Source organism: Acetivibrio ethanolgignens (assembly GCF_001461035.1).
Lineage (GTDB): Bacteria > Bacillota > Clostridia > Lachnospirales > Lachnospiraceae > Velocimicrobium > Velocimicrobium ethanolgignens.
On the sequence record NZ_LNAM01000208.1, the window covers coordinates 1 to 57,671 of the forward strand.

General features: G+C 40.8%; 50 protein-coding genes, 5 tRNA genes and 3 pseudogenes. 46 read left to right on the plus strand and 12 right to left on the minus strand.

The features are described from left to right. Nucleotides 1-17: 17 nt before the first annotated feature. Genes ASU35_RS16595 through ASU35_RS16625 form a run of 8 tightly spaced genes read left to right on the plus strand, consistent with a single transcriptional unit; the run spans nt 18 to nt 8,654 of the window. On the plus strand, nt 18-1,286 hold the full coding sequence (locus tag ASU35_RS16595) for a hypothetical protein (protein ID WP_058354091.1): 1,269 nt from the start codon (nt 18-20) through the stop codon (nt 1,284-1,286). Continuing rightward, entirely contained in the window at nt 1,231-2,868 is a 1,638-nt protein-coding gene (locus tag ASU35_RS16600) for a hypothetical protein (RefSeq protein WP_058354092.1), read from the plus strand. Before ASU35_RS16595 ends, ASU35_RS16600 begins: the two co-directional genes overlap by 56 nt. A 15-nt stretch (nt 2,869-2,883) precedes the next feature. Beyond that, nucleotides 2,884-3,336 (plus strand): hypothetical protein, encoded by a 453-nt coding sequence (locus ASU35_RS16605; RefSeq protein ID WP_058354093.1) that lies wholly within the window; start codon nt 2,884-2,886, stop codon nt 3,334-3,336. 3 nt (nt 3,337-3,339) lie between these two features. Next, complete coding sequence (locus ASU35_RS19510; protein ID WP_156059468.1) at nt 3,340-3,504, plus strand: hypothetical protein; 165 nt, start codon at nt 3,340-3,342, stop codon at nt 3,502-3,504. Nucleotides 3,505-3,530: 26 nt separating this feature from the next. Further along, nucleotides 3,531-4,028 (plus strand): hypothetical protein, encoded by a 498-nt coding sequence (locus ASU35_RS16610; protein ID WP_058354094.1) that lies wholly within the window; start codon nt 3,531-3,533, stop codon nt 4,026-4,028. Next, on the plus strand, nt 4,015-4,812 hold the full coding sequence (locus ASU35_RS16615; protein WP_058354095.1) for a hypothetical protein: 798 nt from the start codon (nt 4,015-4,017) through the stop codon (nt 4,810-4,812). Before ASU35_RS16610 ends, ASU35_RS16615 begins: the two co-directional genes overlap by 14 nt. After that, a complete protein-coding gene (locus ASU35_RS16620; protein ID WP_058354096.1) occupies nt 4,809-5,903 on the plus strand; it encodes a hypothetical protein in 1,095 nt (364 codons plus the stop codon). The genes ASU35_RS16615 and ASU35_RS16620 overlap by 4 nt, the downstream gene beginning before the upstream one ends. Nucleotides 5,904-5,915: 12 nt before the next feature. Beyond that, nucleotides 5,916-8,654 (plus strand): DUF5704 domain-containing protein, encoded by a 2,739-nt coding sequence (locus ASU35_RS16625; RefSeq protein ID WP_058354097.1) that lies wholly within the window; start codon nt 5,916-5,918, stop codon nt 8,652-8,654. Here the strand turns inward: ASU35_RS16625 and ASU35_RS16630 are convergent. After that, nucleotides 8,651-9,238, minus strand: coding sequence for a zinc dependent phospholipase C family protein (locus ASU35_RS16630; protein WP_058354098.1), 588 nt, complete (start codon nt 9,236-9,238; stop codon nt 8,651-8,653). The two genes, ASU35_RS16625 and ASU35_RS16630, sit on opposite strands and share 4 nt — an antisense overlap. 152 nt (nt 9,239-9,390) lie before the next feature. Here ASU35_RS16630 and ASU35_RS16635 point away from each other — a divergent pair, with 152 nt between their 5' ends. After that, the gene (locus tag ASU35_RS16635; RefSeq protein ID WP_058354099.1) at nt 9,391-10,692 is read left to right on the plus strand and encodes an HlyC/CorC family transporter; all 1,302 of its coding nucleotides are present in this window, start codon (nt 9,391-9,393) and stop codon (nt 10,690-10,692) included. Here the strand turns inward: ASU35_RS16635 and ASU35_RS16640 are convergent. Next, on the minus strand, nt 10,689-12,323 hold the full coding sequence (locus tag ASU35_RS16640; protein ID WP_058354100.1) for an ABC-F family ATP-binding cassette domain-containing protein: 1,635 nt from the start codon (nt 12,321-12,323) through the stop codon (nt 10,689-10,691). The two genes, ASU35_RS16635 and ASU35_RS16640, sit on opposite strands and share 4 nt — an antisense overlap. A gap of 208 nt (nt 12,324-12,531) precedes the next feature. On the opposite strand from ASU35_RS16640, the gene ASU35_RS16645 reads away from it, so the two are divergent. From ASU35_RS16645 to ASU35_RS16655, 3 genes are all read left to right on the plus strand, one after another. Next, on the plus strand, nt 12,532-13,365 hold the full coding sequence (locus tag ASU35_RS16645; protein WP_058354101.1) for a DegV family protein: 834 nt from the start codon (nt 12,532-12,534) through the stop codon (nt 13,363-13,365). 100 nt (nt 13,366-13,465) lie between these two features. Continuing rightward, a tRNA-Thr gene (locus ASU35_RS16650) sits at nt 13,466-13,538 on the plus strand. Nucleotides 13,539-13,602: 64 nt separating this feature from the next. Further along, the gene (locus ASU35_RS16655) at nt 13,603-13,833 is read left to right on the plus strand and encodes a hypothetical protein (RefSeq protein ID WP_058354102.1); all 231 of its coding nucleotides are present in this window, start codon (nt 13,603-13,605) and stop codon (nt 13,831-13,833) included. On the opposite strand, the gene ASU35_RS16660 is transcribed toward ASU35_RS16655, so the two are convergent. Then, complete coding sequence (locus ASU35_RS16660) at nt 13,830-14,453, minus strand: response regulator transcription factor (protein WP_058354103.1); 624 nt, start codon at nt 14,451-14,453, stop codon at nt 13,830-13,832. The genes ASU35_RS16655 and ASU35_RS16660 overlap by 4 nt on opposite strands. Beyond that, nucleotides 14,434-15,558 carry a sensor histidine kinase gene (locus tag ASU35_RS16665; protein WP_058354104.1) on the minus strand — a complete coding sequence of 375 codons (1,125 nt, stop codon included), beginning with the start codon at nt 15,556-15,558 and terminating at the stop codon, nt 14,434-14,436. Before ASU35_RS16665 ends, ASU35_RS16660 begins: the two co-directional genes overlap by 20 nt. Nucleotides 15,559-15,698: 140 nt before the next feature. Here ASU35_RS16665 and ASU35_RS16670 point away from each other — a divergent pair, with 140 nt between their 5' ends. The 3 genes from ASU35_RS16670 to ASU35_RS16680 all read left to right on the plus strand — a co-directional run bounded on the left by ASU35_RS16670 (nt 15,699) and on the right by ASU35_RS16680 (nt 18,369). Next, a complete protein-coding gene (locus ASU35_RS16670; protein ID WP_058354158.1) occupies nt 15,699-17,063 on the plus strand; it encodes a putative DNA modification/repair radical SAM protein in 1,365 nt (454 codons plus the stop codon). A 1-nt stretch (nt 17,064) separates the two neighbouring features. Next, nucleotides 17,065-17,856 carry a TIGR03915 family putative DNA repair protein gene (locus ASU35_RS16675; RefSeq protein WP_058354105.1) on the plus strand — a complete coding sequence of 264 codons (792 nt, stop codon included), beginning with the start codon at nt 17,065-17,067 and terminating at the stop codon, nt 17,854-17,856. A gap of 96 nt (nt 17,857-17,952) precedes the next feature. Further along, nucleotides 17,953-18,369 (plus strand): hypothetical protein, encoded by a 417-nt coding sequence (locus ASU35_RS16680; RefSeq protein ID WP_058354106.1) that lies wholly within the window; start codon nt 17,953-17,955, stop codon nt 18,367-18,369. Nucleotides 18,370-18,433: 64 nt separating this feature from the next. Here ASU35_RS16680 and ASU35_RS16685 read toward each other — a convergent pair whose 3' ends face one another. Then, entirely contained in the window at nt 18,434-19,702 is a 1,269-nt protein-coding gene (locus ASU35_RS16685; protein WP_058354107.1) for a GNAT family N-acetyltransferase, read from the minus strand. A 176-nt stretch (nt 19,703-19,878) separates the two neighbouring features. Between ASU35_RS16685 and ASU35_RS16690 the strand changes: the two genes are divergently transcribed. Both ASU35_RS16690 and ASU35_RS16695 read left to right on the plus strand, forming a co-directional pair. Further along, the gene (locus ASU35_RS16690) at nt 19,879-21,717 is read left to right on the plus strand and encodes an ABC-F family ATP-binding cassette domain-containing protein (protein ID WP_058354159.1); all 1,839 of its coding nucleotides are present in this window, start codon (nt 19,879-19,881) and stop codon (nt 21,715-21,717) included. A gap of 129 nt (nt 21,718-21,846) precedes the next feature. Then, nucleotides 21,847-23,757 carry an alpha-amylase family glycosyl hydrolase gene (locus ASU35_RS16695; protein ID WP_058354108.1) on the plus strand — a complete coding sequence of 637 codons (1,911 nt, stop codon included), beginning with the start codon at nt 21,847-21,849 and terminating at the stop codon, nt 23,755-23,757. Between the two features lie 37 nt (nt 23,758-23,794). On the opposite strand, the gene ASU35_RS16700 is transcribed toward ASU35_RS16695, so the two are convergent. Further along, nucleotides 23,795-23,998 carry a hypothetical protein gene (locus ASU35_RS16700; protein WP_058354109.1) on the minus strand — a complete coding sequence of 68 codons (204 nt, stop codon included), beginning with the start codon at nt 23,996-23,998 and terminating at the stop codon, nt 23,795-23,797. Between the two features lie 76 nt (nt 23,999-24,074). After that, a complete protein-coding gene (locus ASU35_RS16705) occupies nt 24,075-25,355 on the minus strand; it encodes a M18 family aminopeptidase (protein WP_242861312.1) in 1,281 nt (426 codons plus the stop codon). A 125-nt stretch (nt 25,356-25,480) separates the two neighbouring features. Between ASU35_RS16705 and gpr the strand changes: the two genes are divergently transcribed. The 14 genes from gpr (at nt 25,481) to ASU35_RS16775 (ending at nt 38,621) form a co-directional block, all read left to right on the plus strand. After that, nucleotides 25,481-26,401 (plus strand): GPR endopeptidase, encoded by a 921-nt coding sequence (gpr, locus tag ASU35_RS16710; protein ID WP_058354110.1) that lies wholly within the window; start codon nt 25,481-25,483, stop codon nt 26,399-26,401. A gap of 9 nt (nt 26,402-26,410) precedes the next feature. Then, nucleotides 26,411-27,619, plus strand: coding sequence for a stage II sporulation protein P (locus ASU35_RS16715; RefSeq protein ID WP_058354111.1), 1,209 nt, complete (start codon nt 26,411-26,413; stop codon nt 27,617-27,619). Between the two features lie 705 nt (nt 27,620-28,324). Continuing rightward, nucleotides 28,325-30,139 (plus strand): translation elongation factor 4, encoded by a 1,815-nt coding sequence (gene lepA / locus ASU35_RS16720; protein ID WP_058354112.1) that lies wholly within the window; start codon nt 28,325-28,327, stop codon nt 30,137-30,139. After that, nucleotides 30,139-31,275 carry a radical SAM family heme chaperone HemW gene (gene hemW / locus ASU35_RS16725; RefSeq protein WP_058354113.1) on the plus strand — a complete coding sequence of 379 codons (1,137 nt, stop codon included), beginning with the start codon at nt 30,139-30,141 and terminating at the stop codon, nt 31,273-31,275. Before lepA ends, hemW begins: the two co-directional genes overlap by 1 nt. Nucleotides 31,276-31,295: 20 nt before the next feature. Then, on the plus strand, nt 31,296-32,078 hold the full coding sequence (locus ASU35_RS16730) for a Cof-type HAD-IIB family hydrolase (protein WP_058354114.1): 783 nt from the start codon (nt 31,296-31,298) through the stop codon (nt 32,076-32,078). A gap of 147 nt (nt 32,079-32,225) precedes the next feature. Beyond that, complete coding sequence (locus ASU35_RS16735; RefSeq protein WP_058354115.1) at nt 32,226-32,429, plus strand: PspC domain-containing protein; 204 nt, start codon at nt 32,226-32,228, stop codon at nt 32,427-32,429. A 96-nt stretch (nt 32,430-32,525) separates the two neighbouring features. Next, nucleotides 32,526-32,597 (plus strand) — tRNA-Gly (locus ASU35_RS16740). 57 nt (nt 32,598-32,654) lie between these two features. Beyond that, nucleotides 32,655-32,726, plus strand: a tRNA-Gly gene (locus ASU35_RS16745). A 172-nt stretch (nt 32,727-32,898) separates the two neighbouring features. Then, nucleotides 32,899-33,351, plus strand: a complete 453-nt coding sequence (locus tag ASU35_RS16750; RefSeq protein WP_058354116.1) for an RNA polymerase sigma factor — start codon at nt 32,899-32,901, stop codon at nt 33,349-33,351. Nucleotides 33,352-33,380: 29 nt separating this feature from the next. Continuing rightward, a complete protein-coding gene (locus ASU35_RS16755; RefSeq protein ID WP_058354117.1) occupies nt 33,381-35,249 on the plus strand; it encodes a beta-propeller domain-containing protein in 1,869 nt (622 codons plus the stop codon). Further along, nucleotides 35,242-35,979, plus strand: coding sequence for a DUF4358 domain-containing protein (locus tag ASU35_RS16760; RefSeq protein ID WP_058354118.1), 738 nt, complete (start codon nt 35,242-35,244; stop codon nt 35,977-35,979). The genes ASU35_RS16755 and ASU35_RS16760 overlap by 8 nt, the downstream gene beginning before the upstream one ends. Beyond that, nucleotides 35,969-37,354 carry an MBOAT family O-acyltransferase gene (locus tag ASU35_RS16765; protein WP_058354119.1) on the plus strand — a complete coding sequence of 462 codons (1,386 nt, stop codon included), beginning with the start codon at nt 35,969-35,971 and terminating at the stop codon, nt 37,352-37,354. The genes ASU35_RS16760 and ASU35_RS16765 overlap by 11 nt, the downstream gene beginning before the upstream one ends. 16 nt (nt 37,355-37,370) lie before the next feature. Further along, nucleotides 37,371-38,477 (plus strand): DHHW family protein, encoded by a 1,107-nt coding sequence (locus ASU35_RS16770; protein WP_058354120.1) that lies wholly within the window; start codon nt 37,371-37,373, stop codon nt 38,475-38,477. 69 nt (nt 38,478-38,546) lie between these two features. Further along, nucleotides 38,547-38,621, plus strand: a tRNA-Pro gene (locus ASU35_RS16775). A gap of 345 nt (nt 38,622-38,966) precedes the next feature. Here ASU35_RS16775 and ASU35_RS19795 read toward each other — a convergent pair. Both ASU35_RS19795 and ASU35_RS18955 read right to left on the minus strand, forming a co-directional pair. Then, nucleotides 38,967-39,140 (minus strand): hypothetical protein, encoded by a 174-nt coding sequence (locus ASU35_RS19795; protein ID WP_172794666.1) that lies wholly within the window; start codon nt 39,138-39,140, stop codon nt 38,967-38,969. A gap of 64 nt (nt 39,141-39,204) precedes the next feature. Further along, the gene (locus ASU35_RS18955) at nt 39,205-39,528 is read right to left on the minus strand and encodes a YmaF family protein (RefSeq protein WP_083504360.1); all 324 of its coding nucleotides are present in this window, start codon (nt 39,526-39,528) and stop codon (nt 39,205-39,207) included. A 35-nt stretch (nt 39,529-39,563) separates the two neighbouring features. Here ASU35_RS18955 and ASU35_RS16785 point away from each other — a divergent pair, with 35 nt between their 5' ends. Next, nucleotides 39,564-41,666 (plus strand): FeoB small GTPase domain-containing protein, encoded by a 2,103-nt coding sequence (locus ASU35_RS16785; RefSeq protein ID WP_083504361.1) that lies wholly within the window; start codon nt 39,564-39,566, stop codon nt 41,664-41,666. Here the strand turns inward: ASU35_RS16785 and ASU35_RS16790 are convergent. Further along, nucleotides 41,661-42,545, minus strand: a complete 885-nt coding sequence (locus ASU35_RS16790; protein ID WP_058354122.1) for an exonuclease domain-containing protein — start codon at nt 42,543-42,545, stop codon at nt 41,661-41,663. The genes ASU35_RS16785 and ASU35_RS16790 overlap by 6 nt on opposite strands. A 218-nt stretch (nt 42,546-42,763) precedes the next feature. Between ASU35_RS16790 and ASU35_RS20525 the strand changes: the two genes are divergently transcribed. Continuing rightward, complete coding sequence (locus tag ASU35_RS20525) at nt 42,764-42,898, plus strand: hypothetical protein (RefSeq protein WP_278278087.1); 135 nt, start codon at nt 42,764-42,766, stop codon at nt 42,896-42,898. Nucleotides 42,899-43,179: 281 nt separating this feature from the next. On the opposite strand, the gene adhE is transcribed toward ASU35_RS20525, so the two are convergent. After that, nucleotides 43,180-45,801, minus strand: a complete 2,622-nt coding sequence (gene adhE, locus ASU35_RS16795; protein ID WP_058354123.1) for a bifunctional acetaldehyde-CoA/alcohol dehydrogenase — start codon at nt 45,799-45,801, stop codon at nt 43,180-43,182. A 226-nt stretch (nt 45,802-46,027) separates the two neighbouring features. Between adhE and ASU35_RS16800 the strand changes: the two genes are divergently transcribed. The 12 genes and pseudogenes from ASU35_RS16800 to ASU35_RS16845 all read left to right on the plus strand — a co-directional run bounded on the left by ASU35_RS16800 (nt 46,028) and on the right by ASU35_RS16845 (nt 55,684). Then, nucleotides 46,028-46,267, plus strand: coding sequence for a (2Fe-2S) ferredoxin domain-containing protein (locus tag ASU35_RS16800; RefSeq protein WP_058354124.1), 240 nt, complete (start codon nt 46,028-46,030; stop codon nt 46,265-46,267). A gap of 22 nt (nt 46,268-46,289) precedes the next feature. Further along, on the plus strand, nt 46,290-48,017 hold the full coding sequence (locus ASU35_RS16805; RefSeq protein WP_058354125.1) for a [Fe-Fe] hydrogenase large subunit C-terminal domain-containing protein: 1,728 nt from the start codon (nt 46,290-46,292) through the stop codon (nt 48,015-48,017). A 17-nt stretch (nt 48,018-48,034) separates the two neighbouring features. After that, nucleotides 48,035-49,207 carry a SpoIIE family protein phosphatase gene (locus tag ASU35_RS16810; protein ID WP_058354126.1) on the plus strand — a complete coding sequence of 391 codons (1,173 nt, stop codon included), beginning with the start codon at nt 48,035-48,037 and terminating at the stop codon, nt 49,205-49,207. A gap of 18 nt (nt 49,208-49,225) precedes the next feature. Then, nucleotides 49,226-50,689, plus strand: coding sequence for a 4Fe-4S dicluster domain-containing protein (locus ASU35_RS16815; RefSeq protein ID WP_058354127.1), 1,464 nt, complete (start codon nt 49,226-49,228; stop codon nt 50,687-50,689). Nucleotides 50,690-50,702: 13 nt separating this feature from the next. After that, nucleotides 50,703-51,884 (plus strand): BMP family ABC transporter substrate-binding protein, encoded by a 1,182-nt coding sequence (locus ASU35_RS16820; RefSeq protein WP_058354128.1) that lies wholly within the window; start codon nt 50,703-50,705, stop codon nt 51,882-51,884. Between the two features lie 17 nt (nt 51,885-51,901). Next, nucleotides 51,902-52,837, plus strand: a complete 936-nt coding sequence (locus tag ASU35_RS16825; RefSeq protein WP_058354129.1) for a calcium/sodium antiporter — start codon at nt 51,902-51,904, stop codon at nt 52,835-52,837. A 97-nt stretch (nt 52,838-52,934) separates the two neighbouring features. Next, nucleotides 52,935-53,114, plus strand: a pseudogene (locus tag ASU35_RS20370) (ABC transporter permease); the annotation flags it as partial. An 8-nt stretch (nt 53,115-53,122) separates the two neighbouring features. Continuing rightward, nucleotides 53,123-53,275 (plus strand): annotated as a pseudogene (locus ASU35_RS18960) (ATP-binding cassette domain-containing protein); the annotation flags it as partial. A gap of 67 nt (nt 53,276-53,342) precedes the next feature. Further along, nucleotides 53,343-53,495: pseudogene (locus tag ASU35_RS19515) on the plus strand (oligopeptide/dipeptide ABC transporter ATP-binding protein); the annotation flags it as partial. 52 nt (nt 53,496-53,547) lie between these two features. Next, nucleotides 53,548-55,182, plus strand: coding sequence for a peptide ABC transporter substrate-binding protein (locus tag ASU35_RS16835; protein ID WP_058354130.1), 1,635 nt, complete (start codon nt 53,548-53,550; stop codon nt 55,180-55,182). A 19-nt stretch (nt 55,183-55,201) separates the two neighbouring features. Beyond that, nucleotides 55,202-55,459: a methyl-accepting chemotaxis protein gene (locus tag ASU35_RS20530; RefSeq protein ID WP_058354131.1), complete on the plus strand. Its 258-nt coding sequence runs from the start codon at nt 55,202-55,204 to the stop codon at nt 55,457-55,459. A 153-nt stretch (nt 55,460-55,612) separates the two neighbouring features. Next, a tRNA-Glu gene (locus ASU35_RS16845) sits at nt 55,613-55,684 on the plus strand. A gap of 631 nt (nt 55,685-56,315) precedes the next feature. On the opposite strand, the gene ASU35_RS16850 is transcribed toward ASU35_RS16845, so the two are convergent. Continuing rightward, on the minus strand, nt 56,316-56,747 hold the full coding sequence (locus tag ASU35_RS16850; RefSeq protein WP_242861313.1) for a tyrosine-type recombinase/integrase: 432 nt from the start codon (nt 56,745-56,747) through the stop codon (nt 56,316-56,318). Between the two features lie 245 nt (nt 56,748-56,992). Here ASU35_RS16850 and ASU35_RS16855 point away from each other — a divergent pair, with 245 nt between their 5' ends. Continuing rightward, the gene (locus tag ASU35_RS16855) at nt 56,993-57,202 is read left to right on the plus strand and encodes a helix-turn-helix domain-containing protein (RefSeq protein WP_058354132.1); all 210 of its coding nucleotides are present in this window, start codon (nt 56,993-56,995) and stop codon (nt 57,200-57,202) included. The last annotated feature ends 469 nt before the right edge of the window (nt 57,203-57,671 follow it).

The window sequence follows — 57,671 nt, forward strand, 5'->3', positions numbered from 1 at the left end:
TGGAGCAGATGTAAGAGTTGGAAGTTGCAAATGTCTGCTTAATCAGCAGACACTATTTAAATCTGGATTTTAATGACAGGTTAAACATCTTGGCACAGCGGCTCTATGAACGGTATAAGGGAAACGGAGTTATTGATGGAATCAGAGATATGCGGATTGATGGAGTGAGTGCAGGAGTGTCAGGAATACCAGAGGACTATGATATGAATGGTATGATAAGCGGAGCAGCAGAGCCGAGAGCACTGCCGGCTTCTTATGACAGTATATGGCTTTTTTATCATGGAAAGTCAATTCATCTGTCCTTTTTGGGTTTTCACAGCTATCGGGAGCTGATACGGGTCTGCCGGAATATTTACCGCTATAATAACCCAGAGCAGTTGTCTGCTGCTAAAGGCTACACGGTAAATGAAATGATGGATGGAAGCCGTGTGGCGGTGGCACGGCCACCTTTTTGTGAATCCTGGGTACTCTTTGTGCGTAAATTTGATACCGTGCTTCAGGAGGACATCCATAAGCTGATTACTGATCAGAATAAGGAGCTTCCGATTACAGTGATGAAGTGGCTGATTAAAGGCTGTCAGGTTACAGGTATCACCGGAGAGCAGGGCTCCGGTAAGACGACTCTTTTAATGTCCTTAATAGGCTTTATTCCACCATCCTATAATCTGCGGGTACATGAGTTGTCCTTTGAACTGCACTTAAGACGTATTTATCCTGACAGAAACATCGTGACTTTTCGGGAGACAGCAGATGTTTCGGGACAGGAGGGATTGGATTTTTCTAAAAAAAGCGATGGTACAGTAAGCATTTTAGGTGAGGTAGCAAGCAATCCCATTTGTTGCTGGCTGATTTCCATGGCACAAGTAGCCTCTTTATTTACATTGTTTACACATCATGCCAAGACAACAGAAAATCTGGTAATTTCCATGCGAAATGCTCTTTTACTGGAGGGAGGCTTCCATGATGAAAAAGCAGCCTGCCGCCAGGTGACAGAAGCGATTCGTTTTGATGTACATATGAAAAAAGGGATGGACGGGCACCGCTACATTGAACATATCAATGAAATCGTACCGGAAGGAGATACTTTTTCTGTACGGGAGCTGGTTTGCTTTAGAGAAGGAAGATATGTAAAAGGAGAGGGCTTTAGCACAGACAGTGTGGAAGATATTAGTTTTCATCTGGAACCGGCAGAGAGAAAGGATTTTCAGAGATTTATAGGAGAGTGGGAGAATGAAGGATTGGTATCAGCTTCTACAGAGGCTTCCCTGGGTGCGGGGGTATCTTAGTGAACTTCAGCATATATATCAGATTATAAAGCCTGCAGACGAGATTACCGTTGAAAAGTCTGTAAAGAGGGTTTTAAAGGGTAATCTACTTTTGAGCCTTATTCTGGCAGGTATTTTTCTGAGCTTTCGGGGTGCTACGGTATATTTATATGGAATTTTATTTATGACGGCGGTTATTGTAAACCGGCAGTGGGTAAATCAGCGCCTTCTGAAAGAAGAAAAACGGCTTTTGGAGCAGCTGGAAAAATACCTGGGAGATGTGAGACACCATTATCATACAGGAGGCCTTATTGAAGAAGCAGTATATGATTCTCTGGAACAGGCACCGTATGAAATAGCTCTTCATATGCATCAGATTTATGATGTCCTTACGGAAGAGGACAAGGAAGCAGATATAAGATATCGGGAATTGGCACCCAACAAGTTTCTGACGACATTTCTGGCTTTGTGTCAGATTACGATAGAATATGGTGACAGTATTTGGGATGGGAGTTCTTTGTTTTTAACAAATTTAAATTATCTGCGGGAGGAGATACGAATAGAGCTGTTAAAAAGGGAAAAGGCTGCCTATGTGTTCAGTGGACTATTCTGGATTAGCCTTTTGCCGGTATTCTTTTTAAAGGTTATTGAAAACTGGGGAATTCAAAATCTTCCTGAGCTTGAAACGTATTACCATGGTACCTATGGGATTATTGTATCTTTTGTGATTTTTTTGGGCACCTTCGGTTCCTGTCAGCTGATTGGCAGGTTAAAAGCCTTTGAAAGCTGTTATAAAAATCATTATTTACTGGAAAAAATAGGAGGAATTCCATGGCTGCAGCAGAGAATAAAAGCATGGATTTTTACACATCCGAAAAAATCAGCAGAAGCAAGCCAGATTTTGCAGAAATGTGAAACAGGCTTAAGATTGCCGGAGTTTATTGTGAAAAAGCTACTTTATACAGCTGGTGGAGCAGGTATTGTATTTATTATGGCACTTCACATCGGTCTTTTAAAAAATTTGTTCTGGCTGCCTGCTTTTATTCTCGCCGGTGTATGCAGTTTTTTTGCAGGCTTTTTAGCAGGAAAGCTTCCGGAGGTTTTTTTAGCACTTCAGCTTTTTCTTGGAAAACGGGAAAAAGAAGATGAGGTTTTGCAGTTTCATTCCATCATTATTATGCTGATGCATTTGAAACGAATGAACGCAGAGACAATTCTTTGCTGGATGGAAAATTTTAGCAGATTTTTTAGAGGTTCTCTGGCAGAGTGTGTAGATAATTTTTCCTGTGATAATGAAGGAGCCTTACTGCTATTAAAAGAAAGGGAACCATATCTTCCATTTGTACGGCTGGTAGAGAATCTTGAGGCCTGTGACAGAGTAGGAGTAGAAAAGGCTTTTGATGAGGTAGCCGGACAAAGAAACTATTTTTTGGAGAAGAGAAAACAGGATAATGAAATTGCAATTACAGAAAAAGGAGCACTTGCCCGTGTTGTAGCATACCTTCCTATGGTACTGACGCTTTTATTATATTTAATTGTACCTTTTGTACTGGAGAGTATACTTCAGCTGTCAGGCTATATGTCACAGGTAAGTGGACAATAAAAGAGGAGGAGAACAATGGAAAACAGTTTAAAGGGGCTGCTTTTGGCAGCAGGAACAATTATTACCTGCGTGATTGTTGGGTTGGGGTTTTATATTGCGAGAGAAGCAAGAGATACGGCAGCCAATGGGGCAGGGCAGATTGCCAGGCTTAATGCAGAGTTCAACGAAAGTGATAAAGTCATTTATGATGGGCTGCAGGTATCCGGAAGTGAAGTGATTAATGTAATAAATAAATATAAAAATGATTTGCTTTGCATCGAGGTAAAGACGAAAAAAGGAACCAGTTACTATAATCATACCTTGAACCGGGAACGTACAGCACTTTCTGATGGCACAGGGGCATCTGTAAAGGCTGCTCAGGATCGCCTTAGTGAGACCTATATTAATCCGAACGGGCAGTTTAGAGGAAGTGTTGTGAGAGACAACAATAATACAATTATTGGAATTTCCTTTGAGCAGGAGGTGTAATAGATGGAAAATGGCCTTGAGCTTTTTTATGAGGGATTTGGAGCAACCTTATTTTGTATGGCCGTTGCTGTCATGCTGTATATCTTTAGCAGTCTCCATGGTACAGAGGAGATGTTAAAACAGAATCTAGAGGAAAATCATATTATATCTGTTACGGTGATAGAATGACAGAAAAAGGAGAGGACAGACAGTAGATGCACGGATTTGAAAAGATGGTAGAGATGATAGTAACAATCGTGCTTTTATTTTTAGTGCCGATTCAGTATGCCGGTGCAAAGGCAGATATTTTAAACCGAAGCTATGTGATGACAGAAACGGCTTATCTTGTGGATTCTGTAAGGACAACAGGAAAATTAACCAGACAGATGTATGAGGAATATGAAAAAAAGCTTGGGATTACCAGACAGGTCTATGAAATTGAACTGGTGCACTACAAAAAGCTTTTAAATGAAACGAAGGAAGGCTATCAGACGTATTTTCAAGGAGTTTATACAGCGGATATCAAAGAGCAGCTTTTTTTAGAGACGGGCAGTTATGAACTTTTGGCAGGAGATTTTTTTCGGGTTCAGGTTAATAGAGTCAGTTCTTCCCTGGCAGAACGCTTTTCCTTGTTTTTCGGGCTGCAGGATGGGAGAACTGATTTAAGTGTAGAGGCTGTTTATGGAGGGAGAGTGCATAATGAGGCCCGCTAGCTTTGGAATCGTCTTTGCAATGCTTTTTTTATGCTTTGCAACAATAAGTGATCATGGTACAGCTGCTTTGCAGGAAATCAGTTTTTTAAGAATCAATTACAATAACTGTCTGGATAGTGCAATAGAGGATGCGATGACGGAAAGTGTAGAGATAGATAACGGACGCCAGGTAAGGCTGAATAAAGAGGAGGTGGTGGATAGCTTTTTTACAGCCATGGCAGTAAATTTTGATGCAATGGAGAATTCAGGCAGAAGAGAGCTTTTAAAGGCCTGTGTGCCGGTAATTGCTTTTGTAGAGAGAAGTAAGGTTACCTTCTTTTATGATTTTTTAAATGAAGGTAACACTCGTGAGGTATGGTTTGAAAAGAAATGGAAAGATTTTAGGATTTATTTTACTCTTACTGATTATATTCGTGTGGAAAATATGGAAACAGGGGATGCTCTGGAGGGAGATTTTCACGATATTGGAAAGGTGTATGACATTCCATTCTTTCAGGAAGAAAGCTGGTTTTCTGAGGAACAAAAAAGGCTTACACGGGAGGTATTATTAGAAAATCTGGAGGAGATAGTCAAGGAGCACAATGTGGCAGTAAAACGGTTGGGGATACAGTATCGTTTTTTTCTTCCGGTAATAAAGGATGAGGAATGGTATCGGGAAATTGACCAGATTAGTATGCTGGTGCTGTTTCAGGGATATCCGTATGGAAACCATACGATTGGATATTATAACAGAATGGCAATTGGTGGTGCTGAGATTAAAAAGAAGGGATATGAGTATAGATGAAGAAAACCATAGCAATGCTAATAGCTTTAGTGTTTTTAGGCGGAATTTATGGAAATCGAACTGTGGAGGCTGTAGAACTGGAGGGAAAAACGAGAGAGGAAGCAGCGGTCTGGGTATGTCAGGAGATGGAAAAACAAGGAGAAAAAAAGAATGAAAAGCTCCTTGATGTAATTGAAAAGGAAAAGCGGATATCAGACTTGAACCGTATAAAAAAGGAAAACCGGGAAGCAGTGCTTTTAGCCTATCATTGGGGGATTATGGGAGGCAGCAGTAATGGCAGTTATAGTAAAAGCAGAAGCTTTCAGGGAAGCCAAAAGCTTACCCTAAAGGAATGGAAGGAAATAAAAGTTAGAATTCAGAAGCCGGAAAAGCGTCTGAAGCTGAGCCCGGATGGGCAGCTTTGCAGAATGACAAGGCTGCCTTCCAATTATAAAAAATTTCCGTATATTTTGGATAGCTATCCAAACAGCTATTATGAGAGTACCTTTGATTATGAATGGTATGCAGATAAGCTAAAGGAGGGAAAGGATTATGTAAACCCTTCGAAGATGGATAAAGCGAAATTCATAAGCTGGAATAAAGAATATCCACTCTCTGAAATTAGGGAGAAATACGGGGAAGACTGGAAAAAATGTATTGAGCAGAATCTAAAAACCCGTCTGAATGTGGACTATCGAAAGGTTTCAAAGGATTTTACTTGGTTTAACAATTTGCGAAATACATACTATCTTTATGGGGATTGGGAACAGGATTTGCAGAAAACAGAAGAAATTGAAGAATACATAGAAAAAATAAAGAGAAATAAGGTAATTATTAAGGGTACGGTAGATATAGACAGCTCTACCCTTTATAAGAGCCTTACCGGTTATTTTATGAGAGCGCATATCAAATTTAAGATTATTTCTGCAAAGGAGATTCCTAAGGATCAGAGAGAGCTTTTCTTTGGAAGCCATGTGTACTTTAAAAATCTGAAAAAAGGAGTATGGAGAGAGGCCGTTGTAGATATTGGTCTTGCTACGGCAAATTTTTGCTCTGATGGAAGAGATTTTGCGGTATTTACAGATAATCTGGTAGATCCTATGAAGAAATAAGAGGAGGTTGGGATGAAGCGGTTTATTGAACTCTTTATAATAGTAACAGCTGTTATTTTTATAAACAAGACGGCCTTTGCAGGAACAAATATTGCTTATATAAAAGATGGAGATATTGTTTTTGAAACAACAGATACCATTGCAACCTCTGGTATAAGATGGAGTGAGGTAGGTTTTACTCTGCGAAGGGACAGGACAGGCGGGAATCCAGTAAAGGATAGTAAATATGGGACGCTTTGGTTAAAGGAGAAATACCGTAGTAAAAAGGATAATGGTGATGGTACCTATCGTGTCAGCTTTACCATACCGAAAAAGGATACGGAGACCGTTCTTTCAGAAGCAGGTATTCTGAAGGGGAAGGGGGATATTCTGTATTTAAATGGTATTTTTAAGGTGATTCGATATGGGAAAACAGATAAGAAATATTATAGAACTTTGTCTGGAATAAAGGGGGCAGCTGGTTGGAGAAATAAAAAAGACTTTGATGAGCTTTTTGATATAAAGGTAGTGTTTAAGGCTCCAGAGCCGCCAGAAGAAAAGCAGGAGAAGGAAAAGATAAAAAAGGAGGGAACAGGAGAGGCAGCACCCTTTGCAGTAATCGGAGCAGGAGAACTGGGAAATGAGCCCTTTGATGTCACAGAAGGAGTACCTGTAGAGGAGTCTCTTTATTGTACTGGCTGGACAAAGGAATATATACGTTCTTATGAATATAAAAGAGTGCAGGGAGAAAAGATATATCCAGTAACGGTAAATAGAACTTATCAGCTTTCCTGGACAGAAAAGAGAATGGTTCCTGATGGCAATAAAGGAGAATTGAAGGAAATTTCTGTCCCAAGGAGTCGAAGTCACACAGTTTCCAGTGAAGTATATGTAAAACGAAGATATTCTTATTGGAAAATTGAAGATTTATATGTGGGAATACCGGAGCAGATGCTTGTATATAATGGGGCTCTGCCTGGAGAACAGGTGGTGATGGAGCCGGTAAATTATGAACCACCGACAGTTGATTATGAGTTGTATTCTAAGAAGGAGCATATTCAGGAACCATCCTATAATAGAATCTTACAGCTACCAACAAGGTATATTTCCGGTAGTGATTTTGCACCAGAAGTTCCTAGTGAGAATTTTCAGGCCTATGCAGAGTCTGAGATTCCTGAAATACGGGTGAGAAATGATTTTCTCTCAGTAAAAGGTGAGGTGCTTATGGAGCCTGTTTGGCAGGAGATGAGCACAGAAAATCCAAAAGAATTTCTAGAGGCAGGAGAACAGACTAAGGATTTTGTATTTTTAAAGCAGGGACTTTATTTGCCGGTAAAACGGCCAAATGGTACTTATACATCTTCTGGAAAAGTGATATATAAGCCACTAATTGCTTTAAAAAAAGAAAATGAAAGGAGAAGAACCTTTCCTATTGAAGAAATCAATCCTGTATTTGTTCATACCCCTGTGGTATGTGATGGGAGTGTAGAGGATAAATATAGGGAATGCCAGATGCTTTTTCCGGATCAGGAAAGAGGAGCCCTGATTCTTGGAAAAAGCTTTCAGGTCACTTTATCGGCAGAAGGACATCACCGGAGTATTCTTGGATATTTTTATCAGGATTACAGTCGGTACATAAAGAGGCGGCAGGTAAAGTTCCCATTTGAGGTAATTTATCAGGGAGAAACAAAAAGTAGCAATAGCTGGGTGGAGATAGGAGAAAATGCTACGTTTTACCTTCCTATGCAGGTGGCAGAAGGAAAGTACCGGATAGAATTTCGCTGCGTGGCAAAAAATGGGGAAATAGGTGATGGAGAAGAACGCTGGGCTAATCTGTCAGAAGAAAACTATGTTGCAAGGGACTGGGTTGATGTAGAGGTTTCCGGGCAGTTAAGAGACTTTAAAGTGTATGATATTTCTGATTATCCACTGTGGCAGAAAGTATTCCGAAAAGAAAAATCATTGGCTTTGACGGGCTTTTCTTTTCCGGTAAAAAGCCTGCCAATCAAGACAGGAAGTCATCCTTATTTTTCAAATATCAAGGGAATTAAGCCTGGATATATTCTTCGTATGAGTTGTCTTACTGTCGGAGAAATGGAAGATGCAGATGCTTATGTAAGAATTATTCCGCGATTTTATTATATTTCTGAGGATTTGAAGCAGCGACAGGAGGTAGATGTCTATTATACAGAAACAGTAGAGGGAAAGCTCAAGCAGTTGATAAAAATAGGAAGTGAAGATGACAGAAATAATGTAAAGAACATAAGGCTGGGAGATACCTATCTTAGTATTCCAACAATAGAATTACAAAAAACAGCAGAAAAGAAGCAGCTGCAGTTGAAAGAATTTTTACAGAAAGAGTATAAAAGCTTTACCTTTTCTAATATTATGTTGTCCAGTCAAATGCAGATACTTTGTGATACTAAGGGAGTACAAAAATGGTACTTTGAATACTATCTGCCATCAAAGCTGTATATTACGAGGAAAGACTTCTCACTCAATCAGGTGGAAAAAAGAAATAAGTTAAATTTACAGGAAGAATTTTGGCTGAAAGAGGGATTTCTAATACTTAACTTTGATATTGAAACGATTCGCAATGGAAAAAGATATTTAAGTTATCGAAATGAAAGTATGGCTCTACAGGGATATCGAAATCAGTGGTTATATGAAAAAAATGGAGAAATTACAGACCCCTATGCTCTGGGAGACGTAGCACAGCTTAAATTAAATCAGTCTGCAGCTATCGACTACCAGAGCAGAGGAACTCATTAATTTACTCCATAAGAAGGAAACGGTAAATTTAGTTCAAATAATTGTAAAAGAGCATCTACCACTCTGTGGCAAAGTTCAACAATATAGATACAGTCATATTGTGTTTCCTTAATCGTGTTTAGATATTTTTCGTGGGAAACTTTGATAAAAGCGATGATTTCGTCTGTGGTACGGAAGATATCATTTTTTTCGCGGACACGCTTAGCTTCTTCGCTTTTCACATAGTTTCGAATGGCATGTTTTAAATCTTCCTCATAAATACAATGCTCTTTTAAAGTTCCAGAAAAAATTTTGTTATGTGGAAAGGTAAAGTAATCAGCTACATAATGGGTAATCACGCCCAGGTGGCGGCAATAGTAACTGCTTAATCCCTTTTCAAAGTTATAGTTAATAGTTATTTTATCAATTTCTTTTCTTAAAATGTCAAGAGTTTCGTCAATCGAGTGCCTTCTTGTGATGAAAGAAGGGGTACAGTCAGGAAGAATGCTTCCAAGGTAAAAGGATTTCTTATGCTTTTGTAAGTATTCCATTCCGTTGCTGTTCATCAGATAACGGGCAACAGAAATATGAGATTTCTTTCTCATTGGATTCACCTCCACGGGGACTATTGTACTATTTTTTTTTCAAGACTGCAAGAAAAATAAAAAAGAATTAAAAAAAAGTTAAAAAATTGTTCATATTCTTGACATGGCTAATGTGATATTGTAAAATATCACAAAGATTGGAGATGATGTAATTGGACCCTAGTGACGTGACGCAGATAATATTTTTAATAATTTTGATTGCGTTATCTGCATTTTTTTCCTCTTCGGAAACAGCACTGACTGCAGTAAATAAAATTCGGCTGCGGAGTCTGGCAGAGGAAGGTGTAAAAGGTGCAAAAATCACCTATAAGCTGATTGAGGATCCGACAAAAATGCTGGGAGCTATCTTAATTGGAAATAATGTTGTTAATATTTTAGCGGCTTCCCAAGCAACTACCCTTGCCATCAATATGTGCCAGAGGATGGGCATGAGTAATAATGCCAGTGTTGGAATTGGTATTGCCAACGGTGTTATTACAATTTTAATTTTGATTTTTGGTGAAATTACACCAAAATCTCTGGCAACCCTATATGCAGAGCAGATTTCTTTAAAGATAGGGGGCATTATTTATTATCTTGGAAAAATTCTTACGCCGGTTATCTTTATTGTAAATAAGCTTTCTATAGGACTTCTGATGTTGTTTCGAATTGATACGACAAATAAGGTATCATCCATTACCGAGAATGAGCTTCGCACTCTTGTAGATGTCAGTCATGAGGAAGGCGTTATTGAAAGTGAAGAACGAAGAATGATTACAAATGTGGTAGATTTTGGTGATTCACTAGCAAAGGATGTTATGGTTCCACACATTGATATGGAGTTTGTCAATGTGGATGACACCTATGATGAACTTGTTGCAGCCTTTGAAAAGGAAAAGTTTTCAAGACTTCCTGTATATGATGAAACAAAAGACAATGTCATTGGAATCATAAATCTTAAGGATGTGTTTTTCTACAAGGACAAGCCGGAAAATTTCCATATCCGGGAGCATATGAGAGAGCCATACTTTACCTATGAATTCCAAAAAACTTCAGAACTTTTAATTGAGCTTAGAAAGGCTTCAGCAGCAGTAGCCATCGTTTTGGACGAATATGGTGCAACGGCTGGTTTGATCACTCTGGAGGATCTTCTGGAGGAAATTGTCGGAGAAATCCGTGACGAGTATGATGATGATGAAGTCGATCCGATTCAGAGCATTGGAGAGGACGAGTACATGGCTGAGGGAACGGCCAGGCTGGATGAAATCAATGAGGCGATTGGGCTTTCCTTGGAATCCGATGATTATGATTCGATTGCAGGCCATATTATAAACCTTTTAGAGCATTTGCCAAAGAAGGGCGAATCTGTTCAGGAGGGCAATATTTTGTATACAGTTGAGGAAATGGATAAGAATCGTATTGATAAGGTTCGTATTAAAAGATTTCCACTAGAAGAAAAAGAAGACGAGGATTAATCCTCGTCTTCTTCTTTCTGTACACTTAAAATCTGTCTCTTTCTAGCCATTTCGTCACTATCAAGATATTCATCATAGGTAGAAATCTTATCAATTAAACCGTTTGGTGTGATTTCCATAATACGGTTAGCAATGGTCTGAATGAACTGATGATCCTGAGAGGTAAATAAAACAACGCCAGGGAATTTGATAATTCCGTTATTCAACGCAGTAATGGATTCCATATCCAGGTGGTTGGTAGGTTCATCCATAATCAGTACGTTGGCTCCCATAATCATCATTTTGGAGAGCATAACACGAACCTTTTCACCTCCGGATAAGACATTGACCTTTTTCATACCGTCATCTCCAGCAAAGAGCATACGTCCCATAAATCCGCGGACATAAGTAACATCCTTTTCAGGAGAATAAGGCATCAGCCAGTCTACAATAGTTTCACTTCCGGAAAACTCTTTTGTGTTATCCTTTGGAAAATAGGACTGGGTTGTGGTAACCCCCCATTTGTAGGAGCCTTCATCCGGTTCCATTTCGCCAGCCAGGATTTTGAAAAGAGTAGTGGTAGCTAGTGTATTGTTTCCAACAAAAGCGATTTTATCATCATGGCCTACAATAAAGGAAATATTATCCAAGACCTTTACTCCATCGATTGTTTTAGAGAGGTTTGTTACGGTAAGAACCTCGTTTCCAATTTCGCGGTTTGGCCGGAAGTCAATATAAGGATATTTACGACTGGATGGTTTGATGTCATCCAGTTCGATTTTTTCCAAAGCACGTTTTCTGGAAGTTGCCTGCTTGGATTTAGAAGCGTTGGCACTGAACCGTTGAATAAATTCCTGTAATTCCTTAATTTTTTCTTCCTTTTTCTTGTTTGCTTCTTTCATCTGTTTAATCATAAGCTGACTGGATTCATACCAGAAATCATAGTTGCCGGCATAGAGCTGAATCTTGGCATAGTCAATATCTGCAATGTGTGTACAAACCTTATTTAAGAAATAACGGTCATGAGACACAACGATAACTGTATTATCAAAATTAATCAGGAATTCCTCCAGCCAGCGGATAGCATCTAAATCCAGGTGGTTGGTAGGCTCATCAAGAAGAAGAATATCAGGGTTGCCAAAAAGAGCCTGAGCCAGAAGTACCTTCACCTTCTGAGAACCGTTAAGATCCTTCATTATAGCGTAATGCAAATCTGTTTCAATACCAAGACCATTTAAAAGAGTAGCAGCGTCAGATTCTGCTTCCCAGCCATTCATAGTCGCGAATTCACCTTCGAGCTCACTTGCCTTAATGCCGTCTTCTTCTGTAAAATCTTCTTTCGCATAGATTGCTTCTTTTTCTTTCATAATGTCATAAAGACGTTGATTTCCCATAATAACAGTATCTAAAACAGGATACTCATCATATTTAAAGTGGTCCTGCTTTAAGAAGGAAAGACGCTGGCCAGGAGTGATGATAACATCTCCCTTTGTCGGCTCAAGTTCTCCAGTAAGAATACGGAGAAAAGTGGATTTTCCGGCACCGTTGGCACCAATAAGGCCATAGCAGTTTCCCTCGGTAAACTTAATGTTTACATCTTCAAATAATGCTTTCTTTCCTAAACGAAGTGTAATATTACTTGCTTGTATCATAATAAAATCCTTTCAATTTATATTGTCTATATGCATATCAAGTCTTATTTTACCGTAAAATCCATATTTTGCAAGTGCTTTTTTCAAAAGAATAAGATTTCTTAATAAAAGTGGTATCTTTTATTGACTGGAGAAAGGTAATATGCTATTATATATAGTAATCAATACTACGTTAGCTAGTAAAAGCTTTTACAGGAGGATGTTTTTTATGTCATATCAGATTATAGGAGATAGCTGCACAGATTTGACGAAAGAGCAAAAAGAATCGGGAGAATATAAGCTGGTGCCGCTTACTCTTGAGATTGGAGCAGACACCTTTGTAGATGATGAAAACTTTAATCAGAGCTTATTTATAGAAAAGATGAAGGCTTATCCAGACTCACCAAAGTCAGCTTGCCCGGCACCGGAGGCGTATATGGATCTTTTTGATAAGGCAGATGATATTTATGTAGTTACGTTATCTTCCCAATTGAGTGGTTCTTATAATAGTGCTGAGGTTGCAAGACAGATGTATCTTGAGCAGGAAACGAAAAATATTGCTATTATTGATTCAAAATCAGCGTCTGTAGGTCAGACCCTGCTGGCCATGAAGATAAAGGAGCTTGCCGAAGTGGGTCTTCCATTTGAAAAAGTAGTGGAGGAAGTATGTAAGTTCCGGGATGAGCAGGATACCATGTTTGTACTGGAGGATTTAGAGAATCTTCGCAAGAATGGGCGTTTATCGAATATTAAGGCTTTGTTAGCTAATGTGCTGAATATTAAGCCGGTAATGGGAGCAACACCAGAGGGAACGATTATACAATTAGATCAGACCCGTGGTATGAAAAAAGCATTGGTTAAAATGGCAGAATTAGCAGCAGAAAAGGCAATTCGTCCAGAGAAAAAGATTCTTGGTGTGGCACACTGTAACAATTATGAACTTGCTACATTTGTAAGGGATGAGATTATGAAGCGAGCAGGCTTTAAGGATAGTATTATCGTGGATACTGCTGGTGTTAGTACTCTGTATGCAAATGATGGTGGTATTATAATTAGTTTTTAAATGAGAAGCTTGAAAGCAGGCTATTTGGAGTAAAAAATGCTCGAAAAATATAAATATTACTTGCAAAAAGAAAAGAAATTGAGTATAATAGTAGAGCAGTGCTTTCGTGGCTCAGTTGGTAGAGCAACGCATTCGTAATGCGTGGGTCGTGGGTTCGAGTCCCATCGAAAGCTTATAAATTCTTCACAGAAGTGTTGCATTTTGCAGCACTTCTGTTTTTTCTATAGGAGATAAGGTATGCGTGTGGAAAGATTTAAAATGGAACGGCCAGGACTTGTAAAGCCGGGAGAAGAGGTAAGGATTACCGAACGTTTCTCTCCGGGAAGTTGGTATTATATTATTGAGCCTACAATAGCTATGTCTGGATGTTATAAGACAAAAGACAGAATCCTCTCTACCAAAGGAACTGTAAAAGAAGTCGAAGAAAACGACAGGGGCTTTTACATCATGGTAGAGGTGGAAAATTAATGGTGCTTATAATAAAAAATTGCAATCTGGGTACGATCTCTAAGACAAAGCTTTTCTAAAATTAAACTGATATAGTTTCGTATCGTGCCCTCACTCAGGCAGAGCTTTTCTGCAATTTCTTTATTGGAAAGTCCTTCTGCAATTTCGCAGATAATTTCATATTCTTTTTCAGAAATATCATAATCCTCATAACAGAACTGTTTTTCTGTCTGAGAAAGCAGTTCTGGGAGCTTATTTACAATTTCTGTACCGTAAATATTGTGTCCAAGATAAACTGCTTTCAGAGCCGAAAGAATACTGTCAAAGTCCTGCTTAAGCATATATCCTTTGGCTCCGATATTTAATGCTCTGATAATATATTCGTCATCAAGAAAGGTTGTCAGATATAAAATGCGAGCGTCAGGATAGACAGATAGGATTTTTTCGCCAGCTTCGAGTCCGCTCATAACCTCCATGCGAATATCCATAAGAAGAATATCGGGAAGCAGACTCTGATAGAGAGAAACTGCATCTTCGCCATTATATCCCATGCCGACCACTTCAATCTCAGGATCAGCAGAAAGAATTGTCTTTAGAGAGCTGCAGACCAGCTTATCATCGTCAATCAGTAATATTCTCATGTTCTATAACCTCCTTTGGAATGATAGCTATTAGCTTAAAACCGTCGTTCAGATTCAACTGGAAGGTGCCATGAAAGCTCCGTACACGGTCATACATACTCTGAAGTCCAAGTCCATCACTGTACTCATTACGGGCTTGGGCTTTTATAAGCTTTAATTTGTTTTCCGATGTAAGAGTACCGTTATCAAAAATCTCTAAATGATACTGTCCAGGCTCCTCCTTTAAAAGAACAGAAACCTCTGTTGCATTAGAATGCTTGATGGCATTGGTGAGGCCTTCTTTTACAAGGGCAATAAAGCAGTATCGAAGCTTTATCTGTGGCTGGAAGGAAAGCTCATAGGCAAGCTTTGCAGGACAGAAGGAAAAATCACAGATTAGTTCCTCAAGACTGGTTTTTAAATCAATGGATTCATCATGTATATCATGAATCGTAGCACGGATACTGTCCATACCTTCAGAAATAGAGGCCTTCAAATCAGAAAGACCTTCCAGGATAACAGGGTCTTTTTCCAGGGTCATCAGGGCTCCTATCTGAAGCAGAGAGCGGGAAAGTACATGACCGACATGGTCATGGATTTCTCTGGAAATACGGTTACGTTCTTTTAAAGTGGCAGTGCGGATTTCATAGTCCTGGTTTTCTAAAAGGCTACGGCTTTTTTCTTCCTGCGCCTGTGTAAGCTCCTGAGAGGTCTTTCGGAAGGTTTCATAATCCTGAGCAACCATTTCAATAGTTTCCTGTTTTTTTGCCAAAAGAAAGGACAGAAGCAGAAAAAAGGAATTCAGGAGAAAAATGGAAAATGGAAGCTGTTCCCAGATGAAAAAAATAACCACTGGAAATAATAAAACCATCCATCGAAAAACAGTCTGCAGCATATCATAAAAAAATACAGGAAGAAAAATCGAAAATAGCGGCAGTGGTATACAAAGAGTCAGAAAACCAATAAAAGTAAAGCATTGAAAAACAGGATTCTTTATGAGTGAGTTCAGTACACAAAGAACTGTAGTAACAGCTGCTGGTATGAGAATATGAATACTGCTGTCTGCCAAATAATATAAAGCAGCAGAAAGAGCAATTAAAAAAAATCGGTCGATTTGTCTGGACATGGAAACTTTCCCCCTGCGTAATATCTAAGCTTTATTATAAACAAAATTTTTAGAAAAACAAGTCTTTACAAACAAACATATGTATGGTATTATAAAAACAAACAAATGTTTGGTGAATTCGTTCGATGGGTGGGAAAGATATGATTTTTGCAAAAACAGAGTTGGATATGTCAGAAAAGCTACAGATTCTTTCAGATGCGGCAAAGTATGATGTTGCCTGTACTTCCAGCGGTGTGAACCGGAAAGGAAAAGGTGGGATGATAGGAAACGCATCTGCCGCCGGTATCTGTCATGCTTTTGCGGTGGATGGACGTTGTATTTCTCTGTTGAAGATTCTTTTTACCAATGAGTGTATTTTTGACTGCAAGTATTGTATCAATCGCAGAAGTAATGACGTAGCACGTGCTTCTTTTACTCCGAGAGAGGTAGCAGAACTTACGATTGATTTTTACCGAAGGAATTATATAGAGGGACTTTTCTTAAGCTCAGGTATTATAAAAAACCCGGATTACACGATGGAACAGTTGTGTGACACGCTTTCCCTTCTGAGGAATGAGTATCATTTTAATGGTTATATTCATGTAAAGGCAATTCCCGGAGCTGACCCGCTTTTGATTCAGCGGGCAGGATTTTTGGCAGATCGTATGAGTGTCAATCTTGAGCTGCCGACGGCAGAGAGTCTGGAACACCTGGCTCCTAACAAAAAACGAAGACATATTTTGAAGCCGATGAGGCAGATACAGCTGGGAGTGCAGGAAAACCGCTACTGCCTGGAGGATTTTAGGAAACAGTCGCCAGCCTTGAGAGAGGAAAAACTGCCTGCACTACGCCAGGGAAAAAAGCTTTTTGTACCAGCTGGACAGAGCAGTCAGATGATTATAGGAGCGACACCGGAGAGTGATTACCAGATTTTAAAGGTAGCGGAGACTCTTTATCAGAAATTTAGCTTAAAAAGAGTATTTTATTCTGCCTTTGTAAATACAACGATGGACAGTAGTCTGCCGGTATTGGAGGATGGACCGCCGTTGCTGCGTGAGCATCGCTTATATCAGGCAGACTGGCTTTTAAGGTTCTATGGCTTTGAGGCTTCCGAGCTTTTAAATGAAAAACAGCCTAATTTTAACGTTTTGTTGGACCCAAAGTGTAACTGGGCTCTGGGACATCTGGAGAGGTTTCCCGTGGAAATCAACAAAGCAGATTATTATACCCTTCTCAGAGTGCCAGGGATTGGAGTGAATTCTGCACAGCGGATTGTAATGGCGAGAAAAACGGCATCTCTTGATTTTAATGATATTAAAAAAATGGGAGTAGTATTGAAAAGAGCTCTGTATTTTATTACCTGCAGTGGAAAGATGCTTTTCCCGGTAAAGATAGAGGAAGACTATATTTTAAACCATATGCTGGATATAAAGGAAAAACTGCCGGAGGGAGTCGGTGGTAGGGGAGCTTACCGACAGTTGAATTTATTTGATGATTTTAAAGTAAGTACAGGAAGGATGCTTTGATGTGACAATTTTTGTGTGTGAGGATACCATGGATGGTATATTTACCGGAATCTATGATGCTTGGAGCAGCAGACTGGGGCATAGAAATGTCCGTGTGGAGATTGAAAAAGAAATTACAGGACCAGAGCTTTTTTGCGAATATAGAAAGATAGAGACGGATAGACAGAAGGCATTTAAGGTAGTAGATTCTATAGAGAAAAAGCTTGGGCATGAGTTCTTTGAGATTGTATATTATAGTGTACTTTCGGGAAAAGAAGGAAGAGCAGATGATATTTACCGCTTCTTACTACTGGCTTTTTCTGTAGGAAGCGGTTGCCTGGAACAGCTTTCTCATCCGTATGTACATCCGATATTTGAGCGAAGTCGCAATGCTAAGAGAGAGTATCAGCATTATCAGGGCTTTTTGCGTTTTTCAGAGCTCTCCAATGGCATCTTATTTTCAGAAATTCGTCCGGTAAATGATTTGCTCGTTTTGTTGGGAGAACACTTTAATGACCGTTTTCCTGAAGAAAATTGGATTATTTATGAAGCCGGGCGGAGAAAGGCAGCCTTACATAAAAAGGGTACACCCTTTGTTATGCTGGAGCTTTTGGGAAAAGAAGAATTATTGGAAAAGCTGGGATCGCAGGAGTTCTCTGAGAGAGAAAAGAATCTGCAGTGCCTGTGGAAGGATTTTATTGATGCCATAGGGATACAAGAAAGAAAAAATGAAAAATTACAGCAGCAAATGCTGCCTTTGAGATTCCGAGAATTTATGCAGGAGTATAGCAACCCGGTAAAGCAGAAGGATTAAAGTAGAGGGGACATTGGCAATTTTATAGATTTTGAATATTTGAATATAAAAAGGAAATACTACCTTTGTAAATATATAATTTAGGAGGAGTATTCCATGAAAAAAAAGCTTTATTTGTTACTTGCAACAGCATGTCTTACTGCTTTTGTATTAACTGGCTGTGGTAATATGGGTACCAATAATAATGGAACAACCAACGGTACAACCAATGGTACTACAAACAACGGAAATACTAATACAACTGCACCAGGCACAAATAATACCGGAAATAATAACGGTACTACAAATAACAATGGTACAACAGATGGAAATGGCGGTTTAGTTAATGATGTCGAGCAGACAGGCAATGATTTAATCGATGATGTTCAACGAGCTGGAGATGATGTAATGAATGGTCTGACCGGCAATAACACCAATGGCAATAGCACCAACGGCAATAACACTAATGCAAATGGTACAACAAATGGAAAGGGAACAACCACTAACGGCACAAATAGAACTACAAATCCATAGGCAGTATAACAGAACAGGTCAGAAAGCTTTGAGATGCTTTCTGACCTGTGGTAGTCTTAGATAGTTATTGATATTTTTTTGAATATACGGAGGTATCCGGATTTTTCATATAATTTTTTACAGCAGCATTTTTTGCTCTTTCATGCAGAGATTCTACAGGATTGATTACATATAAAAGGCAGTGGCGGCCGTGATAGCGAACCTCCTTTTCAAAGGTCATACCAAGGCGTTCGGCTACCCGGATGGAGCGAGTGTTCAGTCGATCGATGACGGCAATGACCCGGGTTATGCGAAGCTCTGTGGCAGCATAGTTGAGAACGGCCTGGCAGCATTCCAGAGCATATCCATAGCCCCAGTGATTTCGGTCAAGAAGATAAGCAAGCTCGATTTCAGGCTGCTCATCAATAACCTGATTCTGAATGCCGCACCGTCCAATGAGCTCACCGCCATTTTTACTGAATACACCCCAGAGGCCGTAGTTATAGAAGGCATAGACATTTTTAATATATGCCTTATGTTTTTCAACTTCAATGTCAATGTATTCATCCATACCGTCAATATAGAGACATACCTCAGGGTTCTGATATATTTTGTAGAGAGATTTAATATCTTCAACAGAAAGTTCCCGGATGATAAGCCGTCGGGTTTCCTTAATTGTAATTGGTTTTCCGAGATATCTGCTCAAAGTGTTATTCATAAAAGCATAGTTTAGAACATGGAAATCATCTGTTACCAAAAAGGCAGCAAATAAATCCTGATTTCCGGAATTAGGGTTCATATAGCCAATACATGGAATAGAGGCAGCTTTTGCAGCCTGGGTTCCCAGAGTGGAATCTTCAATAACTAAGGTTTCATTCTGATTTACGCCAAGCAGGGAAAGTGCTTTTTGAAAGATATCAGGGGATGGCTTGGGATGTGCTATATCCTGGCCGGAAACTAGCTTGTCAAAATATTTCTGTATACCGAAGGCCTTGGTTACCTCCTCAATCCGTTTTAAAGAGGAGGAGGAGGCAACTGCCATTTTAACTCCGTGGTGGGATAATTCCTTTATCAGCTCAATCACACCAGGAAGTGGAGTCATACCCTCTTTTTCAAAAAGCTTTTTTACTGTTATGCGGTCATTGTTAATTAGCTCTTCTGTACTTACAGAAAGCTGATAATCTTCGCGGATTTTGTCGAACATATAGGTTGCTGTAGTGCCTATAAACTGATTCAGATAGTCCATGGTAAGAGTAACACCAAGCTCCTGAAGTGTAAGTATGGTAGCCTGATTATGAATTGGCTCGCTGTCAATGATTACACCATCCATATCAAAAATAACAGCTTTTAGCATAGCGATAGCCTCCTTTTTGTTAAAACTTTTTATTTCTGTCTCTATTATAACAGATATATAAAGTTTTTAAAGTAAGATTTTTACAGTTCTTCTACAAAAACCTGGTCATGTAGTCTATTATTGACGAAGTATCAAAAATCCCTTATCATAGATAAGGCGAAAGGGGGATTTTGATGATGAATATTTTAAATATAGAACATATTAGTAAAATTTATGGCGAAAAGGTGATTTTTGATGATATATCCTGTGGAATCCATGCAGGAGACAAGCTGGGGATTATTGGCATCAATGGAACCGGTAAGACGACGCTGCTTCGGATGATTGCAGGCTGTGAGGAGCCGGATGAGGGCCAGGTGATACGGCAGAATAATCTGAAAATGGCTTACCTTTCCCAGAGACAGGAGATGGAAGAGGGGGCTACTGTACTTTCCTTTGTGCTGGCAGATAAGTCAAAGGAAGATTGGGGAATGGAAAGTGAAGCTAAAAGTATGCTTAATACATTGGGAATTACAGAGCACACAGAAAAGATGGAGCATTTATCCGGTGGACAGAAAAAAAGGGCAGCCCTGGCGAGAGTGCTTTTAGAGCCTTCGGATGTGCTGATTCTGGATGAGCCAACGAACCATTTGGATGAATCCATGGTAAACTGGCTGGAGGACTATCTGAACCGGTATAAGGGAACTGTGATTATGGTGACCCATGACCGCTATTTTCTGGATAAGGTAAGCAACAAAATTTTGGAAATCAGTCATGGAAAGCTGTATTCTTACGAAGCCAATTATTCCAAATTTCTAGAGCTTAAGGCAGAGAGAGAAGAGATGGAGCTAGCCAGTGAAAGAAAGCGGCAGAGTGTACTGCGGATGGAACTGGAGTGGGCCAAAAGAGGCTGTCGTGCCAGAACCACGAAGCAACGGGCGAGATTAGAACGGCTGGAGGCCTTAAAGAATGGAAGGACTCCGGTAATGGATGCTGCTGTAGAAATGGAATCTGTAGAAACACGGATGGGAAAGAAAACTGTAGAGCTTCACCATATCAGCAAGAGCTTTGGAGAAAGGAAAATTATTGAGGATTTTGATTATATATTTTTAAAAAATCAGAGCATTGGAATTATTGGACCGAATGGCTGTGGAAAATCTACATTTTTGAAGATGATAGCTGGAGTTTTGAAGCCGGATTCCGGAGAAATTGAAGTGGGTGAGACCATTAGGATGAGCTATTTTGCCCAGGAGGTTCCGGATATGGATGATAACCAGAGGGTAATTGACTATATAAGGAACATTGCAGAATACATTCCGACAAAGGATGGAAGGATTACAGCTTCTCAAATGCTGGAACGGTTTTTATTTACACCGGATATGCAGTATTCCCCGATTGGAAAGCTGTCCGGAGGAGAGAAAAGAAGATTATATCTTCTGAGTATCTTACAGGCGGGGCCTAATTTTCTTGTTATGGATGAGGTCAGCAATGAAATTGATATTCCTACTCTGACAATTTTAGAGGATTATCTGAATTCTTTCTCTGGTATTATAGTGATGGCTTCCCATGACCGTTATTTTCTGGATAATGTGGCAGACAGGATTTTTGCTTTTGATGGAGCAGGACATCTGGTACAATATGAAGGTGGCTACACCGATTATATGGAAGCAAAGAAACGGCGTAAGACAGCTGGACAGACAAACAATACAGGGAAAGGTTTGGGAAGCAGCCAGGGCAGAGAAAGTGATAAAGGGACAGGAAAAAGGGACTGGAAACAAAACCAGCCGGTAAAGCTTAAGTTTTCCTATAAAGAGCAAAAAGAATATGAGACAATAGATGATGATATTGCAAAACTGGAGGAGATAATTGAAGGGCTGGAGGCAGATATGCTTTCCAATGCGACGAATTCAGGACGGCTTAATGAGCTGACGAAGGAAAAGGAAGTGAGGGAAGCTGAGCTGGAGGAAAAAATGGAACGTTGGGTGTATTTAAATGACCTGGCTGAGAAAATTGAGGCACAAAATACGACAAATTCCTAAAAACACAGAAAATAGGTGAAATATATTGAAGATATAAGGGAAAAAGGAAAATTCACTGGAAAATACCTTCTGGCTATGGTATCATAAAATAGTAAGCTTGATAGATTAGACAAACAGGAGGTACACCAGGTGGGTACTGTAGAGAAAAATAGATTTTCATTAAAAAAAGGTGGACTTTTTCCTTTTGGGGTAGTTGCAGACCGACGAGGAGTGCAGTTTACTTTTGCTGCTTATGAAGGGAAAAAAGCAGGTATCTGTCTTTATCATAGAAGCAGTGGAGAAAGGCAGTATATTCCGGCAGAAAAAAAGTATCAGACAGGAAATCTGTACTCTATCTATATCAGGGGGCTGAGGGCGGAGGAGTATGATTATACGCTTCAATATGATGATATAGAAATTTTAGACCCTTACGCAAAAAAGCTTTCTGGTCATGAAAGCTGGGGTAGCTCTTTAAAAAAAGTTGGAAAAGAGGGTGTACGCGGTCGTCTTGATTTTGCTGCTGGCGGTATGGAAAGGGATGTGCCACCAGAGATTTCTTATGAAAATTTGTATTTATATCAGCTTCATGTGAGAGGCTTTACGAAGCATACATCCTCTGGGGTGAAGGGAAAGGGAACCTTTCAGGGAATCATGGAGAAGATTCCATATTTGAAGGAGCTGGGAGTGAATGGACTTTTGGTACTTCCGGTCTATGATTTTGATGAGATACTGGAGAATGGTCTGGAGGATGTGACCAGAGAACATCTGGAAAGGTATGGGAAACAAAATCTGGAAGAGAAGACAGAGGAAAAAAAGAGACGACTGAACTACTGGGGATATACAAGGCGGGCAGCCTGGCTTGTACCAAAGGCTTCCTATGCCAGTGATACAGCTTATCCTGAGAAAGAGCTTAAGGAGCTGATAAGAAGGCTTCACGAAGAGAACATTCTGTTTTTGATGGAGATGTATTTTCCGGAAGGAACGAGTCCAGTGCTGATTCAGGAGGTTTTACGTTATTGGATTCTGGAGTACCATGTAGACGGCTTCCGGATCAATGACAATGTAGCACCGATGCAGGTGCTGGCAGCAGACCCGATTATCGGAAGTGTGAAGCTTCTGGCAAATAACTGGGCAGAGGAAGCTGTGTATGGAAAGGAAGCAGCTCCGAAGAAAAAAGTACTGGCAGAGGCGAATGAAAGCTTTCTTAGGCATATGAGAAGATTTTTAAAAAGTGATGAGGGGCAGATAGGAGCTGTTTTATATCATATGCGGCATAATCCTGAGAAAAAGGCTTCGGTTAATTATATTACCCAGTTTAATACCTTTACTTTGCAGGATTTGGTATCCTATGATGTAAAGCATAATGAAGAAAACGGTGAAAATGGCAGAGACGGTACAGATTTTAATTACAGCTGGAACTGCGGAGTAGAAGGAAAAACCAGGAAAAAGGCGGTCTTAAATCTACGTCAAAGGCAGGTGAGGAATGCATTGCTTTTACTGTATTTAAGCCAGGGAACGCCGATGCTTTTAGCTGGAGATGAGTTCGGCAACAGTCAGGAGGGCAATAATAATGCCTACTGTCAGGATAATGAGATTTCCTGGCTTAATTGGAACCAGTTAAAGAAAAACCAGGAGTTGTTCTTATTTGTAAAGGAGTTGATTGCCCTTAGAAAGGAGCATCCGATGCTGCATAAGGCGGAAGAGCTTACAGGAAGAGATTATATTTCCTGTGGCTGTCCGGATATTTCCTATCATGGTACAAAATCCTGGTATCTGGATAATTCCAACTATAGCCGTGTTGTAGGCATCATGCTCTGTGGTGACTATGCACTTTTAGATAAGGTAAACAGGGACTGGGATTTTTATCTGGCCTATAACTTTCACTGGGAGCCTCATGACTATGAGCTTCCAAAGCCAAATAGCGGTGGTAAATGGGAAATTCTCAAGGATACATCAGAGCAGGCTGTGTTGGAGAAAAAACAGCTGACTGTGCCGGAACGGACTGTTGTACTGCTGGCATCAGAGCCGACAGCAAAAAAGAAAAAACGTGAAAGAAAATAAAAAGGTGCTGGGACAAATCCCGGCACCTTTTGTCAATTTAAAACAGCTTTTTGTTGACCACAATCTGGTCATATAAATCCAGTTCACAGTATTTATCCTGTGTAAAATGTTGGCAGTTTACACAGGACACCTTTTCCGGTGTGTCGGATACAGAATTGGAAAAGCTTTCATTATCATTACTTGGTGTGAAAGCACTACAGTTCTTTGCTACCTCTTCATAGGTTTTGCTGTCTGAACGCATAGCAGTTTCTCCTTTCTTCATAGCAGTTTTCTGACAAGACTTAGTATACGCGAAAAAGAGAAACTTATACGGAAAATCAGGCGTTAAAAAGGGCAGCAATTAAATCATTGATAGCCTTCTGGTCAGCAGCTCCCATCAATTCCCGGGAGGAATGCATGGCAAGCAGAGCAATACCAATATCTACGGTCATGGCAGGAAGCCAGGAAGATGAAATAGAACCAAGTGTGCCACCGCAAGGCATATCAGAGCGGTTGACAAATTCCTGGTATGGTACCTGATAAGCTTGGCATAGCTGCTTAATAATACCAAGGGCTTCTACATCTGTAGCATACCGTTGGCTGTGATTAATTTTCAGAACAACACCCTGTCCCAGCTTTGGCTGGTTGGTTGGGTCACATTTTCCGATGTAGTTCGGGTGGAGGCCATGGGCTACGTCTGCGGACACCATAAAGCTCTTTAAAAGGGTATCGTATATTCGTTCAGGAGCATACCCAAGAGAGGTATAAATTTTCTCCAGAAGAACATTGGTAATGATAGAATCGGCTCCCTGCTTAGTATGGCTACCGATTTCTTCATTGTCATAGAGAGAAATTACGTTAATGGTATTGGTATTTTCACTATTCAGAATACCGGAAAGACAGCCCATAACAGAGGTAAGATTATCCAGTCTTGGAGCAGAAATAAATTCATTTTCTATACCCAAAGGGCAGCCCTTTTCCCAGTTATAAATATAAAAATCAAAATCGAGGATATCCTCAGGCTTAACAGATAATTCCTCTGCAAGCAGATGTAAGAAAAAATGCTCTTTATTCAGGTTTTCTGTCAGCATACCTAAAATAGGAGTAAGCTCGGTCTGCGGATTTAATTCCAGCCCTTTATTGATATCCGGATTCATATGAACAGCAAGGTTTGGAATCGTAAGGAGTGGGCGGTCAAAATCTACCAGCCGCATTTCAGGGTGAAAAATATCCTGGCTCTTTAAGGCAACCCGTCCAGCAAGAGAAAGTGGGCGGTCCATCCAGGTAGGGCGAATCATGCCTCCGTAAACAGACACATTCAGCTTAAGATAGTCCTTGTCACACATTTCCGGGTTTGGCTTAATCCGAAGACATGGATAGTCGGTGTGGGCAGCTGCCAAACGGAAGGTATGATTGTCATCAAGGGCAGTGCCTGTTTTAAAAGCGAACAAAGTAGTGCCGTAGAGACGGGTATAATAAGAGCCGCCTTTTTTTAAATGCCATTCCTCCGAAAAAACAAGCTCTTCAAAGCCTGCCTTTTTTAAAATGTTACAGCTGTTTTCTACTGCATGGAAAGGAGAAGGTGAGCTGTTTGTAAAATCAAGTAAATTTAATTCCATAAGAAACCTCATTTCTGCAAGTTGCATTTATAGTATTACACTTTAAATAGTATAGTATAAATTATTTCTTTTGTAAAATAAAAAGAGGAAAAATGACACATATTAAGTAAAAAAGGAGTAGTAATATGTGGCGTACAGATTTGGCATTGGAGATGCGGGAAAGCTTCCCGGAGGATAAGGAGGAAATCCGGGGAGTTATTTTAACAAAAGAAAAGCAGGAGGAAGAAAAAATAGAGATTACCCGGGTGGAAATTAAGGATGAAAAAGGGGAGCGAGCAATGGGAAAACCCAGGGGAACTTATATAACCATAGAATCTGAGCTGTTGAAGGAAAAAGGAGAAGAGGCAAAGGAGCCTATGGTGAAGGCTGTGAAGAAACACCTTGAGGAGCTTTCCGGCGGCATTTTTGGAAAAAAGACCCTGATAGCAGGCCTTGGAAACCGGGAGATGACACCGGACGCACTGGGCCCTTATGTAGTAGAACAGCTATTTGTAACCAGACATTTGATACAGGAATTTGGCGAAAGTCTGAAGAAAAAATATGAGATGGAGAGTGTCAGTGCGATTGCACCGGGGGTTATGGGGCAGACAGGGATGGAAACCAGTGAGATTTTAAAAGGAATTATTCATGAGACAAAACCGGATCTTTTAATTGTGGTGGATGCTTTGGCCGCCCGGAATCTTAAAAGAGTGAATACTACAATTCAGCTGACGGATACAGGCATTAGCCCTGGGGCCGGAGTTGGAAATAATCGAAAGGAATTGAATCAAAAAAATTTGGGAATCCCGGTAATAGCTCTCGGAGTACCTACTGTGGTGGATGCGGCGACAATTGTTGAGGATAGGATGGAGACGGCCTTGAAAAAGGAGGGCTATAGTGAAGAGGAAATAGGGAGCTTTCTTGGAAGTCTGGATTACCGAGGGATGGGGAGTTTTTTTGTAACACCGAAGACGATTGATGAGGAAATAAGGCTTTTGGGAGATACAATATCTGAGGCATTAAACAGTTGTTTTTCTAATATATATACTAATGGCAGTGAAAAATAGGAAAAGCATATGGTGCTGAGGAGTTTTATGCGGTTTTCAAAAATAACGAGATTTGTATATATTTTTATTTGGACAGGTATCTTTATCCTGTCCTCCTACATAATTGTGAAGGAAAGCGACGGTTCTATGCTGGAAAAGACGGGAGAATCTGTATTAAAAAGGAGTTCAGAGTTTATTGATTATTATAGCGGAAATGAAGAAAAGAAACCCATAGAAGGAATTCTTAGGCTATTTACTGTCTGGGAAAATGGATGCTATTTTTACCGTCTGGGATCTTCTGAAGAGACGGGGATAGAAATGCAGGAGGAAGAAACGGAGGAAATAGGCTTGGTATTGGAATATGAAAAGGGGAATCTTTTAACACCAATACCGTTTATTTACGGTGAAAGCTATTATGAAGAGGATAGTAAAGAAGTCTTTGCCGAAATAAAGAAAAAAAATGAGAAACTGATTGCTCAGCTGAAAAAGACACAGGATGTGGATTTTCTTCTGAAAAATTTTTATATTGTAGATGGAACAACCTCTGTAGATAAAAAGGTGTTCCAGGTATCCAGGCTATTGGAAAAGGATATGACTATAGAAAAGGAAGAAAAGCCACAGATTCTGATTTGTCATACCCATGGAGGAAGCGAAAGATTTTCTGACAGCAGGGAGAATAGACAGGAGGACAGTATTGTAGGTGTTGGTAAGGAGCTGGCCAAAGAGCTGGAAGAGCTTGGTTACGGCGTAATTCATGATACGACGGAGTATGATAGGATAGAGGGTGTAATTGACAGGAACAAGGCGTATAATCAGTCACTGGCAGGTGCGAAAGAGCAACTGAAAAAATATCCCTCGATTCAAGTAGTAATAGATCTCCACCGGGATGGAGTGAGAGGAAAGGAAAAGCGGGTAACAACGATAGATGGGAAGCCAACAGCAACCTTTATGATGTTTAACGGCTTAAGCCGAAGCAGAACTGGAGAAATTGATTATTTAAAAAACAAGAACCTACAGGGAAACCTGGCTTTTAGTCTGCAGATGAAGCTGAAAGCAATGGAGCTGTACCCAACCCTTACCACACCGAACTACCTGAAAGGGTATCGCTATAATATGCATCTTTGCGAGCGTTTCCTTTTAATAGAGCTGGGCAATCAGAATAATACGGTAGAGGAAGCTAAAAATGCCATGGAACCGCTGTCCCGTGTACTGGATGCCGTGTTACAAGGCAAGCCTTGAGTTTCTGCATTTTTACGCTACAAGTCTTTTTTTCAGATTTATTTTTATATAGAATTTTTATTTGATAAGTTTGCAAATATCCTGTGTATCAGCAAAATGAATTCAGAGACTTCGTTTGAGTAAAAACCGAGAATTTTAAAAAATCGTTTCTAAAAAATGTTTCCTGTCTCTTTCGCGGGAGAACCACCCATGGGAGGCTGTATATCAGATGAAAACAAGCCGAAAACTTTTTAGCCGCTCTAGACAGGCTTTTTCATAAAGTCCCGATAAAACCGCAGTAATTGCAACTCGGTATGTTCTATAAAAGCCGGATAGAACATACCTCAGACATCCAATTACTGCGGTTAGGTTTTACTCAAAAGCCTGTAAGAGCGGCACAAAAGTTTTCGAAGCTTGTGTTCACCCTGATATACAGTCCCCATGGGTTGTTCTACCGTTGAAAAGACAGGAATCATAACATCTTTAGAAACGATTTTCCTAAAATTCTGGTTTTTGCGAGCGAAAGCGATGAATTTATTTTGCTGATATACAGGATATTAGAAAATTCTTTAAATAAAGAATTTCATATAAAAAGGTATTCTGGCAGAGAAGGCTTGCAGCGTAAAAAATGCAGAAACACAAGGAAAAATAGCTTGTAACTTAGTCCGGTATTATGTTATACTAAGCTGATGGAATTTGGAAAAGAATGAAAACAGGAGTGTAACTATGGCGGAAATGAACCAAAGTAAAATTCGTAATTTTTGTATTATTGCACATATAGATCATGGTAAATCTACACTGGCAGACCGTATTATTGAAAAGACCGGTCTTTTGACCAGCCGTGAGATGCAGGCCCAGGTACTGGATAACATGGAGCTGGAAAGGGAACGTGGTATTACGATTAAGGCACAGACTGTGCGAATCGTATATAAGGCGAAGGATGGAGAGGAATATATTTTCAACCTGATTGATACGCCAGGGCATGTAGACTTTAATTATGAGGTGTCACGAAGCCTGGCAGCCTGCGAGGGAGCGATTCTGGTTGTAGATGCGGCACAGGGAATTGAGGCACAGACCCTGGCTAATTGCTATCTGGCACTGGATCATGACCTGGAGATTATGCCGGTTATCAATAAAATTGACCTTCCAAGTGCCGAGCCGGACCGGGTTAAAGCTGAGATTGAGGATGTTATTGGATTAGATGCAGAGGACGCACCATTGATTTCTGCAAAAAACGGTATTAATATCGAAGAGGTATTAGAACAGATTATTACAAAGATTCCAGCCCCTTCCGGAGATGCTGAAAAGCCACTGAAGGCATTGATTTTTGATTCCGTGTATGATTCCTATAAGGGGGTTATTGTATTTTGTCGTATTTTTGATGGCTGTATGAAAAAAGGCACCCAGATGAAAATGATGGCAACAGGGGCAACGGCAGAGGTTGTTGAGGTTGGTATTTTTGGTGCAGGGCAGTTTATTCCTTGTGATGAGCTTTCTGCCGGTATGGTAGGCTATATTACAGCCAGCTTAAAGAATGTAAAGGATACCCGTGTAGGCGATACGATAACCAATGTTCAAAATCCATGTACAGAGGCACTTCCGGGCTATAAAAAGGTAAATCCTATGGTATACTGTGGTGTGTACCCGGCAGATGGTGCCAAGTATGGGGATCTTAGGGATGCCTTAGAGAAGCTTCAGCTAAATGATGCTTCCCTGCAGTTTGAGGCAGAGACTTCGATTGCTTTGGGCTTTGGCTTCCGTTGTGGCTTTCTGGGACTTTTACATCTGGAGATTATTCAGGAGCGTCTGGAAAGAGAGTATAATCTGGATCTGGTAACAACAGCTCCAAGTGTTATCTATAAGGTATACAAGACCGATGGTACGGTACTGGATATTACAAATCCAACAAATCTTCCTGACCCATCGGAGATTGAACATATGGAGGAGCCGGTTGTTTCTGCGGAGATTATGGTAACAACGGAATTTGTAGGTTCAATTATGACCCTGTGTCAGGAACGCCGGGGTGTTTATCTTGGTATGGAATATATGGAGCAAAGCCGGGCTCTGCTAAAATATGAGCTTCCGCTGAATGAAATTATTTATGATTTCTTTGATGCATTGAAATCACGCTCCAGAGGCTATGCTTCCTTTGACTATGAGATGAAGGGCTATCAGCCGTCTTCCTTAGTGAAGCTGGATATTTTGATTAATAAGGAGGAGGTAGACGCCTTGTCCTTTATCATCCATGCAGATACAGCCTATGAAAGAGGAAGAAAGATGTGCGAGAAGCTGAAGGAGGAGATTCCAAGACAGCTCTTTGAAATCCCGATTCAGGCAGCCATTGGAAGTAAGGTAATCGCCCGTGAAACAGTAAAAGCAATGCGAAAGGATGTCCTTGCCAAATGCTATGGCGGTGATATCAGCCGTAAGAGAAAGCTTCTGGAAAAGCAGAAGGAAGGAAAAAAGCGAATGCGGCAGGTAGGAAATGTAGAGATTCCACAAAAGGCATTTATGAGTGTACTGAAGCTGGATGATGAATAATGAAAAGATTGGGATTATATCTGCACATTCCTTTCTGTATCAGAAAATGTGCTTATTGTGATTTCCTGTCGGCACCGGCTGGGGAGACAGACAGGATTTCTTATGTACAGGCCTTAAAAAAAGAAATACAATGCATGGGTAAGGAAACAAAAGAGTATCAGGTGGATTCTGTATTTTTTGGCGGTGGAACGCCGTCCATTCTGGAGCCGGAGCTTTTAGAGGAGCTTCTTTTGCAGCTTAGGGAAAGCTTCTGCATTACAAAAGAGGCGGAGATTACCCTGGAGGCAAATCCGGGAACTCTTACAGAAAAAAAGCTTGCGGTCTATAAAAAAAATGGGATTAACCGATTGAGCATCGGGCTGCAGTCGGCAGACAATGAGGAGCTAAAAAAGCTTGGGCGAATTCATACCTGGGAGGAATTTTTAGATAACTACCGGCTGGCAAGGCAACTGGGTTTTTCTAATATTAATATTGATCTCATGTCGGCCTTGCCGGGACAGACAAGGGAAAGCTATGAGAGAACTCTCGACAAGGTTTTGGAGCTTAAGCCGGAGCATATTTCTGCCTACAGCCTCATTATAGAAGAAGGGACTCCATTTTATGAGGCATGGGAAAAGGACGAGCTTTTACTGCCTGCAGAGGGGGAAGAACGGCAGATGTATTATCTGACGGAAAGACTTCTTAAGGCGGCAGGCTACCATCGGTATGAGATATCAAATTATGCGAAATCCGGCTTTGAAAGTCGTCATAATAATAAATACTGGACAGGAGAGGAGTATCTGGGGATGGGACTGGGGGCCTCCTCCTGTTTTGACGGTAGACGGATGAAAAATACAGAATTCCTTCCGGAGTATTTGGAAGAAATAAAAATGAGGAAAGAAATTCACATAGAGAACCACCTTCTGACCCGGCGGGAAAAAATGGAAGAATTTATGTTTCTGGGGCTCCGGCGAATGGAAGGAGTTTCCAAGGAACGGTTTTTTAAAGAATTTGGAGAGGAACTTTTGGAGGTTTACGGAGAGACTATAAACAAACAGGAAGCAGATGGGCTGATAGCACAGAATGAAAAGCAGCTTTGGCTTACGGAACGTGGCATTGATGTGAGTAATCGGGTCATGGCGGAATATCTGTTTTAGAAAAGGACGGAGGCTTTCAAATGAAGCGGAAAATTATCTTTTTTGACATTGATGGAACCCTGTTAAGTGAGATTACCGGTGAAATTCCGGTATCGGCAGTTGAGGCTATACACAAGGCACAAAGGAAAGGGCATCTGGCAGTAATCAATACCGGAAGAACCTGGCCGCTTTTAGAAAAACGAGTACAGGAGGTTGGCTTTGACGCCTATATCTGTGGTTGTGGAACAAAGATAGTGTATCGTAACGAGGTATTGTTTCATCAAACCGTTGCAGACGATGTAATAGGGAAAGTAGTAAAAGCCTTGGAAAAATACAAAATAGATGGTATTTTAGAGGGAGATAAAAAGCTGTACTTAAATGACAGAGAGAAGATTTTTTCTGAAGAGTGGAAGGCTTTTTATGACCGCTTTCATAAAATAGCAGGCTCTTTTCAGGAGGCTGGGATTTCTATGGATAAGCTGTATACATTGACAAATCCGGAGAGCGACCTGGAGGGCTTTCAGGAAGAGCTGGGAGCCTGGTTTGATTTTATTGACAGGGATAATGGCTATTATGAGCTGGTTCCAAGGGGATTTTCCAAGGCAAGCGGTATCCGTATGTTGACAGAGCGTCTGGGTATGAGCATGGAGGATACAATTTCGATTGGAGACAGTAATAATGACCTTCCGATGCTGACAGCGACAGCAGTAAGTATTGCTATGGGAGTGCACAGCGAAGGAATTCATGATAAGGTGGATTTTATTACAAAGACTGTGGAAGAGGATGGGATTTATTATGCATTAGAGCATTATGGACTTTTCTAAATTCGATAGGGTGAATCTTCCTGTCGAATAAAAAATGTGACATTTGTAATATGAAAAATGTTACAAATTATACTAAACAAAGAAAGAAAATTGGGATATACTGGTATCAACAAAGGGAAATGCTTACATAAGCAGAATGGAGGAAATATGGAAATGAAGCGTTTATATCGTTCTGAAAGTAACCGCATGATCTGTGGTGTGTGTGCCGGTATTGCAGAATATATTTTAATTGATCCTACAATTGTGAGGCTTTTATTTGCTTTATTTGGCTTTACAGGAACGGGAATTATTGCATATTTTATAGCCGCGATTATCATTCCGACAGAAAGTCAGATACGACGAAATTATTAGAAAAATTAAAAAAATACAAAAAATTAAAAAAATGGTTGACAACGAAAAAAAGGTATGCTATTATATATATCGTTCGGTAGCGTTGTCAACCGATATGCACGAGTGGCTCAGTGGTGGAGTATCGCCTTGCCAAGGCGAGGGTCGCGGGTTCGAATCCCGTCTCGTGCTCTCGGATATTTTTACATATCTTTTAATTATATAATCCGGTCATAAGAACAACAGCATGCACGAGTGGCTCAGTGGTGGAGTATCGCCTTGCCAAGGCGAGGGTCGCGGGTTCGAATCCCGTCTCGTGCTTTTTTTTATTACACGGATGTTATATTGTTTTCCGTATTTTATTTTCCGTATGAGATAAAGAACCCTGCAGAAAATAAAATACGGAAATTTTTTTTGCAACATTTTCAGAAGATTTTGACACTATATAATTGAAATGCATTTCAAAGCGAGGTGAATATAGGTGAGGGAGTTCATGGAGCAGTATGAGCTGGTATATAAGGAGCTGTACCGGCTGGCATACTACTATTTGGGAGATGTCCATGAAGCAGAGGATGCCGTAATGGATACAGTGCTGGCAGCCTATGAAAGCTATGGTAAGCTCCGAAATCAGGCTGCTTTTCGGAACTGGATTTTTAAAATACTAGTAAACCAGTGTAAACGAAGGATGCGTAGGTTCTATGAGAAGCAGGAAGAGCTTATGGAGGACAGCTGTATCCATGAGCCGGATTATACAGATAAAACCTATATTCAGACCGTATTACAGAGCCTTTCTGAGGAAGAAAGGCTGATTGTATCACTCATTGTCTTCGGAGGCTATAAGGGGGAGGAGGTAGCCCGTGTTTTAAAGAAAAAGCACAGCACTATCCGCTCCAAGTACCGAAGGGCTATTGATAAGCTGAAAAAGCAGCTGGAAAAGGAAACATAAAAGCCGGATATGGAAATGAGGTTGAGACGATGGAAAAGTATGAGGAAAAAATTCTGGAAATGCTGAAGGAAGAAGGAGAGCAGCTGGAAATTCCGGAAAGGCTTTCACCGGAAAAAATAGAAAAAGAATTAAAAAAGCAAAAAACAGCCCGGAAAAGCTATGGCAAAATCTTTGCCGGACTAGCAGCGGCAGCTTGCGTAGGTATGGTAATCTGGAGCGGTTATCCTAAAATGACCCAGGAGGCTCCACAGCTGGCAGCTGAAAGAAGGTCTGTAGAACCAGACATTCCTATTCCGAAAACTGTAGAGGCAGAGGTCGGGCCGGACAATTATGACAGTATTTATACTCTGCTGGCTGAGGCCGAGAAAAGACAGATATACGATATTTCTATGGTTAAGCAGCTGGCAGAAAGTGGCATGGAAATGCCAAAAGGAGAAGCAGCTGGGAAGAATGATAGTTCTACGGCAGCTGCAGGCTACAGTGAGACGAATGTGCGGACAGCAGGAGTAGATGAGGGCGATATTCTGAAAACCGATGGAGTCTGGCTTTATGCATTGATGACATCGAAGGATGGAGAAAAAAAGGAGCTTCATATTTTAAAGCCGGAAAACGGCAGTGTCAGCGAAGTTTCTAAAATTGAAGGCTTCCAGTGGGGCAGTGAATTTTATATTCAGGATAATCTGCTGATACTCATGGAGGAAAAAGGTGTTAATACCGCAATTCATCTATATGAGATTACAGACCGGGAAAATCCCATGAAACTGAAAACCCTGAACCAGAGTGGATATTATGAAACCTCCCGGTTGCAGGACGGCATTTTATATACCTTCAGTCGTTTTTATCCCAACTTAGAAAATAAAAAGCGGATAGAGGACTATGTTCCGGCAACAGAAGGCTGTTTGATACCTTTAGACTGTATTTATCTTCCAGAAGAGGTTTATGACAGCTCCTATCTTGTTATGACAGCACTTTCTCTGGAAAATACAGGGGATTTCTGTGATAAAAAGGCTATACTATCTACGGCGGGAAGGTACTATGTCAGCCAGGATAACATCTATATCTTCAGAAATGAGTATGTAGAGACAGGAGAACAAAGAACAGGAATCTGGAGATATGGATATGGGAATGGCCAGATTCATGAAAATGGCAGTGTTTATCTGGCAGGCTATGTGGATGACAGCTTTTCAGTAGATGAGTATAATGGGTATCTTAGGGTATTGACGACCAAACAGCAGGAAAATAGCGGAAATGCTCTTTTTGTGTTGGATGAAAGGCTTGAGATAGCGGGAAGCATTACCGGACTGGCTAAGGGAGAAAGAATTTATTCTGCCCGTTTCATGGGGGATACTGCATATTTTGTAACCTTTAGAAATATCGACCCACTGTTTTGTGTGGACTTGTCAGACCCAGAAAAGCCGGAGGTTTTAGGAGAACTGAAGGTGACCGGAGTTTCAGAATATCTACATTTTTATGGAGAGAATAAGCTCCTTGGCATAGGAAGGGAAATTGCTCCGGAGACTGGAGAAGGTGAGGGAATTAAGCTGTCGATGTTTGACATTTCCAATCCTTTAGAGCTTCGTGAGGAGAAAAAGCTGGTGTTAACGGAGTGTTTTTATAGCAGTGCTTTTGATGACTACCGGACAGTGCTAATTAATCCAGAAAAAAATCTGATTGGATTTTTGACAGAAGAGGACTATCATCTGTTTTCTTATAAAGAAACAGACGGATTTGTAAAGCGTCTGACAGTAGACCATGCGTCTATTACAGAAAATATGAACTATCAGGAGGTAAGAGGAGTCTACATTGGTGAAGACTTTTATCTTCTTCAGGATAAAACAGGCATACTAGTTTATGACCTAAATACAAATAAAAAGACAGGAGAATGGAAAAATGACTAAGAAAGTAACAGGAATTATGGCAGTGATTATGTTAGCAGCAGCGGTGACTGCATGTGGAAGCCAAAAGACAGATGTAGAAGTAACAGAAACTCCGGCGGCAATAGAAACACCAGCTGTAACAGAAACTCCGGAGGCTGTAGAGACTCCAGCTGTAACAGAGACTCCGGTAGCAACCGAGACTCCAGAGGCGACTGAAAAGCCGGAGGAAAGTGAAAAACCGCAGGCTTCTGAGAAACCAGCTCCATCTAAGAAGCCGGAAAGCACAAAGAAGCCGGAAAGCACGAAGAAGCCGGAAAGTACAAAAAAACCAGAAAGCACGAAAAAGCCTTCTAAGGAGGAAAGTAAGATTTCAGATGCTTCCGAGGCTTTTGAAAAGGCAATTGATGGAATTGAACTTTACAGTATGGCAGATATTACCGATGAGATGCTGCAGGATGCTTACGGAATTGACAGCTCTATCTTGAAAAGCTATGTGGTAAAAATGCCGATGATGAATGTAAAGGCCAATGAAATTGCGGTGTTTGAGGTCGAGGATAAGAAGGATGTTGAAACTGTAAAGGAAGGAATTAAGAAGCGTCAGGCGGATTTGGTAGAGACATGGAAGCATTATCTTCCGGACCAGTATGAGCTGGTACAGAATTATCAGATTTCAGTGAAGGGAAACTATGTTTTATTTGTAATTTCAGGGGAGGCGGAAACTATCGTTTCCAACTTTAACGATGCTTTTTAGTAGTTTAATCTTTTTATTTGGATTTCTTCCGGTATTTTTACTGGTATATTTTGTGGTTCCGAAAAAAGGGAAGAATCTGGTGCTGTTTTTATCCAGCTTATTCTTTTATGCCTGGGGAGAGCCAATTTATATCTTTCTGATGCTTTTTAACGCATCTGTAGATTATCTGGCTGGAAGGCTAATAGAACGGTATGAGGAGCATCCGGCGGCAAAAAAGGCTGCTTTGCTCCTTTCCCTTGTGGTGAATCTTTCCATGCTTGGATTTTTCAAGTATGCAGACTTTTTTATTGGAAGCCTGAATAACTGGTTTGGTTTCGACTTGAAGCTTTTAAATGTGGCTCTGCCGATTGGTATTTCCTTTTATACCTTTCAGACTATGTCCTATACCATTGATAGATATCGGGGGAGAATAAAGACTCAGAAGAATCTGATTGCCTTTGGTGCTTATGTGGCTTCTTTTCCTCAGCTGATAGCAGGACCGATTGTAACCTATGCTGAGGTGGAGAAGGAGCTTACTAACCGGAAAGTAGATTTCGATGGCTTTGGCGATGGTGTGGAGCGGTTTACTGAAGGCCTGGCAAAGAAGGTCTTGCTGGCCAACAGTCTGGGAATGGTATGGAGCCAGGTAAAGGCTCTTCCGGCAGGAGAACTTCCGGTGCTGACAGCCTGGTTGGGAATCTTGGCTTTTGCCTTTCAGATTTATTTTGACTTTAGTGGTTATTCGGATATGGCGATCGGCTTGGGAAGAATGATGGGATTCCATTTTCCGGAGAATTTTAAGTATCCCTATCTTTCCAAAAGTGCAACAGAATTTTGGCAAAGATGGCATATAACTCTTGGAAGCTGGTTTCGGGAATATGTTTATATTCCTCTGGGAGGTAACCGAAAGGGAAAGATAAAGACCTTACGAAATCTTTTGATTGTGTGGTTCCTTACAGGACTCTGGCATGGTGCCAGCTGGAATTTTATTTTCTGGGGGCTGTATTTTGGTATGCTCCTTGTATTGGAAAGAAGCTTTTTAAAGAGGTGGCTTGAGAAGCTGCCATCCATAGTATCCCATGGATATTTGATACTGGTAGTTTTAATAGGCTGGGTATTTTTTGAGCTTGTAGATATGAGCCAGGCATTTTCCTATCTGGGTGCTATGTTTGGTATGGGTGCCAGTGGGGCAGCTAATAGTCAGAGCTGGTATTTGTTAAAGGAAAATGCATTGTTTTTTATTGTGGCTTCCTTATTTTCTACGCCTCTTATGGGACGGCTGAAAAAACGGCTTCCGGAGGGAGTAAAGTATCTGGTATATACAGTAATGCTTCTTTTATGTATAGCCTATCTGGTAGATGCAACCTTTAATCCGTTTTTATATTTTCGTTTTTAATGGAGGACTGACTGAAATGAGTAAAAAATGGTATACAATTACCTTTCTTGTAATATTGTTTTTAATACCGGTGCTCCATGTATCCGGAAAGGATAAAGACTTTTCCGAACTGGAAAACCGGACCCTGGCACAGTCTCCAAGCTTTAATAAGGAGGCGGTTCTGGATGGTAGCTTTGGGAAAGAGGTAGAATGCTATATGGCAGACCAGTTCCCTTTTCGTAATCAGTTTCTTTCTGTGAAGCTGGCAGCAGAACTCATTATGGGAAAAACAGAGAGTAATGGCGTTTTTCTTGGTAAGGAGGGACAGCTTTTACAGAATTTTGAAAATCCCGACCTGAAGCTTTTAGAAAAGAATGCAGGTTATATGAATGCTTTGGGAAAAGAGGTTAAGACCTGGTTTTTACTGGCACCAACGGCAACCAGTATTTATAAAGAGCGACTTCCGCTTTTGGCTTCGACTTATAGTGAGGAGCAGTATATTAATATGACAGAGGAGCTTCTGTCCAAGGATATTTCTTTTGTGGATGTACAGCCGATATTAGAAGAACACAAGGACGAATATATTTATTATAAAACAGATCATCACTGGACCACGCTAGGGGCTTTTTATGCATATGAGAGGCTGTGTGACAAGATGGGACTGGAGCCGAAGAAGCTTTCTGATTTTACAAGAGAGCAGATAGAAGGATTTTATGGTTCTTTATATTCTGCAGGCAATGTAACCTTTGCAAAGCCGGATACTCTGGAGCTTTTTTATCCTAAGGAGCCGGTTTCGGTGAAAATTGAGAATATGGCAGAGGGTTCGGTATCTGATTCCCTATACGAGAAAAGCTATCTGGAAAAAAAGGATAAATACAGTGTCTTTTTAAATAACAATCAGCCCCTTTTGGTAATCCACTCTTCTGTGAAGAATGGAAAAAAGCTTCTGATTGCAAAGGATTCCTATGCAAACTGTCTGATTCCATTTCTAACTGCTCATTTTGAAGAAATTCATGTACTGGATTTGCGGTATCTGAACTTTTCAGTGAAGGACTATGCCCTTCAAAATGGGATAGAGGAAGTGCTGCTTTTGTATAATGTACAGAGCTTTGCAGCAGATACAAAGCTGTCTCTGCTGCAATAGGGAAGGTGGAAAAATTTGAAAATTAGGGCTTGATTTTCAGAAATGAACGGAGTATAATATACTTTGTTACGGGGTATGGCTCAGCTTGGCTAGAGCGCATCGTTCGGGACGATGAGGTCGCAGGTTCGAATCCTGTTACCCCGATTTTTACTAGAAAAACGGCACCTTTAAGAAACATGGAAAACAAATATTCGTGTTACTTGGTGTTACCTTATAAGAACGCAGGCAGAAGAAAATCTGGTCGCAGAACTGGTTTATAATTGAATAATCTATATGGAAGGCTGACTAATAATATGGTCAGCCTTTTTTTGTAAAAAGGCAACTCCTGAATTGTTGCAATAAGGTATTTAACACAAACTACGATACTTCCTCTGAACAGGAGGAAAAAGATTTTATCAGACTGTTCGGCAGGATTGTAGAAGAATAGGAAAAATACCTTCTTGGAGCAGAAGGGAAAAGCCTTCTGCTCCAAGAAGATGGTTGAAGGAATTACTTGATAGATTCTACTAAATGCCGCATTTCATCGCGGGATTTTACATTGTGTGCCTGATTAATAATAGATTGCTGTTCCGATTTTTCCATATTGGAAAATTGGATAAGTGCATCTGAGTGCTGTGCTAACTCCATTGTAAAGCCGATAGGAAGCTCCTGGTTGTCAATCATAGCTTTTACCTCCTAAAAGTGTTTCTTTTAGTTTTTGCGGGAGGTATGAAAAATATGCGTAGAACTATTCGCACTTAAAGTCGATAGGGCTGTCAATAAGTGTTGCAACCTGAAATTCATGTCTATGGCCGTCTTCTTCTTCGGTAAAGTCCTTGAGGAAGTGTACATGCTTTCCGTTGCCTACTTCAATAGCACCACAGGTTTTTCCGCAAAATTCATGAAAATGCTTATCAGAAAAGTCGGTGTGGAATTTAACTTCGTGGAAGTGGTCCTTTTTGTCTTTGGTGTAGATGGCCTCTCCGGATACGGTGCAGAATCTATGGTTATGGCAATCGCCACATTCATTGAAAATTTTGGTGCTTTTGAATAAGCGAACTTCTCTTTGCATATATTGATAAAAAGTCTGCCATGAAGGGAAACTAAATGGAGAATACAATACTATTGGCAGAGCTTCCGGAGGGAAAAAGCCTGCGGGTAAAAAGGGTACAAGGTGAAGAAACACTGGTACGGCGTCTTTTGGACCTCGGTATTATAGAAGGAGCTGTGATTGACTGCATTGGAAAAAGTCCCTTGGGAGAGCCTAAGGCTTACCGGGTAAGAGGTTGTATTCTGGCTTTGAGAAAGCAGGAGGCGGAACAGATTGAGGGCATTTTACTGGAGCGAAAAGAGGAGAAAAGTGTTCTTTTACGGACAATTTGTTTTGCGGGCAATCCAAATGTTGGAAAAAGTACCTTATTTAATAAGCTGACGGGCTTAAAGCAGCATACAGGTAACTGGCCGGGGAAGACAGTAGCCCGGGCAGAGGGATATGTGGAATCAGAAGGGATCAGGTATCGTCTGGTTGACCTTCCGGGATGCTATTCCCTTTTTGCAGATTCGCCGGAGGAGAAGATTGCCCGGGACTATATTTTAAGCCAGGAAGCGGATGCTGTAGTGGTCGTCTGTGATGGAACAGTCCTGGAGAGGAATCTGCATCTGGTTTTACAGGTTTTGCAGCTCACCAGCCGGGTTTTGGTATGTGTAAATCTGATGGATGAAGTAAAACGAAAGGGAATCTATCTGGATTTGGAGCGTCTGGAACAGCTTATTTTAGTACCAGTCATTGGAATCAGTGCAAGAGGAAGGTTAAATCAAAGGGAACTGTTTGAAAAAATAGAGGAGGCAGCAGTACTACCTGTTTTACCGGAAAAAGAGATAGAAGCGGCACAGTCAGGGGAAGAAAAAGAGCTTTTGCAGCAGGCAGAGCAGCTGGCAAAGCAGGTGGTTATATCAAAGGGAAACAACCATGATAAAAAAGACAGAAAACTGGATAAGCTGTTTACAGGAAAAATAACAGGGATTCCTGTTATGCTTGGATTGCTGTTTTTGATATTCTGGCTTACGATTGTCGGAGCAAATTACCCTTCCCAGCGATTGAGCCATTTTTTTCTCTGGGCAGAGCAGGAGCTTTTTTTGCTTTTTTCAGCCTGGCGTGTGCCGAATCTTCTCTCTGAAATTCTGATATCCGGGGTGTTTCGTGTGACAGGCTGGGTTATATCGGTTATGCTGCCGCCGATGGCTATTTTTTTTCCCTTATTTACAATTTTGGAGGATTATGGCTATTTACCGCGGATTGCTTTTAATCTGGATCGTTGTTTCCAGTGTTGTCATGCCTGTGGCAGGCAGGCCCTTACCATGTGTATGGGGTTTGGCTGCAATGCGGTAGGAGTGACCGGCTGCCGCATTATTTCTTCGGAGCGGGAGCGGCTGATAGCGATTTTGACGAATAGCTTTGTTCCCTGCAATGGACGTTTTCCAACGCTGATAGCGTTGATTTCTATGTTTTTAGCAGGAGGCTATGGAATGACTTCCATGGAAAGCTTTAAGGCTGCCGGAATATTGGCCCTTCTTGTTTTACTAGGAGTGCTCTTAACCTTCTTATGCTCCTGGATGTTAGGTAAAACCTTGCTAAAAGGGATTCCATCTTCGTTGATTCTAGAACTTCCACCGTATCGCAGACCTAAGCCAGGGATGATTCTTTTGCGTTCTCTTGTGGACAGGACGCTTTGCATTCTTTTGAGGGCAATAAAAGCATCGGTTCCGGCAGGAGCACTTATCTGGTTGATGGCCAATCTGAATATTGGTGACAGAAGTCTTTTGTTGTACTGTGCAGGAACTTTGGAGCCGATGGCGGCTTTGCTTGGACTGGATGGTGTGATTTTGCTGGCTTTTATATTGGGATTTCCGGCAAATGAAATTGTTATGCCAATCATTTTGATGGCATATCTTTCCCAGGGAAGTCTGGTAGAAATAGAAAATCTGATGGAAATGAAGGGAATTTTAATCTGCCATGGCTGGACTGTGCAAACCGCTGTTTGTACTATGCTGTTTACACTGGTGCACTGGCCCTGTGCAACAACTCTTATGACGATAAAAAAAGAAACAGGAAGCATCCGCTGGACACTGGTAGCACTTCTTCTGCCGACAATAGCGGGTGTACTGCTTTGCAGCTTTGTGGCATTCCTGTTTCATATGGCAGGATTATAGATTTAAAAATTCCTCTTCCGATAATAACTGTATTGGATAGCCCTCGGTTTTTAGCCGAAGGGCTTTTTTTTCTTTGGTAGAGCCTTCCCCTTTTCCACAAATCAGAAAGTCTGTAAATGTATTGACCTTATCCTGGTTGATGCCACCAAGATTGGCAACTTTTTGCATAGCCGCCCGGCGGGAAAGGGTGAAAAGGATGCCAGTGATGGCAACATTTTTACCATAAAAGGGATGGCTTTCATCAAAGGAAGAGGTTTGAGTCTCAATTTCCTCTGATGTAATCCGCCGGGAACCAAATTCCCAGTGACGCTCAAAGGCAGCTTTGGAAGAGAAAGAAAGCTGTGCTGTTTTCTCCATTGCCTTTAGGCAGTGCCATGTGATTTCACAGTCTCTAAGAGCCCGGTGGGCACCACTGTAATCAATTCGGTAGTAGGAAGCCAAGTCTCCCAGCTTGTGATGAAGCAGCTCTGGTAAAAGCCGTTGGGAGAGTAAAAGAGTATCAAAAAAATCATTTTGAATAGAGGCAAATCCCATTTTTTGAAGAGAAGCATTTAAAAAAGAAATATCAAAATCCACCCGGTGCCCAGCAATCGGATAATCGCCTAAGAAATCAAGAAGAGAAGCAATCTTTGTCTCCAGGGGTAAGGCAGAAAGAAGCATTTCTCTGGTAATATGGGTAAGTGCTTCTGTGTGGGAAGAAAGGCTTTCATTCTCTAACAGAGAAAAGTCTGGGCAGATTAGAGAATTCCATTTGGCTTTTAGCTGTCCAGCCTTTATAAAAAGTGCTCCAATTTCAATAATCTGGTCTTTTTCCGGGGAAAGCCCTGTCGTTTCTAAATCCAGAATAACATAAGTGTCAGGTATATGATAAAGCTGCATAGTAGACTCCTTTTTTTCTGCTATTATAATACATTCTAATTGAGCTGGCAAGCTATAAGAAATCCTAGCTTATTGCATTAAAATAATTTGGACTTGCTCCTTTTCAACTTCTCTAAGATGCTCTTCTTGTAATATATAGAGGATTATGATAAACTTACTTTTGCTTGATATTCATTGGCAGAAAATAAACAAATAGGTATTCTAAATGAAGCTGAAAAATGGAAGAGGCTGATATCTATTTAGACTTACCTTTCCCAGGAAAGAAAAATAGATTTTCGTGTAAGAAGAATTCATTGATTACAATAAGAGCAAAAGTTTCAGGAACTGTTTTAAATAAAGATCTGTGTGGATGATTTGTGATTTTGAATTGTAGATTTTTTGAATTTCAGGAGAAAAAAGAGTGTTGGCATGGTAACGAATAAGCTATACGGAGAAGGGCTGATAATTCTTAAAAATGCATAGCCTACAGAGGCAAAAAACCTCCATGTTTTTTGAGCGGACTTGAGACAGGAGGTCGAATGTCCGCGTACTCGTCACTTGTAGTAAATTATATGCATTTTTTTAGAATTATCGCCCTTCGTAGTCCTAGCTTAAGAGCTATAATAGCAACACTCTTTTTATCTTTTGAAGAAATCTATTTACTCTTCTTAGCAGGAACATTTCCCTTTCCATAGTAAGCAATCAGATAAAGCTCTTCTAATTCAGATACTAATGGAAGTCTTGGGTTAGCAGTAGTGCACTGATCGCCGAAGGCTAAGTCTGCTAAAGGTCCTACCTTGGATAAGAATTCCTTTTCGTCAATGCCGTATTCCTTTAAGGTAACAGGAATTTCAAGGTATTCATTTAATTCCTCAACCTTAGAAGCCAGCATTTCTACAGCGTCATCGTTGTTCTTTGGCTTGAAGCCGAGCTTCTTCATCAGATCGAAAATCTTATCACCTACGATATAGCTTTCATATTTTGGCCAGGAGGTGAACTTGGTCAGGTTAGCAACACCGTTGTAACGGATAACGTGAGGAAGCAGGATAGCATTAGCACAGCCATGTGGAATATGGAATTCACCGCCCAGCTTATGAGCGAGAGAGTGGTTGATTCCAAGGAAGGCATTGGTAAATGCCATACCGGCGATGGTGGAAGCATTGTGCATCTTCTCACGGGCTAAAGGATTCTTTGCACCTTCGGTAAAGGAAGGCTTTAAATAATCAAATACCATTTCAATGGCGTGGATAGCTAATGCATCGGTGTAATCAGAAGCCAGAATAGAAATATAGGCCTCAATAGCGTGGGTCAGAACGTCCATACCAGTCCATGCAGTAGATTTTTTCGGAACACTCATTACAAAATCAGGGTCAATGATAGCTACATCCGGTGTCAGCTCATAGTCAGCCAGAGGATATTTCTTGTTTTCTTTCTTATCGGAAATAACGGCAAAGGATGTAACCTCAGAACCGGTTCCAGAGGTAGTAGGAATGGCAACCAGCTGAGCCTTCTTTCCTAACTGAGGGAACTTGTAAGCACGCTTACGGATATCCAAGAACTTTAAGGACATGTTCTTAAAGTCTGCGTCCGGATTCTCGTAGAACAGCCACATACCCTTAGCAGCGTCGATTGCAGAGCCACCGCCCAGTGCAATGATAACATCCGGCTGGAACTGGTTCATAGAGTCAACACCCTTCATGATGGTATCTAAGGATGGATCCGGCTCAACCTGGTCAAAGATTTCGCAGTGTACATATTCCTCACGGTTTCTTAATTGATATAAAATCTTATTTACATAGCCTAACTGGGTCATAGCAGGGTCTGTTACAATAAATGCCTTAGAAATGTTTGGCATCTTTGTCAGATAAGCGATAGAGCCTGCTTCAAAATAAATCTTGCTTGGAACCTTGAACCACTGCATATTAACTCTCCTTTTTGCAACACGCTTGATGTTTACCAGGTCAACGGCAGATACGTTGTGAGTAGTAGAGTTTCCACCGTAGGAGCCACAGCCTAAGGTAAGGGATGGCATATTAGAGTTGTAAAGGTCTCCGATAGCACCATGGGTGGAAGGAGAGTTTACAAGAATACGTCCGGTCTTCATACGGCTGGAAAATTCATCGATAATGTTCTGCTCAGTGGAATGAAGAACAGAAGAGTGTCCCATACCGCCATTAGCAAGCATTTTTTCGCAAAGGCTCATACCTTCCTCTACATCAGCCGCCTTTAAGATAGCTAAAACAGGAGAAAGCTTTTCTTTGGAAAGTGGATAGTCAGGGCCTACGCCGTCGATTTCAGTACATAATACCTTGGTATCTGCAGGAATCTCAAAGCCAGCCAGATTTGCAATATAAGCAGGAGATTTTCCAACGATGGCAGGGTTTACAGATCCCTTTTCCAGATTGATAACCACCGGCTCCAGCTTTTTGATCTGCTCTTTGGTAGCAAAATAGCAGCCAGCTTTCTTCATCAGATCAATAACTTCTTTATATACAGGAGCTTCAATAATGGCTGCCTGCTCAGAAGCACAAATCATACCATTATCAAAGGATTTGGATAGTACAAGGTCGTTAACTGCTCTCTTTAAAACAGCGGACTTTTCAATAAAGCAAGGAACATTTCCAGGGCCTACGCCAAGGGCTGGTTTTCCACAGGAGTAAGCAGCCTTTACCATACCAGGACCGCCAGTTGCTAAAATCATGGATACACCAGGGTGATTCATTAAAATATTCGTTGCGTCGATAGAAGGATATTCAATCCATTGGATACAGTTTTCAGGAGCACCTGCTGCAACGGCGGCATCTAACAGAATCTTTGCGGCTGTCTTAGAGCATTGCTGTGCATTTGGGTGGAAACCAAAAATGATTGGATTGCCTGTTTTGATACAGGAAATGCTTTTGAACATAGTAGTAGAGGTAGGGTTAGTTACCGGAGTAACACCTGCTACAACGCCAACAGGCTCTGCTACCAGCATATAATCCTCTTCTTCATTGTCTTCGATAATGCCGACAGTTTTCTGATATTTGATGGAATGCCAGATATACTCGGTAGCAAAGATATTTTTTGTAATCTTATCCTCGTAAATACCGCGTCCGGTTTCTTCTACTGCCATTTTAGCAAGCTCCTGCTGTTTAGCAAGACCTGCAAGAACCATTTCGTGTACAATGTTATCGATGGTAGCCTGGTCTAATTTCTTTAATTCAGCTAAAGCCACCTTAGCCTTTGTAACGAGCTCGTCAACATGTTCCTGTGGGGTTGGTTGTTTTTTTTCAGCCATAATCGTATCCTCCTAAAAAATATAAATGTTAAAACATTAACAAACATTGTTAAAAAAATAACTCACTTATATAATATAACATTCACTTTCTATTTTGTAAAGGAGAAAATTTACAGAATAATGGCATATTTGTTGTAAAAAATGCACAAAAGAATTTTTCGTTGATTTCTGTCGAGTTTGCTGATAAAATAAATAAGAAATATGTGCCAAAGGAGGATAAACGAATATGGTTGTTACAATTTGTATCGGTAGTTCTTGTCACTTGAAGGGTTCAAGAAAAATCGTAGAAAGATTTAACGAACTGATTCGGGAGAACAGTGTAGAGGATAAGATAAGTTTAAATGGTTCTTTCTGCATTGGAGAATGTGTAAGGGGTGTTTGTGTTAAGGTGGATGGAGAACTGCATTCGGTATCTCCGGAAACTGCAGACGAGTTTTTTGAGAAGGAAATTTTAGGAAGTCTGTAGGATAGGGAAAGGAGTTTGCCTTATGAATGTAATTCGTTTTAAAGAGGCAAAATGTAAAAACTGCTATAAATGTGTTCGCGTTTGTGATGTAAAAGCAATTGCTGTTAAAAATGAACAAGCTCAGATTATGAATGATCATTGTATTCTCTGTGGCCATTGTCTCGCAGCTTGTCCGCAGAATGCGAAATCCCTTGTTAGTGATATAGACCGGGTGAAGGATTTTTTAAAGAGCGGGCTTAAGACGGTAATATCCATAGCTCCGTCCTTCGCCGGAATTATGGATTATAAGAAGCCGGGACAGCTGGTTGCAGCTTTAAAACGCCTGGGGTTTTACCAGGTTCGGGAGACAGCAGAAGGAGCTGCTTATGTTACGGCAGAGTATATTAAGCTATTAGAAGAGGGTAGGATGGACAACGTTATTACAACCTGCTGCCCTAGTGTTAATGATTTGATGGAGATTTACTATCCTGAGCTCACCGACTCAATGGCACCAGTGGTTTCACCGATGGTAGCCCATGGGCGGCTTTTGAAAAAGGAGCTAGGAAGCGACATCCGTGTTGTATTTTTAGGACCTTGTATTGCAAAGAAGCGAGAAGCTGAAAATGACCTGCGTGTGCAGGGGGCTGTCGATGCAGTGCTTAATTTTGCTGAGCTGGAAAAGTGGCTGGCTGAGGAGGGTATTGATTTAAAGACTTTAGATGAGCTGCCTTTTGACAATAAGAATCCGGAAATCAATCGTCTGTATCCGGTAAATACGGGTGTTATTAATGCTGTTTTAGCATCCCGGGTGAAGGAAAAGGGGTATCAGAAGCTGGCTGTGGATGGTGTCAGAAATTGTATGGATTTTCTGGAAAGTATGAAAAAAGGCGAGATACATAATGTCTTTGTAGAAATGAATACCTGTGTCGGTGGCTGCATTAATGGTCCGGCAGTAGAACGTAAGGAGGAAAAGACCTCTTATTTTAAACGGAAGCTGGACATGGAGGCTGGAATTGAGAAAATACCAGCAGAAATTGTACCGTTGGAGGAGACTGGTATTAATTTAAGTAAGATCTTTGTAAACCGTTCCTTCCATGATGAGCTGCCAAGCGAAGAGAAAATTCGTGAAACCCTGGCTAAGATTGGTAAAACGGATAAGTCCCATGAGCTTAATTGTGGCGCCTGTGGGTATCCGACTTGTCGGGATAAGGCGATTGCTGTCTGTCAGGGCAAGGCAGAGCTTACCATGTGTATTCCGTATATGCATGAAAAGGCTCAGTCCATGGCTAATATTGTGTTAGACACGACACCAAATATTATTATTGTCGTTGATTCAGATATGAAGATATTGGAATTTTCCAGAGGAGCCGAGATGGTGTTTGGAAAATCCAAACAGGAAGCGATAGGCATGTATCTGTTTGAGTTTATTGATCACAGAGATTTTGATGAGGTGTTAAACAGCCAGTCAAAGCTCGTAGCGAAAAGAGTATCTTATCAGGAGTATGATATTACAACATTGCAGACCATTGTCTATGTTAAGGAAATCAATGGTGTATTAGGTGTATTCCAGGATATTTCCAATGAAGCGGAGAAGAATCGCCAGGCTTATAAGCTTAAGATGGATACGATTGAGATGGCACAGCGAGTTATTGATAAGCAGATGATGGTAGCACAGGAAATTGCCGGTCTTTTGGGTGAAACGACAGCAGAAACTAAGGTGACCCTGACCAAGCTTAGGGACATGATTGTAAGTGATGGAGAATTTAATTAAGGCAGGGAGGAATTTGTATGAATCTTAAAGTAGAAGCCTCTTATAAAAGTCTTAATAAACATCATGAGGAGCTGTGTGGTGATAAGGTAGAGATTCTGGAAACCAGGGATTCCTATATTATGATACTTGCAGATGGTATGGGAAGTGGTGTAAAGGCTAACATCCTTTCAACATTAACTTCTAAAATTCTGGGCACTATGCTGTTAAATGGTGCGACACTGGATCAGTGTGTAGAAACGATTGTAAAGACGCTGCCTGTCTGCAGGGAGCGTCAGGTGGCTTATTCTACCTTTAGTATCCTTCAGATTTACCGGAATGGGGAAGGTTATCTGGTAGAATTTGATAATCCTGCCTGCATTGCCATTCGTGACGGAAAGCTTTTAGAGATACCATTTAAGACCAGAATAATTGCAGAAAAGGAGATTAAGGAGTCCCGTTTTCTGGTACGCCTTGGGGACACCTTTGTTTTGATGAGTGATGGTGTTATCCATGCCGGAGTTGGCCAGATTCTTAATTTTGGCTGGTGCTGGGAAAATGTAGCGGATTATGCAGTTAAATCCGTATATAAGGCACCGACGGCTCTACGACTTGCGAATACTATCAGTCAGGCCTGTGATGATTTATATATGAAAAATCCAGGAGATGATACTACCGTTGCTGTTGCAAAGGTTATGGAGTGGAAGCTGGTAACGATATTTACCGGACCACCAGCTTCCAAAAATGATGACCATAAGATTATGGAGCTTTTAATGGAATCAGAAGGGAAAAAGGTGGTCTGCGGTGGTACCAGTGCTAATATTGCTGCCCGGTATTTGAACAGAGAGGTGAGGACTACGCTGGAGTATGTAGATCCGGATATACCGCCGATTGGATACATTGACGGTATTGATTTGGTAACAGAAGGGGTAAGAACCCTAAGCAGGGCTTTGACCCTTTTGAAACGATACGAGAAGGAAGATTTGGACGAGGAATTTTTTAAGGAGCTGGACAAGCAAAACGGAGGCTCCATGGTAGCAAAAATGCTGATTGAAAGCTCTACGGATGTGGACTTTCTGGTGGGAAAAACGATTAATGTGGCTCACCAGAGCCCGGAGCTGCCTTTTGATATCAGTATACGAATGAATCTCATCGAACAGATGAAGGATGTACTGGTAAAATTGGGGAGAAAGGTTACACTGACCTATTTTTAGACCGACAAGGAGGCTAATATGTTTAGAGAAGATTCTACCATTGGAAATGTAAAGCACGAGGTATTGAAGGCTGTGGCAAAGCTGGCCTTTGAAGGAAGGCTGAAAGAAAATATTGATAAAATCCCATATGATTTGATTCCGGGACCACAGGCGAACTTTAGATGCTGTATCTACAGAGAAAGAGAGATTATCCGTCAGAGAGTACGTCTGGCACAGGGGAAGGCTCCATCTGCAGATAAGGATAATAAAAATATTGTACAGGTAATTCCGGCAGCCTGTGAGGGATGCCCGATTACCCGTTATATCGTAACCGATAACTGCCAGAAATGTATGGGAAAGAAATGTCAGCAGGCATGTAATTTCGGTGCGATTTCCATGGGGAGAGACAGAGCCTATATTGATCCGGCAAAGTGCAAGGAATGTGGTAAGTGCTCCCAGTCCTGCCCTTATAATGCGATTGCAGACCTGATGCGGCCATGTAAGAGAAGCTGTCCGGTAGATGCGATTTCGATGGATGAATATGGAATTGTAAAGATTGACGAAGAAAAATGTATCCATTGTGGTTCCTGTATCAAGGATTGTCCCTTTGGTGCCATTGCAGATCGGTCTTTCATGGTGGACGTTATTAACATGATTAACGCAGAAGGACTGGATGTATATGCTATGTTTGCACCGGCAGGTGAGGGTCAGTTTGGATCTGAGGCAACCATGGGAGCTATGAGGAAGGCTATTAGGGAGCTTGGCTTTACTGATATGTATGAGGTATCCTTAGGTGGAGATATGGTGGCTGAGAGTGAAGCAAAGGAATGGGCAGAGGGCTATAAAGAAGGAAAGAAGATGACAACTTCCTGTTGTCCTGCCTTTGTAAATATGATTAAGAAGCATTTCCCACAGCTTTTGGAGAATATGTCAACTACCGTTTCTCCAATGGCAGCAGTATCCCGTATGATTAAGGCGATGAATCCGAATGCGGTCACTGTATTTATCGGGCCATGTATTGCAAAAAAGAGTGAAGTCATTGATTCTATCGGAACCGGAAATGCAGATTATGCTCTGACCTTTGAGGAGCTTAACTGTATGCTGGAGGCAAAGGGGGTTAATCCTGCTGATTATAGGGAAGAAGAGCTTCAGCAGGGAAGTATTTATGGGAAACGCTTCGGTAATGCCGGTGGTGTAACTAAGGCTGTAGTACAGGCACTGAATGAGCTGGGTGAATGCAGTGATGTCAAGGTGCGTCAGTGCAGCGGTGGTGCTGAATGCAAGAAGGCATTGATGTTCTTGAAGGTTGGAAAGCTTCCTGAGGACTTTATTGAAGGTATGGCCTGTGAAGGTGGCTGTGTCAACGGACCGGGAAGTGTGCGTCCGGAGCTTCTGGCGAAAAAGGACAGAGAAGCGCTTCTTGCTAAGGCAGATGACAGAGAGATTGTGCCTACGATTACTCCGTATTATGAGGAATATAAATTCTCCATGCACAGAAAGTAAGGAGGAATTGCAGATGAAAAAAATCCTGAGTGCGGGGCTGTTTATGGTATTATGTGTATTTGCCTTAACCAGCTGCCGCAGCAGTGCAGAGTTTAAATCAGTTAAAGCACCGGAGGAAAGTCTGCAGCCGATAGAAACGGCGGTTGTGGAAAAGACAGAGAAAGCCATTCCAAAGGAAAAACTAAAAATTGGAATAATCTATTCTACAGATCCGGCGGAGGGATATGGATATAGCTTTACCCATGACTGGGGAATATGCAGAATGCAGGAAGAACTGGGACTTACTGATGCACAGATTATCAGGAAAAATAATATCTGTGAAACGGATAAAATAGCTCTGAAGAAAGCCGTTGGAGAATGCATAAAAGAGGGTTGCAATATTATATTTGCGGCTAGCCAAGGCTATGAGAAGAATTTTGCCAAGCTGGCGGAGCAATATCCCGAGGTCTACTTTGCTCATGCAGGAGGTTCTATGAGCAATCAGGAAAATTTATCTCATTATTTTGGAAGAGAATATGAGGTGCAATATCTTTCTGGGATTGCAGCAGGACTGAAGACTAAAACAGGAAGGATAGGTTATATTGCAGGCTGGGGAAAGGAAAATCCACTTGTAACCAGTAGTGTTGATGCCTTTGCCATGGGAGTTTATTCTGTAAATGAGGATGTCAGAGTTTATGTTAAGACAATAGACTGCTGGTTTGATGCAGAAAAGGAAGAGAAAGCGGCAAGAAAACTGATAGAGAAAGGCTGTGATGTGATAGCACAGCATTGTGGAACTCCGGCCGCTATGCTGGCAGTGGAAGCGGTCGGAGCTTTTGGAATTGGTTGCAATTCAGATATGAGTATGGATGCACCGAATGCCGTTTTGGTTTCTACTATGTGGGATTGGAGTGTATATTACATTCAGACAGTGCAGAGTATTCTTAATGGTACCTGGGAAAATACGGATTATCTAGGTGGTATGAAGGAAGGCATTGTCCGGCTGTCTGGTTTGGCCTCCTTTAATGCTCCGGAAGCAGCGGCAGAGATTGAACAGGTACAGGCAAAGCTATTTTCGGGAGAATTTCAGATATTTTCCGATGAGATAGAGACAAATGAAGGTACTATTATCGGAGAAAAGGGGAAAGCTTTTGATGCAAAGGATATTATTGGGAAGACAAACTGGTATTTCAAAAATGTAATAGATGAACAGTAGAAAAGAGGAAATGTAAAATGATGTATTTATGGCTGATAGTAGGCTTTGTGCTTTTAATTAAGGGAGCTGATTTTTTTGTGGAAGGAAGCTCTGGTATTGCGAAAAATTTAAAGGTACCTACTATGATTATTGGTCTTACCATTGTGGCAATGGGAACAAGTGCACCAGAACTGGCGGTAAGTACAACAGCAGCATTGAAGGAAAGTAATGCAATTGCCGTTAGTAATGTCATTGGTTCTAATATTTTTAATTTGATTGTAGTATGCGGAGTATGTGCCGCACTTTCTCCGCTGCATATAAAGGTGAAGACCTTAAAGGAAGAATTCCCTATTTCAATTCTAGCAGAGGCTCTGCTTTTGATTTTTGCCTATACGGGAACTATTTTAGGAAGAACAGAGGGCATTGCGTTTATTCTTTTATTTGCATTGTTTATGGTCTGGATGGTAAAATCTGCATTAAATGCCAGAAAAAATGGCGAGGTAATAGAAGAAGAGGAAATCAAATCCCTTCCTATGTGGAAATGTGTTGTTTATATCCTGGGAGGTATTGCAGCGATTGTTTGGGGTGGCGATATAGTCGTAGACAGTGCTTCTGATATTGCAGCAGCCTTTGGGTTAAGCCAGACTTTGATTGGGCTTACTATTGTAGCGGTTGGAACTTCTCTTCCGGAGCTGGTGACCTCTGTGGTAGCAGCAGGAAAGGGAGAAAATGATATGGCTTTGGGTAATGTTATTGGCTCTAATATTTTTAATGTACTTTTGATTTTAGGCATTTCTTCTACAATTACCCCAATCAGTATTGGCATGGAAAGTATCTATGATTTAGTTCTTCTTACGGTTATGAGTCTATTGGTATATTTTTTCTGTATCAGCAAAAAGCGTTTGAATCGGACAGAGGGTGTCATTATGATAATAGTATATATTGTGTATATGTACTATATTTGCACTAGATAAGAGGAATCATTATACATTTTTTACAAGGTGTCTTTATAGAGAAGACAAATGAAAGGAAACAGGATATCATTATGACAATGTTGGAGCAAATGAAGATATTTGTATTTTTGTTTGCTCCTTACAATTTACCCTGATGAACATGGTTCCCGGTGAACCGTTCCTGGCTGAAAAAGCACCGTCAGCGGCGACTTTAGCAGCTTTGGAGGAAAAATACGGTCTGGACCAGCCAAAGATTATACAGTATAAGAATTATATGCTGAATTTATTAAAAGGAGATTTATACCAATGTCAGAGCAGAAAGTATTATTGGATATAGAGCATTTAAAACTCTCCTTTTTTACACCGGCAGGTGAGGTACAGTCTGTAAGAGACGTTTCCTTTCAGCTGAAGGAGGGAGAGGTTCTTGGTATCGTAGGAGAGTCCGGAAGTGGAAAGAGTAGGCTTAAACAGTGAACATGCACTCTCGAATCCAGATTCTGTGCGAAACATAAAGGCATTTAGTGTGGATTATACTAGTCCGTTGAATCCACCAAGTGGATGCCGCTTCCGTACACGTTGTCCATATGCAACAGAACAGTGTGCTTTAGAGGAGCCTGAATTTAAGGAAGTGGAAAAAGGACATTTTGTAGCTTGTCATAATCTGGATAAAATTAATTAATCTGATGTTAATGCAACAGCATTCACATAAAAATCTTTAGGAGGACAAGAATATGAAAAAAAGAAAATTAGCATTACTTCTTGCTGGTGTTCTTACAGCTGCTTCTGTTCTGACTGCCTGCGGCAGCAAGAATGGCAGTAATCAGCCGGCAGAATCCGGTGCACCGGCAGCAAGCGGTAATGGAACAACTTTAACCGTATGTGTAGGACCAGAGCCGGATACCATCGATCCAGCATTAAACAGTGCAGTAGATGGTGGTACTTTAATTGACCATGCATTTGAAGGTCTTATGAGACTTTCCAAGGATGGTGTTACCTACGAAGAGGGCCTTACTGAGAAATATGAAATCAGCGAGGATCAGTTAACCTATACCTTTACTCTTCGTGATGGCTTAAAGTGGAGCGATGGCTCTGACTTAACAGCTAATGACTTTGTATATTCCTGGAATAGAGCAATCGCTCCGGAAACAGCAGCTGACTATGCTTATATGTTTGAGTGTATCGAAGGCTATGCAGATGGCAAGCTGAATATTACTGCTGTTGATGATAAGACCTTTGAGGTTAAGCTGATTGCGATTACTCCTTACTTCTTAGAGTTATGTGCATTCCCTGCTTATTTGCCAGTTCAGCAGGCAGCTGTTGAAGCAGGTGGAGATGCATGGGCTACCGATCCTTCTACTTACGTTTGTAACGGACCTTACAAGTTAGTAGAATGGCAGCATGATTCTTATATGTTGTATGAAAAGAATGAGAATTACTGGGATGTTGATTCTCTGGGACCAGATTCTATCCGTTTTGTCCTGATGGAGGATCCAAACGCTCAGCTATCTGCTTATGAAACTGGTGAATTATCCTTTATTGATGATTGTCCTACTGACGAAATCGCAGCTCAGAAGTCTAACGCTGAGTTCCATATCGAGGGACAGTTAGGAACCTATTATGTATCCTTTAACGTAGAAAAGGAGCCTTTAAACAATCCTTTAGTTCGTAAGGCATTAATTCTTGCTATTGATCGTCAGTACATCTGTGACGAAATCGGCCAGGCAGGTCAGGTACCTGCAGGTGCATTCGTTCCTACCGGACTTACAGATGCGGATTCTACAAAGGAATTCCGTGAAGTTGGTGGAGATTACTATGATCCTGCTGATTATGAAGGTAACTTAGAGTTAGCTAAGCAGGCTTTAGCAGAGGCTGGTTACCCAGATGGTGAAGGTCTTCCAACGATTGAGTACCTGTACAATGAAGGTGGAAGTCATGACGTTATCGGTCAGGCTCTTCAGGATATGTGGTCTAAGATTGGTGTTAAGGTTGAGTTAGTATCCCAAGAGTGGGCTACCTTCTTAAATACCCGTAAGAACGGTGGCTATGATATTGCTCGTAATGGTTGGTTAGGTGACTACAACGATCCTATTTCCTTCCTTGATATGTGGATTACCGATGGTGGTAACAACGATGCTCAGTGGTCTAACAGTGACTACGATGCTTTAATTTCCCAGATTAAGGCTTCCAGCGATCCTGCAGAGCGTATGCAGCTGATGCATCAGTGCGAAGATATCATCTTTGATGATTGGATGCTTTGCCCACTTTATTACTATGTTGACATTTACATGCTGAAGGACAATGTAGATGGATTCTTCTCATCTCCACTTGGATTTAAGTTCTTTAAGTATGCAAGTGTAGCAGAATAATTTAACCTACTCTGGTATAATGATACAAAAGAAGCAGTACTGTAAAAAACTGGAAACTGGTTTTCTGCAAACAAATCTACTGTCGCTAAATGCTTCTATTGAAGCTGTTAGGGCAGGAGAGATGGGGCAGGACTTTGCAGTAGTTGCCCAGGAGGTTGGAAGTTTTGCAGACCAGTCTTCAAAGACGGTAAATACGGCGGTGACAAACCTAAGCCGTATGTCGGAGCAGAGTGCAAGCTGCAGGAAAAGGCAAAGCTTTTGGAAGAAATTGCAGTGAGATTCCGGGTTTGATAAATAATTCCGCAATCCCTTATAAAATAAGGAATTGCGGAATTTTTTCAAACAAAATAAATTTTTTTAAAATTTTTGAAAAAAAAGCTTGCAATATGAAAAAATCTATGCTATTATATATCTTGTCCGAAAGACATGAGGCCAGTTGGTCAAGCGGCTAAGACGCCGCCCTCTCACGGCGGAAACAGGGGTTCGATTCCCCTACTGGCTGTTTTATATTTATAGTCTTAGAAGTGTCAAAAGTCTTGAAAATAAGTGGTTTTTGGCATTTTTGCTTTCTGTAGAAATAGAAGCGAAAAATGCAAAGGTAGTCAAAAAGGTAGTCTAACATATGTTCGATTAAAAAATACGAAGGAAAGGAGAAATTTTCTGCGTGTGCTAAAAAGAAAAAATTGTCTGATTGATTTATTTTTTTGCGCAAAAATAGCAGAGAAGAGTCTCACTGCCATATTATCTGCGTATATCAATCAGAACAATAATTTTAAAGATTCAGCTGGTTTTAAAAATCATTGTAAACGTTTTTGATACCCCCCGTGGGTCACAAATTCCAATTAAAAAGCTGCTTTTCAATTTCTTTAAAATTCGATGGTGATTTTCTCTAAATTCGTCAAATAAATGCCATTTCTCAAATTGCATTTCATTTTGAATCCCCCTGTGTACTGAATTTCGATCTGAAAATTCCATTATTAAAAGTCTCAAAAATTGACCTCAATTTTTTGTAAATTTTGCTTTTATATCTTTCGGCATTCAATTGGACAATCAGAACATAAAATATCTTAAAATCGATTTTACACGGTCATTTTTTAGTTGTCAATGTTCAGGAAGAGGGTAGAACAAGAGGTCTACAATAGCTTAATGTGGTTTTTCAATGTTGTCTCAATCTGCTTTTGTTGGATGCCGATATATTTTTGTGTGACTGCTGCGCTTGAATGCTGCAGGAGCTGACGCACAAGTTCAATATTGTATCCATTATTAATATATATCTGGGTGGCGAAGTATTTTCGGAAACTGTGTGTTGACACTCCATCAATATCCAGATAGTCGCACGCAGCCTTTAGATGCTTCTGTATCTGCCTTTCTGACAGGTCAAAAAGCCGTTCCTGTTCTGTTAGATGGTTATTGGATCTGTATTGGTTGATAAAATCTCGGATTTTCTCCGGTACTGTGAAAACTCTTTCTTTTCCGGTCTTAATTTCTGTAATGTTTAGCCGGTACCGGTCGCCGTCTTTTATAATATAGCAATAACGCAAATGCAAAATATCCCTAATCCTCATGCCTAGATTAGCTTCAAGAGTTAAAGCGGTGGCTATTCGCTCATTTGGCTTGTATTCTCTACCGGCATGACAAAACCGCTTTTTATGGCAGTTATAATGTCAATGTATTGTTGTTCTGTAAGTGCTACGGTTTTCTTATTCACTTTCTTTTTCTCCTTGCGTATGCTTTCAATATGGTTTCTATTGCCATGTGTTTTATAATCAGGTCTAAAATTTTTTGCTAATCTCTTTTATGAGGTGATAGCATGATTTCAAAAACAATTAAAATGATTTTGGTATATAAAGAAATGAACATTTCAAGCCTTGCGGATAAGTTGGAAACAAGCCGCCCTAATTTATCCCAAAAGTTTAAACGTGACAATTTTAGCGAAAAGGAAATGCAGGAGATAGCGGACGCTTTAAACTGCGACTTAAAAATAAATTTTGTTGACCGCTCCACCGGGAAAGAATTTTGATTTGACGAATGCCGCCAGATATGTTATATTGAACATAGAAAAAGGGAAAGCCAGAGAAACGGCTACCCTCAAGTAATAAGCATACTGTTTTTACAAACAGCCGTCACTACTGCGAATAGTGGCGGCTATTTTCTTTTGTCCTTGAAAATCTTATGGCAAAGACCAACAAGGGAAACAATGAATATACAAAACTGAATCAAATCAGAATATGTAACCATTGGCAAGCCCTCCTTTCTTTCGTCTGGAGGGTTAGCCCATCCGATGTAGGAGGGTAAGCCGCCCGGCTCTCTGGTTTCCCATGCCGATATTATAACAGTATCCGACATGGTTCGCAATCTAAAATTTTCATGGTGCAAATTCCCTGTGTTTCCCTCCTGCATTTGAATTAGTTGTGTTTCACTTGTTGATATTATAGCAACATACATAAGTTGAATATATATATATATTGACTTTATATATAAACTTGTGT

Excerpts from the sequence above, each read along its gene's own strand:
- ASU35_RS16600 (WP_058354092.1), top strand. The coding sequence starts at position 1,231 with ATGAAGGATTGGTATCAGCTTCTACAGAGGCTTCCCTGGGTGCGGGGG.
- ASU35_RS16605 (WP_058354093.1), top strand. The coding sequence starts at position 2,884 with ATGGAAAACAGTTTAAAGGGGCTGCTTTTGGCAGCAGGAACAATTATT.
- ASU35_RS19510 (WP_156059468.1), top strand. The coding sequence starts at position 3,340 with ATGGAAAATGGCCTTGAGCTTTTTTATGAGGGATTTGGAGCAACCTTA.
- ASU35_RS16610 (WP_058354094.1), top strand. The coding sequence starts at position 3,531 with ATGCACGGATTTGAAAAGATGGTAGAGATGATAGTAACAATCGTGCTT.
- ASU35_RS16615 (WP_058354095.1), top strand. The coding sequence starts at position 4,015 with ATGAGGCCCGCTAGCTTTGGAATCGTCTTTGCAATGCTTTTTTTATGC.
- ASU35_RS16620 (WP_058354096.1), top strand. The coding sequence starts at position 4,809 with ATGAAGAAAACCATAGCAATGCTAATAGCTTTAGTGTTTTTAGGCGGA.
- ASU35_RS16625 (WP_058354097.1), top strand. The coding sequence starts at position 5,916 with ATGAAGCGGTTTATTGAACTCTTTATAATAGTAACAGCTGTTATTTTT.
- ASU35_RS16630 (WP_058354098.1), bottom strand. The coding sequence starts at position 9,238 with ATGAGAAAGAAATCTCATATTTCTGTTGCCCGTTATCTGATGAACAGC.
- ASU35_RS16640 (WP_058354100.1), bottom strand. The coding sequence starts at position 12,323 with ATGATACAAGCAAGTAATATTACACTTCGTTTAGGAAAGAAAGCATTA.
- ASU35_RS16645 (WP_058354101.1), top strand. The coding sequence starts at position 12,532 with ATGTCATATCAGATTATAGGAGATAGCTGCACAGATTTGACGAAAGAG.
- ASU35_RS16655 (WP_058354102.1), top strand. The coding sequence starts at position 13,603 with ATGCGTGTGGAAAGATTTAAAATGGAACGGCCAGGACTTGTAAAGCCG.
- ASU35_RS16660 (WP_058354103.1), bottom strand. The coding sequence starts at position 14,453 with ATGAGAATATTACTGATTGACGATGATAAGCTGGTCTGCAGCTCTCTA.
- ASU35_RS16665 (WP_058354104.1), bottom strand. The coding sequence starts at position 15,558 with ATGTCCAGACAAATCGACCGATTTTTTTTAATTGCTCTTTCTGCTGCT.
- ASU35_RS16670 (WP_058354158.1), top strand. The coding sequence starts at position 15,699 with ATGATTTTTGCAAAAACAGAGTTGGATATGTCAGAAAAGCTACAGATT.
- ASU35_RS16680 (WP_058354106.1), top strand. The coding sequence starts at position 17,953 with ATGAAAAAAAAGCTTTATTTGTTACTTGCAACAGCATGTCTTACTGCT.
- ASU35_RS16685 (WP_058354107.1), bottom strand. The coding sequence starts at position 19,702 with ATGCTAAAAGCTGTTATTTTTGATATGGATGGTGTAATCATTGACAGC.
- ASU35_RS16690 (WP_058354159.1), top strand. The coding sequence starts at position 19,879 with ATGAATATTTTAAATATAGAACATATTAGTAAAATTTATGGCGAAAAG.
- ASU35_RS16700 (WP_058354109.1), bottom strand. The coding sequence starts at position 23,998 with ATGCGTTCAGACAGCAAAACCTATGAAGAGGTAGCAAAGAACTGTAGT.
- ASU35_RS16705 (WP_242861312.1), bottom strand. The coding sequence starts at position 25,355 with ATGGAATTAAATTTACTTGATTTTACAAACAGCTCACCTTCTCCTTTC.
- gpr (WP_058354110.1), top strand. The coding sequence starts at position 25,481 with ATGTGGCGTACAGATTTGGCATTGGAGATGCGGGAAAGCTTCCCGGAG.
- ASU35_RS16715 (WP_058354111.1), top strand. The coding sequence starts at position 26,411 with ATGGTGCTGAGGAGTTTTATGCGGTTTTCAAAAATAACGAGATTTGTA.
- lepA (WP_058354112.1), top strand. The coding sequence starts at position 28,325 with ATGGCGGAAATGAACCAAAGTAAAATTCGTAATTTTTGTATTATTGCA.
- hemW (WP_058354113.1), top strand. The coding sequence starts at position 30,139 with ATGAAAAGATTGGGATTATATCTGCACATTCCTTTCTGTATCAGAAAA.
- ASU35_RS16730 (WP_058354114.1), top strand. The coding sequence starts at position 31,296 with ATGAAGCGGAAAATTATCTTTTTTGACATTGATGGAACCCTGTTAAGT.
- ASU35_RS16735 (WP_058354115.1), top strand. The coding sequence starts at position 32,226 with ATGGAAATGAAGCGTTTATATCGTTCTGAAAGTAACCGCATGATCTGT.
- ASU35_RS16750 (WP_058354116.1), top strand. The coding sequence starts at position 32,899 with ATGGAGCAGTATGAGCTGGTATATAAGGAGCTGTACCGGCTGGCATAC.
- ASU35_RS16755 (WP_058354117.1), top strand. The coding sequence starts at position 33,381 with ATGGAAAAGTATGAGGAAAAAATTCTGGAAATGCTGAAGGAAGAAGGA.
- ASU35_RS16760 (WP_058354118.1), top strand. The coding sequence starts at position 35,242 with ATGACTAAGAAAGTAACAGGAATTATGGCAGTGATTATGTTAGCAGCA.
- ASU35_RS16765 (WP_058354119.1), top strand. The coding sequence starts at position 35,969 with ATGCTTTTTAGTAGTTTAATCTTTTTATTTGGATTTCTTCCGGTATTT.
- ASU35_RS16770 (WP_058354120.1), top strand. The coding sequence starts at position 37,371 with ATGAGTAAAAAATGGTATACAATTACCTTTCTTGTAATATTGTTTTTA.
- ASU35_RS19795 (WP_172794666.1), bottom strand. The coding sequence starts at position 39,140 with ATGATTGACAACCAGGAGCTTCCTATCGGCTTTACAATGGAGTTAGCA.
- ASU35_RS18955 (WP_083504360.1), bottom strand. The coding sequence starts at position 39,528 with ATGCAAAGAGAAGTTCGCTTATTCAAAAGCACCAAAATTTTCAATGAA.
- ASU35_RS16785 (WP_083504361.1), top strand. The coding sequence starts at position 39,564 with ATGGAGAATACAATACTATTGGCAGAGCTTCCGGAGGGAAAAAGCCTG.
- ASU35_RS16790 (WP_058354122.1), bottom strand. The coding sequence starts at position 42,545 with ATGCAGCTTTATCATATACCTGACACTTATGTTATTCTGGATTTAGAA.
- ASU35_RS20525 (WP_278278087.1), top strand. The coding sequence starts at position 42,764 with ATGGAAGAGGCTGATATCTATTTAGACTTACCTTTCCCAGGAAAGAAA.
- adhE (WP_058354123.1), bottom strand. The coding sequence starts at position 45,801 with ATGGCTGAAAAAAAACAACCAACCCCACAGGAACATGTTGACGAGCTC.
- ASU35_RS16800 (WP_058354124.1), top strand. The coding sequence starts at position 46,028 with ATGGTTGTTACAATTTGTATCGGTAGTTCTTGTCACTTGAAGGGTTCA.
- ASU35_RS16805 (WP_058354125.1), top strand. The coding sequence starts at position 46,290 with ATGAATGTAATTCGTTTTAAAGAGGCAAAATGTAAAAACTGCTATAAA.
- ASU35_RS16810 (WP_058354126.1), top strand. The coding sequence starts at position 48,035 with ATGAATCTTAAAGTAGAAGCCTCTTATAAAAGTCTTAATAAACATCAT.
- ASU35_RS16815 (WP_058354127.1), top strand. The coding sequence starts at position 49,226 with ATGTTTAGAGAAGATTCTACCATTGGAAATGTAAAGCACGAGGTATTG.
- ASU35_RS16820 (WP_058354128.1), top strand. The coding sequence starts at position 50,703 with ATGAAAAAAATCCTGAGTGCGGGGCTGTTTATGGTATTATGTGTATTT.
- ASU35_RS16825 (WP_058354129.1), top strand. The coding sequence starts at position 51,902 with ATGATGTATTTATGGCTGATAGTAGGCTTTGTGCTTTTAATTAAGGGA.
- ASU35_RS16835 (WP_058354130.1), top strand. The coding sequence starts at position 53,548 with ATGAAAAAAAGAAAATTAGCATTACTTCTTGCTGGTGTTCTTACAGCT.
- ASU35_RS20530 (WP_058354131.1), top strand. The coding sequence starts at position 55,202 with ATGATACAAAAGAAGCAGTACTGTAAAAAACTGGAAACTGGTTTTCTG.
- ASU35_RS16850 (WP_242861313.1), bottom strand. The coding sequence starts at position 56,747 with ATGAGGATTAGGGATATTTTGCATTTGCGTTATTGCTATATTATAAAA.
- ASU35_RS16855 (WP_058354132.1), top strand. The coding sequence starts at position 56,993 with ATGATTTCAAAAACAATTAAAATGATTTTGGTATATAAAGAAATGAAC.